Raw genomic sequence first — 57,671 nt, forward strand, 5'->3', positions numbered from 1 at the left:
ATATCATAGGGAACATTATTCTTAATTTTCCATGTATACTTGCTCTATATAAAGCTCTTAATTGAGTCTTGAATATATCAGTTCTATCTAAGCATATTCTTATAGCTCTGTATCCTAAGAATGGATTCATTTCTTTTTCCATTTCAAAGTATGGAAGTTCTTTATCTCCACCTATATCTAATGTTCTTATTACTATAGGCTTTCCACTCATTCCTTCAAGTACAGCTTTATATGCTTCATATTGCTCTTCTTCTGTTGGGAAAGCATCTTCTTTATCCATGTATAAGAATTCTGTTCTGTAAAGACCAACACCTTCTGCATCGTTCTTTATTAATCCTTCTACATCATTTGGACTTCCTATATTTCCAGCTAACTCAACGTGTCTTCCGTCAGTAGTTACAGAGGCTTGTCCTTTTAATAATTCTAAAGTTTTTCTGTAATCTTCGAATTCAGTTTTTAAAGCTTGATATTTAGCTTTAGTTTCTTCATCTGGATTAACTATAACTTCACCAGTATCCCCATTGAATACTATAAAATCTCCATCCTTAACAGTAGTAGTTATATCTGAAAGACCAACTATAGCAGCTATTTCTAATGTTCTAGCCATTATAGCTGTATGAGAAGTTCTTCCTCCTATATCAGTTAAGAATCCTAGTACCATGCTCTTGTTCATAGTAGCTGTGTCTGATGGAGTTAAGTCGTGCGCTATTAACACTACTTCTTCATCAAGACCTGCTAAGTCAACAACTTTAACACCTAATATATGTCTTAAAACTCTATTTGTAACGTCTTTTATGTCCGCAGCTCTTTCTCTCATGTATTCATTGTCCATAGCTTCAAACATTCCAACGAACATTTCTTTTATTTCATTTAATGCAAAATCAGCATTAACTTTTTCATCTCTTATTTTAGCTATTGCAGAATCAACTAACTCAGGGTCAGCTAAAACTAATAAATGAGCTTCAAATATTTCTGCTTCATGCTCCCCTAACTCTTGGCAAGCTTTTTCCTTAACCTTAGTTAATTCTTCTCTTGATACTTCAACAGCATTGTTTAATTTTAAAACTTCAGCTTCAACATCTTCTATATGCTTTTTCTCTATAACTAATTCACTGTGTTCTACTACTAATGCTTTTCCTAGAGCTATTCCAGGAGATGCCCCTATACCTTTATACATGATCCTCATATCCTCCTAAATAAAATTCGCTTCGCTCATGTCGCCATACCCATATTGGGCACTTACGTCTGCTTGAGTCACGTGTGGGCGAACCACTTCAGCAAGCTCGCATCTCGTTGCTTAAAATATTTAATTTGCTTCGCTTGATTTATAACCTTTTAGTATTTAAAATAGGGCGTCTTAAAATTATTTAAGACAACCCTTTATAAGTGTATTTATTATTCTCCAAATCCACCTTCAACTAATTCAACTAATGCAGCTACAGCAGCTTCTTGATCTTCACCAGTAGCTTTAACTGTTAACTCATCTCCTTGAGCTAATCCTAAACTCATTATTCCCATTATTGATTTAGCGTTTACAGTTTTTCCTTTAGCTAAAACTTCAACTGTAGACTTGAATTCAGCAGCTTTCTTAACAAACATTCCTGCTGGTCTAGCGTGTAATCCACTTGCATTTTTTATGCTAACTATTTTTTCCATTTTAAAAAACCTCCAAATAAATTTATTCTAAAAGTATATTTTACTTTATTAGCTAGTTATCTATATTACTCTTTAGTCTTGATTACTTATATCTTTTAGGATACAACTAGTTAATAGCTTTAAAGTCTTGTTCTTGTGCATAGATATAATAGGCTTAGTATCTAGACCTAAGGCTATGTTGCTGTTGTTATACATATTCTTGTTTACAACATCTATAACCTTATTAAAATCATAAAGCCTTAACCTATTTATATTACTTTCCTCAAGCTTCTTCTCATATATGCTATAAAATAGGTCTTTATATGAGAATTCTTTGTTTAGCTCTAACATTTCTCCTATTTTTGGTATTACGTTTTCCATAAGAGTCCTAGTTGATGGCTCTCTCTTGATTCCAAGTATAGAGCTTAATCCTTCTATAGTTTCCTTATTTAATTTTCTAAGTTTCTCAAAACAGTAATCTTCATCATATTTGTAATCTACATTGAAGTAGTATTTATATCCTTCGTATCTATTATAGGCCTTCATAGTATCTAAATAGCCTAAGTTAATATTCTTCTTAACACTATCCTTGTCCTTATTTAAAGATCCTCCTAAATACTCGGAAGGTATGATTGCTTTTACATTAATATCTTGATGCTTATTTAAATTCATCTTTCCAAGAAAATCATCTAATAGCCTTATAACTACTATATCTTTATAGCCTTTTTCTTCTAAAAGACTTATTGGTATATTGTCAGAGAACATTCCATCTAAGAACAGTTTATCATCCATTGTTTCAAGCTTAAAAATTGGTAAACTTGATGATGCTATTAAATAATCTATCAGCCTTCCCTTAGGTATATCCTCTATGTATAAAGGATTAGGTCTGATTTTTTTGTCCCACCAAACTGTAACTAAACCAAAATCTTTATTTGATTTTCTAATTGAGTCTTCATTTAAAGTCTCTTCTAGTAATTTTCTTAAAGGACTTATATCTATACCTTCATTTTTTCTAGCTTTATTCATAAGCTCAATAACAGCATTGAAATTTTTAGGAGTAAAATCTACATTCTTAAATTTTTCATAAGTATCCTCGTCTATATTCATGAAATGAGTATAGTCGTATGTTAGCCAGATGTCTTCCATAACTTCAATATCATTTTGAAGAATGTAAGCACCATTTAAAGCTCCTATTGATGTACCTGATACTCCTTGAAAATCCATCCCAAGATCTCTTAATGCTTTGTAGGCACCAATTTGGTAGGCACCTTTAGTACCTCCACCTTCTAACACTAATCCTCTCATATTTATCTCCTATTTTTATGAAAGATATATACTCTTTCCTCAAAACAAATATATTACAATTTGTGCACTATTTCAAGTGAAAAAACAATTTTTATTGAAATTAAGTTTGATATTCTCAAGGAAATAGTTTTCCGTTAATAATATATCAATTAAGTTATATTTTATCATATATTGATGCTAAAAAGTATATATCTTTCAGAATTTATAATTATCTTGCGTCTTCTTTAGTATTAATCATTTTTACGGATTTTTGGAATATTTTCTTTTCCATTGATCCAAGCTCTAAAGTATTCATAATATAATTATTCGGGTCTACTATATATATCTTTTTGTATCCATGTTTAAAAAAAGTCATACATACAGTTCTTATATCATCATCATTTTCACATCTAAAAATGGATGGCTCAACTACTAATTTATATTGTGTAGTTCTCATCCCTTTTGCTTTTTGCTTATATTTAGCTAGAAAATCTCTTGCATCCTTGCTAGTTATATATCCACTAACATCTATATATACCTTTTTTTCTGCCTCTGAAATTCTCATGTCAATCATATTTAAAGTCCCCCTTATAAATGTCTTATCTATTTATATGAGAGTTATCTTCAATTAGTGATTCCACTTCTAAAGATTGACTTACTAATATGTTGATCTCTTTTTGCATATTTTTTATATCTGTACTATCTATCTTCTTATCTTTTGTGTTTATTAAGTTATTTATTATATTTTTTGACAAGTACTCTATTTTTTTGTAGTTATGATCTTTAAATATTTTTAGTTTCATAACTTTGTTAGGGTAATAATCATATATACTTTTGCTGATTTTTTTTGCAGTTATTTTAAAGTATTTATCATATACACTTGAGTTTAGTATTCCTACCAAGTATTCATATGAAAATTGTTCCTTATAACTCTCCTTTATATAAAAGGAGTATACATCTGCACTTGAATAATTATTATTATGATCTATTGCAAATTTATTTTCACTACATTTATAAGGATACATTATTTTTGTTCTTTCAAATAATGCTTTCTCTCTTCCCCATTGAAGTTCATGCCACTTTCTTATATTCTTTTTACACTCTCTTCTATTTTCCAACTTACCTTTATATTTTATTATACAATTATCTATTACCTTTTTATGCTTTTCTTCATTTATATCTATGTCATTACTATAAATTAATTTATAATTACTTTCATTTACTATGTATTTGCCTATGTTTTTATTTTTTACCCAATTTTTTAAAATTGACTCATCTATACATTCTACTCTAGGGTCTTTTTTATCCAAAATAAAAGCCTTATCACAGCCTGTAATTATTCCTTGAAAACTTGTTGCAATATCTTCTAGTGTATAGCTAGTATTCTTTTGAATATTTTTATAAAACTGTTCCTCTTTAGGATTTACGATAACCCACTCTTCATCTACTAAATCTTGATTTAAGTTAATTTTTTCAAATTTTTCTTCATTTATAAGAGTATTTAGACTATCAGTGTCTATAATATTTAAGTTCTCATCTCTTATTCTTAATATTTTTGATGAGTTATTATTTGTTTTTTTGCTAAAAGTCATTATGCAGCTTGATACTCCAATATTTCCAAATACACTTGCGCCTAGAAAATCTAGCATCTCCTCTATATTTATATTATCTTTTATATAATTTCTTAAGTACTTTCCAGATGGACTTTCCATAAAATATCTAGGAGTTATTATACTACTTACTCCCTCATCTTCTAATATATCTATTATTTTTTTGTAAAAACAAAAATATAAATCCGCCTTATCTTTATATACTTGACTATAATTTTCTAATAGATATTTTTTGTACTCCCTATCTAATAACTTATGTCCTACATATGGAGGATTTCCAACTACATAATCAAACTTAAAGTCCCAGTTTGTTTTTAAGCTATCACTACAATAAATATTAATTCTATTTACTTCTTTATCTTCTGATTTATTTCTTAAGCTATTTTTAAGAATTGCTACTGCATCTTCATCTATATCTAGACCATATATGCAATATGTAATTATATGGTTATGGATATTTTCTTTTTTCCAGTAGTCACTTCCATAAATTCGGCTTAATTCGAAAATGTTTGCCTCAAGTTTACTGTATAAAATATCATATACTTCTAATAAGAAGTTTCCACATCCACAAGCTAAGTCTATTATTCTTGGATATGGATTTTTTAATATATCATGATTTTCTATAGTTTTATTTAATATATAATCCACTATTACCTTAGGAGTATAGTAAATTCCATTATTTTTCTTTGTCTCAATTGCTAAACTATTTTCATAGTTTTTTGATTCCTTAAAATTATCAACTTTTTCTTCCCCAAATAAAAAGTTCATATTATCCCCCCAGATATGCAATTTAGGTTACAAAAGGGAATGCCTCAAATATTTAAATTTGAGACCTTCCCTTTTTATTTAAAAGTATTTTATATTCTTCAAAACTTATAGGCTTTGAATAAACATAACCTTGTATTATATCTACGCCTATTTCTTTTAATATATATACTTGGCTAATATTCTCTACACCTTCACATACAATATTTAAATTTAAAGCTTTGCATAAATCTATGATTGATTTTACCATTAGTTTTGCTTTGCTACTTTCTTCTATATCTAATAAAAGTGACCTATCAATTTTTAGTGTATCTATAGGTATATTCTTTAGATTGCTAAAATTTGAGTTTCCAGTTCCAAAATCATCCATAGATACTGCTATACCTAATTTTTTAATTTCTCTAATTCTTTGACTTATAAAATCTACATCATTTAAAGTTGTAGTCTCAGTGATTTCTATTTCAATTAATTCATTTGGTATATTATATTTTTTTAACATCTTCTCTAGATATTCTACAATATGTTCTTGATAAAGTTCTACTCTAGATAAATTAATTGATATAGGTACAATATCGAGATCTTCTAATATTGACTTACTTAAAGTAGAAAATACTTCTTCAATTATCCATTTTCCTATTTCATTTATAAAACCATTCTTTTCAGCTATAGGTATAAATTTTAAAGGACTAACCATTCCCATAGTAGGATGCTGCCACCTTATTAATGATTCAAAACCTACTATTTTTTCTTTAGAGTAATCATATTTAGGCTGATAGTATACTTTAAGCTGCTGTTTTTCTATTGCAGAAAATAAATCTTGCTCTATTTGCATCAATATCTGTTTTTCTTCTTTTATATTCTCATCAAATACTACATAGTTTGTTGTGGTAACTTCCTTAGACTTAATTCTTGCCATCTCAGCGTTACCTATAATATCTTTTATATTAGTATCCTTATCTTCTACAAAATAAATCCCCATATACACGTCTATATTAATATTTCTGTTAAACTTTTCTTCACAGTCTATGTTTACAATTTTATTTTTTATGGTATTAACTAAATTAGGTAAATCATCTATTATTTCTTCTTCCTTTATAAGTAGTGCAAATATATCTCCACTTAATCTTCCATATACTGCCTCTTCTTTAAAGTTTGTTTTCAAGTTATTTGATATACTTTTTAGTATTTCATCTCCAACCTTGTATCCATATATATCATTTATAAGCCTAAATTTTACGATATCGAAACATACTAAAATCCACTGTTTTTTATTTTCATTATCACCTGATAAGCTGTTTTGTGAATCTATTATAAATTTATCATAATTGCTAATTTCAGTTAGATTATCTTCATAGTTAGCTTTTTCAAGCTTTATATCATTTGCTACCCTTGAACCTATTATATATATGATAACTAGCATAGTCACAATTAAAACTTCTACCAAAATATTTGTAGTATTTTGAATTATATTCTCTGTATCTACAAATACTGATCCCTCTGGAACTGAGGTTACTATATACCAGTCTTCTGTTGCCTCTATTTTTGAATAACCTATGTACTTTCGCTCACCTTTAATATCTTCTTTACCTGAACCGGTATCTTCTAAGCTTAATTTTTCTAAAAACTTATTTTTGATATCTTCATCAAAGTGTCTCTTATTTTCATCTTCAGCATGATTAGAGTGAATTATTTTCCCACCTTGACTTATTATAAAAGTACACCTATTTTCATCATATATTTTAGTTGATATAGGCCTCATAACTGATTCTGCATCACAAAGACCTGCAAGTAATCCAACTACGTCTCCTTTGTAAATTATTGGTATTGTGTATACTATTATATCTTTACCATCAAGTTTAGACTCTATTGGATGTGATATACTTGGCTTTCCCTTTATAGTATTTTTAAAATAATCTCTATCACCTATATATAAATTGAATCCATCTTTTGTTTTTGCATTTCCATATATATCTGATACTAGAATTTCTATAAAATTACTTCTATCATATAAATTACGTAATTCTTCTTGCATAAATTCAAAAGAAGTGTTTGAATCTATTGTAAGATTCTTGGATACTAATTTTAGTTCCCTTAAGCTTCCATCCATTTTATCACTAATATTATTTGATAGTTGTCTTGTGACTTCCTTTACATAAATATTATTTTGATTTGTTACACTATTTACTACCTCTTTTATATATATAAAACCTACTATTGTCGCTAAGCAGAGTAGCGTTATCCCAATTATTATACCAAATCTTATTTTATTTTTCTTCATATTAGCCCCTACACACAGTTGATTCTTGTTCCATATATTTACATTATACGCCACGATTATTTTTTTATCAATTGATAATAGTATATAAAAAATAGTTATATTGCTATATTTAGTTTATTTGAATTTTAAAATAAAAAAAGCCTAGGATTACCTAGGGCTTTTATCTTTTATTTCTTATTATCTAAATATGATAATACCCCTTGAACAATTGCCTCTGACATTTGATCTTGGTAAGCACTATCTTTTAATTTTTTTTCTTCTTCTGGATTAGTTAAAAAGCCACATTCTACTAATATAGTTGGCATGGCCGTTGTCTTTAGTACTTCAAAGTTCTCTTCTCTTATACCTCTATCTCTAACACCTATATACGATACTATTGAACTTTGTACAGCTTGGGCAAGTTCTTTAGAAGTATCTGTAGCACCTTTTCTGTAATAAGTCTCTAGACCATTAGCAGTATTTCCTCCAGACTCTCCGTTAAGGTGAATAGATACTGTTAAGTCTACATTTTGACCATTTGCCATCTGTACTCTCTCTGCAAGTCCAACATATTTATCTTCTGTTCTTGTAATCATAACCTGTATATCATTATACTTTGATAATCTACTAGCAATGTTTTTTCCTATTTGAAGAGTAATATCTTTCTCATAAGATTCCTTAGCTTTATTTGAAGAAATTGTTCCTACATCATTTCCTCCGTGTCCTGGATCTACTAAAATTGTAAATTTCTTATCAATTTTTTTTGCTTCTGAAGATAAATCAAACTGCTCACTTGATTTTTCAGCTTCTTCACTTTCTTTATCTTGAGATCCTTTTACTATAGCAGAGAAATTCTTTACTAAAGTTGTCGTCGTCTGAGTAATTTTTGTTAGAGCAAATACAAAAGCAAAAATCATTACTGCTAATACTATTATTTTCTTTTTATTTATTTTTCTTTTTTTAGGACGCCTTTTTTGAGTAGTTCTTCTTCTATTATCCCTCGCCATTTTTTCACCTTTCTATACTTAATTAAGCAAAAGTCTTAATTTTTCATCAAGTTTAGTTATATATTTCTATATTCTATCATCAAAAAAGGCATTTTTCAATAGTCCTAGACTATCCTCCTAAAGTTACATCTTGATCTTTATACCAAGTAAATGCTTCATCCATATGAATATTTTTATAGTCTGGCCAAAAATCATCAACAACATAAAAATCAGCATAAATAGACTGTACTGGCAAGAATCCACTTAGTCTTCTTCTTCCACCCCATCTTATTATTAAATCTAATCTGGATACATCAAATGACTGTATATTTTCTTGAATATTATTCTTGTTTACTTTTTCGGCATCAGCTAAAGTATTAAGGTCCCAATGCCATCCATAGTTTACTAATAAATTTGCTTTTATTTGACCCGGCTTTCCTTCACTCCTTGTTGTATAAGGAAGCAATTCTTTTGGAAACATAGGGCTCTTTGCATTCCCAACTGCTAAAAATGAAGCGCCTTCATTTATTAATAGATTTGCTGCATCTACACAGGCTTTGGTAAAAGCCTCTGTCTGATAAGATGGTCTTCTTGTATTATCTGTAGTAAACCCATAAAAAGTTACTTCTTCAACTCCCTTATCTCTACATGCTCTATAAGCTTCTAGTCCTGGATCTAGTCCACACTCATATCCTCTGTCCTTAGTCATACCTTTCCCCTGGGCCCAACGCCTATTTCCATCAGGGATAATTCCAACATGTTTTGGTATATTCACCACTAATCACCTCTTTAAAGATTATTATTATCAAATAATTGAATTATTAGTCTAAATAATAGGTATAATATGAGTAAAATCGTTTATTTTTCTTCTATTATATAGTAAACTTAATATAATAAAAAATTCGCTTTAAGCCATGTATTTGCAAAACATTTGTAAACCTGGCGAATAGAAATTAAATAATGACAATTTGGAGGTTACTCATGAAAAAAATTATATTAATACTATCATTAGTATTAACAATGGGTATGGTAGGATGTTCATCTAAGGGAAGTAACGAATATAAAGATGTTCCTGTATCTCAAATTCAAAAGGCTATAGAGTCAAGTAGTGATCTTGTAGAGCAATCTATGCCTTATGAAATAAGTAACTTTGACTACTTCAATGATGTACAAGACAAAATAACGGAAGGTTTCATAATTAAGGCTGCTATAAACCTTCGTCTTGAAGATGTTATTGTTATAAAGACAGAAGACCCTGATGCTATCTACACGACTCTTGAGAATTACAAAGAAGATATGATAGTTAGACCTTTTGGTGACGGATACGGTGCAGAGGAAAATGCTGATTATTCAGCTAATACTATAATTGAGAAAAAAGGTAACTATGTTTACTTAATTTCAGCTAAAAATGCAACTAATATAGAAAAAACAATATTGTCAGTTATAAGTAAGTAATTAAGTATTTCCGATAATAAATACTTAATATAGTTTGGCTTTCTGTAGATTTTTTACAGAAAGCCTTCTTAATATATATAAAAGATGGTGATTATTTTGGTTTTTAGTGGTATTACATTTTTATTTTATTTTTTACCTTTAGTTTTATTTTGCTATTTTATCTCTCCTTCTAAGTTAAAGAATCTTACTCTTTTAATTTTTAGTTTGATTTTTTATGCATGGGGAGAGCCTATATACATATTTATAATGCTATTTTCTAGCGTGGTTGATTATACTCATGCAATAATTATAGACAAATATAGAGGAAGTCTTAAATCAAAACTTGCATTAATTTCATCTATTGTTGTTAATCTAGGTTTATTAGGATTTTTTAAGTATAGTGATTTTTTAATCTCTATATCTAATAATATTTTTAATACTAATCTCCCTTTATTAAATATAACTTTACCTATTGGAATTAGTTTTTATACTTTTCAAACTATGTCTTATTCTATAGATGTTTATAGAAATGAGGCTCCTGTTCAGAAAAATATTATTTCCTTGGCAACATATGTAACATTATTTCCTCAGTTAGTAGCAGGACCTATTGTCAGATATGCTGATATTGCTAAAGATCTTAATAATCGCAGGAGTGACTTTGATAAGATATATGAAGGTATCTGTAGATTTATATTTGGTCTTTCTAAAAAAGTTATTATTGCAAATAATCTAGGAGTTATTTGGTTTTCTATTAAAGATATGCCTTATAGTAGCTTGTCAGTTGGTACTGCTTGGCTTGGTATTATATGCTTTACTCTTCAGATTTACTTTGATTTTTCTGGGTATTCTGATATGGCTATTGGTCTTGGAAAGATTTTTGGATTTGAGTTTTTGGAGAACTTTAATTTCCCTTATATATCAAAATCTATTACGGAGTTTTGGAGAAGGTGGCATATGTCTTTAGGCATTTGGTTTAGAGATTATGTTTATATTCCACTTGGAGGTAATCGAGGTTCTAAAAGTAGATGGCTATTTAATATTTTCGTAGTTTGGTTTTTAACTGGACTTTGGCATGGCGCTAGCTTTAACTTTATACTGTGGGGACTTTATTTTGGTATTATCTTAGCACTTGAAAAACTAGTCGTTTTAAACTTGCTTGATAAGTGCCCTAATTTTATTAGACATATTTACACTATGCTTTTAGTTATAATTGGATTTGTGTTATTTGATATTACTGAACTTAGTGGTGTATTTGGTTACTTAGGTACTATGTTTAACTTAGATAGTGTTATTTTTGATAAGACTTTTTATTATTACTTAGTTCCAAATTTAGCTCTTTTAATAATAGCTATTGTAGCTTCTACACCTGTGTTTAAAAATATTCTTGATAAATATCAATATATTAAATTCTTTGCTTTAGCTTTTGGATTGGTGGTTTCTACGGCATTTTTAGTAGATTCTACCTTTAATCCTTTTTTATACTTTAGATTCTAGGTAGGTGATTTTGTGAAATTTACAAAAGATAACTTTTTAAAATACGCTACAATTATTTTATTTTTAGGATTTATTTTTATATTTCCTATCATTAATATAGTCACTCCAGATAAAAAAGTTAGCCAAGTTGAAAATAAAATTTTAGCTCAACTTCCAAAATTGTCTATGGATAGCATTAGTAATGGATCTTTCATGAAAAATTTTGACAAGTATAGCGCTGACCAGTTTCCTTTTAGGACGGATTTTATTGAAATAAAGAATAGTTACAGTTATGCTATTGGAAATCGTGAGTTTAGAGATATTTATATTGGTAAAGATGGTAGACTTATGGAGAAATTTATTTTTAATAAGGATATAATTGATAAAAATATTTCCCAGGTAACAATTTTTGCTAGAGATTTGTATAATAGAGTTGGAGTTTCATCTAGATTGATGATAATTCCTACTTCTATAGCATTTTATGGAGATACACTTCCTAAGTATGCTATCTATGACGATGAAAAAGATGTACTTGGTTATATAGAAAATCTGATTGTATCTAATAAAGAAGTTAATAATAATATAGATAAATCTGATTATGATACTTATATAGACTTTTATACTCCTTATAATATCCTTAATAATAATAAGGATGATTATATTTACTTTAATACTGACCACCATTGGACTCAGTTGGGAGCTTATTTAGCTTATAAAGATATGTATCATATGGATATTAAAAATACTCCTACTAAGGTAGCTGAAGGTTTTTATGGTAGCTATTATTCTAAGGCTTTATTGCCTCAGATTAAGGATGATAATATCTATGCTTATAAAGATTTTGATGATTTCAAAGTAAGTATAGATTTAGATAAGAGCTTTGATACACTTTATGATGATAGTAAACTTGATGGCAAAAACAAGTATCAATATTTCTTACATGGTGATCCTGCTATTGCTGTTATTAATGGAAATCCTAAAATTTCTAAGGAAATATTAATTTTTAAGGATTCTTTCGCTCATAATTTTGTACCTTTTTTAACTTCTAATTATAGTAAGATACATATTGTTGACCCTAGGTATTACAATATGGATGTTTATAAATACCTTGAGGAAAATAGTAGAATTAGTGAGGTTTTATTTATTAATAATTTAGAGACTATTAACTCTTCTGAGTTTTATAAAAAATTTGCTTAGCTCAATTATAAGTAGTTTGGATTATAAAATAGAGTATGGCTATTAGTAATACATAGCTATACTCTATTTTAGTTTAATAATAAATAACTAATAATCATAATATCCTAGTATTTTTATATATCTTCTTTCTCCTTCTGTTTTTAGACTTAAGGGATAGTTTTGTAGGTCATAGGTGTGTTGACTTATTAAGTAATCTATCAAATAGTCTCCCTCCAGTATAACTTCTGTAATTATCATAGTATGGAAAGCGCTTCCTTCATAAGTCAACTGGACTATATCACCAAGCTCAAGCTCGTTGTACTCAGCTGGTCTTGTGTATATTCCAAAGTTTTGAGTATTTTCTGTGTTATTTCTACTTATATACTTATAGAATGGTTCTGCTGCAGTCCAAGATGGAGTTCTTGATTTATCACTATACCAGTACCACTGAGTTAGTACATCATTTCCTATATGGTCAAATGGTATTTTCCCTGCGTGTACAGCTTGTGATATAAAATTTGTACAATCTCCTCCCCAGTCTTCGTAATTTTTGTAATTAGGGTTGTGTCCTAGAGCCCATTTTTTAGCATAGGCTGCAGCTGCTTCTCTATCATAAGGTTTTAGTTCTTTCACTCTGTACTCTCCTCCCTTAAAATTTATTAGCAAGGCATGTATAAATTATTTAGAGTGTAATTACTTAGATAGTCTTCGTAATCTTCAAAGAGTATTTTGAATTCAAATACTTCTGGGCAATACATATCCATCTCATAGCTTGAGAAGCAGATTGTAATTCCATCTTCTTCTAGGTAGAATACTTGGCTATCTAGTATGCCTACGAAGTCTTCACTTGAAAATTCATAGTGTGGTTGGTTCGCTTTTATTTGTGTTATTATTTCATTGTTTATTAATTCTATATAGTCTATTTCTTTTAAAAATATGTCACTTAAATTTATTTCTTTTTCTATATTTAAATCGTAGTTGTAGGATTTGATGTAGGTGATGTCATAGATTCCTATTAGTTGTGAGAATTCTATGGCTATGCTTAGGATTTTATTTTGGTTTAGTGGTGTTCTGTATTCTGTCATTGTTATATAGTGAAATCCGGTTGGTTTGATTGTTTCGTAGTGTATCTGGTGTTCTCTAGCTTCTTTGAAGGCTTTTATGTCTTGTTCTATGGTTTGGTTTAGGTAGTTTATTATGGGGGTGTTTTTGTTTGTTATCACGGGGTAGTTTATGATATATTTTGATAACGGATCTATTTCCTCTATGATTCGTTTTTCTATTGATAACATGTTAATCCTCCTTTTTTTGTCTCATAGTAATTAATATGTATATATTGGGGATTTTGTTAAATATTATTATATTTAGAGTATATATTTTATTATTTATAAATATATATTCTAAAAAAAGTATTACTGAAAATCTAAGTTATCAGTAATACTTTATATTATTTATTGTATATCAATTCTATATATTCATTTATTATTTTATCAAATTTAAATTTATCGAGATGGTTATTATAGTCTTCAAATATTATATCGTTATTTAATACCTCTATTATCCCTTTACATATTTCTTGCTCATCACCTACAGGCACTAATTTACCATACCTTCCATTGTCTAAAATCTCCTTTGGTCCACTTTTACAATCAGTAGATATGATTCTAGCTCCACAAGACATAGCTTCTATAATAACATTAGATAGACCTTCCCATTTAGATGATAATACAAATATACTGCACTTACTCATATATGCATATGGATTTTCACAAAAACCTGGCATATCAACATAATCGTTAATTCCTAATTCATCAATTATTTGTTCTAATTCAGGCCTTTTTTCGCCTTCCCCTAATATAGTTAATCTTACGTCCGTTCTTTGTTTTAATAATAAGTTAAATCCCTTTATTAAAGTATCAAATCCTTTTGCTTCATTTAATCTTCCTACCGCTAATAGATTTTTAACTCCTTCTTGGTTGAAAAACTTACCACTAACATTCTCTTTGCTTTTATTAATTAATTCATCATTTATTATAGGATTATAAATGACATCAATATCATCCCTCAAAATTCCCAATACTTTTGCCGCATCTTCAGCTGTATTATTCGCCACAGCAACGATCTTATCAGCTCTTTTATACAATTTTTTTTGTAAAATCATATTTAACTTGACTTTTATATTCTTGACATCTTCTAATATCCTACTTAATGTTGTATGTATTGTTACAATTACCTTGGTATCAACCTTAGCTCTTTTTTTTGCAATTAAAGCTGCGACATTACAGTTTTCAATCGCAGATATTAGTGCATATGGCTTTGCATTAACTAAATATGTGGTTAATGAACTAATACTTGCCATGGCAGATTTAGAATTTAAGTCTACTATATTAACAGACTTAGGTACCTGCTTTAGATAATCTCCCTTAGCCTTAACTAATATAATATCTATATCATACCCTAATTCACTAAACCCTTTAGCCAGATTTATCATTACTTTTTCAGCTCCACCAATTTCTAATGTAGGTATAAATAACGCTATCTTATTATTCTTCATTTTAAATCTCCTTATATTAAGTAACAATGATTTTATTTTCTATAAATTCCTTTATCTTCTAATTTATCATTGTAATAATACCCTATGCAATATAATAACGGAATAAATAAAAATACACCTATTCTTTGCCTTACAGAACCAGTATCATATGTAATTCCTAATATTGAAGCTTGGATAATTATCGGAATAACATAAATTAGCGTGATATTTCTAACATGCTTATATTTAATAATTTTTATTATCAGCATTAATAATGTAAATACAAATATCAAAGCCAGAGTAGAATCTATAGCCGTTATTGTATATACATCAAATGAGTCTAATACGTTCCAAGGTAGTGGACTTAAGAAAGTCCTTACTATCTCTTTTATAGTTCCAATAACTAATCCTGGTATGTCATATAATGCACTTCTCATTGAATTAGAGATAGCAATTACATACATCCATATACTAGTAAACCTTATTATAATAAATCCTACAATAATAGAGACTACTGATATTCCAATACTTTTTCTGTTAAATTTAATAGTTCTTATTTTTTCTGATATAACATCTGATGTTATCATATAATCAATAGATATCGCTATAACCATTGCTACACATGTGTATATTCTTGTAAGTAACAGCACTATTAATGCTAAAAATAGAAGTACTATATTTATCTTCTTACCAGATAATCGGTATCTATTATACATATATATAGATAGCATAACAGTAAATAAAACAAGTGAATCTTTTAATATACTTGACGTAAAAATTACCATATTAAAACTTAGTAGTGAACATATAACTACTATTTTTATAATCTTTTCTTTGAATTTTTTATCTGTTAAATAGTTCAATAATAAGACAGCTGATGCTTGAAACATTAAAATATTACTCATATATAATGCATAGTTATTTTTAAATACCAGGTCAATTATATATATAAAATAATGATAACCGACATGCAATGAGCTAGCCACATGATAAACTGCATTAAAACTTTGTATACCACTATTTTTCTTCATTATTTCCAAGTGATGTAAGTATGTAAGACTATCTACAAAAGGATAATTAGATGTCGTTAACATAAACAATGCATATATGGATTTAATAAAAAATGATATCATAAATATATATATAATTAGCTTATTTTTATATTTCATATTAGAAATTAGTGATATATTTAAAATTAAAAAAATAGTAAATATTAGTGCATAACTAATATTTTTATTATCTATAAATAAATTTAGCATAACTAAAGTCAGTACAATAATACATAGGTACAATTTTGATTTATGATTGTCATTTGTTTTAAAGTACTGTTTTAAATCTTTTATATTCATAAAACTTATTCCTTTCTTTAATTATAAATATGCTTTACTTATATAAATTTTCAAACATATTTACTACTTTACTTATCTCAAAATTATCAATTACACGCTCTCTTGATTTAATTCCAAGATTTATCAATTCATTATCCCCAAGTTTTAACATATTAATTATTCCATTAGCTAACTCTGTTGGATTTTGTTTTTCTACTGCTGTTCCATATTGATCTACAATGTACTTACAATCTCCTACATCGGTTACTACACATGGCGTTTCACATGCCATAGCTTCTCCAATAACATTTGGGAATGCCTCTCCACTCGATGAAAGAACAAATATATCAGCAGCTGACATGATTTTAGGTATATCACTTCGTATACCTAATAAATGAGTATTTTTAGATATATTATTTTGTTTTAGTAGGTCTTTTAACTCAATATTATTATTATCGATACTGCCTCCACAAAGAATAAACTCAACATCTTTTAATTCCTTAGATACTATCCCTAGCGATGTTGTAAGGGTTTTATAATCTTTTAATATATCCCATCTAGCAACATGGCACACTATCTTTTTATTGCTATCAATATTCAATTCTCTGCAAACTGACTCTCTGGAACCTTCTCTATTATAGTACATATCTAAGTCAAATCCATTTGGTATATTTACAAACTTGCTCTCATCATATCCAAAGTCAATATGAACTTTAGTAGCGTAAGTACTACAACTTGTTATTTTGTAAGTATATTTAGATAACATGCTATTAACTTTGGCAACTAATAGCACTAATTTTTTATTTTTATCTTTATCTAAGTTACTATGATGAATTCCCCAAATCAATTTTTTGATACCTGCAATTTTGCATACAATTAGCCCTAGTAAATCTGAATGATACATCCATGTTTGTACAACATCAGCATCTTTTACAATATTTACTGCTTTTTTAATACCTGAAATAGTAGGAATTCCCTTTTTCATGTCAAGTGTATGAACCTTAATTCCAAGGTCTTTTATTTTACTCCCAAAAAAACCTTCATCTGTCATAGATACTACCTCTATATCATACTTGCCTTTTTCTATATTAGATAATAACTTATATAACATCATCTCAGCTCCACCATTGTCAAGCCCAGTTATTATATGAATAATTTTCTTCATTCTAATTCTCCTTTAACTTACATTTATAAATACTCTGAGTATATTTTATCCATTTGGCATATAACTTTATCAAGAGAATAATTAGTAGAAATTTCATAACTTTGTCGCTCCATAGTTTCTAATAATGATTTATCATCATATAAAAGTTCTATCGAGTTAGCCATATTATCAACATCATCTATATCTACTAAAATTCCATTCTCCATATTATCCACTAAATCTTTATTTCCTCGTATATTTGTGCAGATAACAGGTTTTCTAGCAGACATAGCCTCAATAAGATTCTTTGGTAAGCCTTCTCTATATGAACAAGATACTATTATGTTACTAATGTTTAATATATCAGGTATGTCTTTTCTAAAACCTAACATTTGAATTGCATCATCTAAATTATTATCATAAATATATTTTTCTATATCTTTACTCATATCCCCTTCTCCAACTATGAGTAACTTTATGTTTTTGTCCTTCTTTCTAAGAATTTCAACTGCATCAATTATCATTTTCTGGTTTTTATTTTTATTTATTTCTCCTATTATAGATACTACAAAATCATTTTCTTTAAGGTTAAATTTAGCATAGTTTTTTTCTGCTTTATCTTTATTATTTGTATATTTTTCTAAATCTACACCTATTCCATTTATTTTGTAGATATTGCACCTTCTATTTTTAAATTTAGATTTGGCTCTAGAATAATCTTCTTCATTCATAGTAATTATTCCATCAGTCCATCTTGAAGCTATTTTTTCTAGAGGATAATATATAATCCAATTTTGAATAGGTGCTCCTTTAAAGAAATGGAACCCATGAGCCGTATATAATATAGGGCTAAAATTATTATTTTTTGCTACTAAACGAGCAATAAATGCAGCTATCGGTGTGTGTGTGTGGATTAAGTCAAACTTATTTTGTTTTAAATATAAATCTAACTGTTTATATGACTTTATCAAATCCATTGATATTGGATTTCTTGAAAAATCTATATTTTTCCACACTACTGTACCTAAGTCTTTATCCAAGGTCCTATATTTTTCTAAATCTAATTTAGTTGCAACATGAACTTCATATCCCATCTTTTGAAATCTTTTTATATATGGTATATGAAAATTCATTATATGACTTTGAACCGTTGCAATAAAAAGAATTTTTTTCATCAATTCACCTTCTCACTTATGTTTTTTTATTTTATGGTTAAAATATGTATAATATTTACTCAAATACAAACCATTATACAGTATATGTTTTTTTTTATCAATATATTATTTAATTCGATCTATTAAGCTTTTATTCTATATAATATACCACTATTTCAATATAATAATTTATTATATTGAATAAACCTACTTTATTTTATATAATTATATCATACAAAAATAAGAAGAGGTGATAAGTTTGTCAAATCTAAAAAAACTGGTTGTTTTCTTGTTAGCTTTAGTAATTATTATACCAGCTACAGCATTTGGGTATATGTATTATAAATTAAGCACTATACACGAGGGTGATAGTGACAGCGAGAAAATAGTAAGTAGTAGCGACTATAAATCAGAAAAAGGTATACATAATATACTTTTAGTTGGTGTCGATACAACTGATAAGGAACAAGTTTCTAGGTCAGATGCTATGATGATTTTAACGATAGATAGCAATAGTAAGAGTTTAAAATTAACATCTTTGGCTAGAGATACATATGTAAATATAAAGGGTCGTGGAAAAGAAAAACTTACTCATGCATATGCATATGGAGGTATAAGTCTATTATTACAAACTGTTGAGGAAAATTTTGAATTAGATATACAAGATTATGTTGTTGTTAATTTCAACTCATTTATGTCTGTATTAGATGTAATTGGAGGAATAGAGGTTGATGTTTCTGCTTCAGAATTAGAAGAACTTCGTTATTTCACTATCGAAACTTATTACTTAGGAAAGTATGATAAAAAAGGTCCTATTGATTATGTAGAATCTCCAGGTACGCAAACTCTAAATGCATATCAAGCACTAGCATATGCTCGAATCAGAAAAAATGATACTGCTTTTGATAGAGATGAGCGTCAAAGAAAAATATTACAAGCTACACTTAATAAATTAACTTCTTTACCATTTACAAAATATAACTCTTTAATAGATGGTGTGCTACCTCATATTAAGACAAATATGAAGCCAGGAGCCATACTTAAAACAGGTTCTACTGTGCTTGGTATAGGAGATTTTGATATAAAGCAGTTAGAATTCCCTATTTTAGAATATTCAGAGCAAGGCATATATGAAGATGCAGGATGGGTAGTTAGATTTGATGAAGATAAATGTATTCCAATACTACATGACTTTATTTTCAAAAATAAAATGTATACACCATAATATATTTAATATTTTATATAAAAAAAGTAAAGTCAAAATTGACTTTACTTTTTTTATACAATCCTAATTTAATATTTATGTGACTTGCTTAATATTATCGTGCTCCTTCACCAGTAAATACTACCTTTACTGTTTTAAATATTATTTTTATGTCCATTACAAAGCTCATATTATTTATATAATTTATATCCCACTTTAACTTTTCCTTAGGTGTCATCTCATATCCACCATTTACTTGTGCCCATCCTGTAAGACCTGGCTTAATAACTAATCGATTTATAAATCCAGGTATCTCTTCTTCAAATTGATTTGTTAGCTCTGGCCTCTCTGGTCTTGGTCCAATAATGCTCATGTCACCTTTTAATATATTCAACAATTGAGGTATTTCATCTATTCTTGTTTTTCTAATAAAATTACCTGTTTTAGTTATCCTAGGGTCATCTTTTTGAGCCCATTGTGCTCCACCAATTTTTTCAGCATCAATCCTCATAGATCTAATCTTATATATATAAAATACTTTTCCAGATCTACCTAATCGCTCTTGTTTGTATAAAATTGGTCCTCCATCTTCAAGCTTTACTAATAATCCAAAGATTATCATAAATGGTATTCCAATTAATAAACCAGAGACTGACCCTATAATATCAAAACTACGCTTACAAAAATCATAAAACATATTTTTATTTAATTTCACTTGAAATTCATTCTTATTTTCATCATTTTCTTTAGAAATAATAGTATTCTTTGACATATATGATTCCATTCAATATCCTCCCTTAATAATTTTTATATTCTTGTCTAAATATTATTTGTATTTAGTCGACAAACTATTAGTATTTTTCTACTATATCGACTCCATTATTACATAGGTATGTTATTTTAATCATATATAAATATATCATATTTATACAAAAAATAATACTATAATGTATTTTTTGTATAAAAAAAGTCTATAAAATTATAGACTTTTTTTTATATTATATATTTTTTATTCTATCTTCAAATATATCAAGTGCTGTTTCAACTACTGCATCTATATTATAATATTTATACTGTGCTAGTCTACCAACAAAAATAACATTGTCTAATTTATCAGCTTCTTGCTTATACTTATTATATTGATCCATAGCTTCTTTTTGCGGTACTGGATAATAAGGTTCTCCATCCCATTTTGGATATTCCCTTGCTATAGTTGTCTTATGATTTAATTGACCAGTTAGTTTTTTATACTCAGTAATTCTTGTAAAATCATAATCATTAGGATAATTTATAACAGATTCATCTTGATAAGATTCTGTATCAATAGTTTCTAATTCAAACTCCAAACTCCTGTATTTAAGCTTATCATATTTATAATCAAAGAAATAGTCTATAGGACCAGTATATATTAATTTATCATATTTTAGATCACTTATTATATCTTTATAATCTGTATTTAGCATTATATGTATTTTAGGGTTATTTGACATATTCTCGCACATTTTTGTATAACCATATTTCGGCATACCTTGATATTTATCCGCAAAATATCTAGTATCTCTATTTGTTCTTACTGGAATTCTAGATATAACTGATTTATCTAATTCATTTGGATATACATCCCATTGTTTCTTTGTATAATGTTTAAAGAATTTTTCATATATCTCATTTCCTGCCTTACTCAATACAACATCTTCAGAATTTTTTATTTCTTCAATTTCTAAAGATTTATCTCTTAAGTATTGTTCTACTTCATTAGTTGAAAGATTTAAATTATAAAGAGCATTTATAGTCTCACAACTAATTGGCATAGGTATATTATTTCCATCTATATATGATAATACTCTATGTTGATAGTAATTCCACTTAGTAAACTTACTTAGGTAATCCCATACTTTTTTAGAGTTTGTGTGGAATATATGTGGTCCATATTTATGTATCATGATTCCTTCTTCATTATAGTAATCATAACAGTTTCCACCTATATGGTTTCTCTTTTCTATAATTAAAACATGCTCATCCATTTCATTTGCTATTCGATTTGCTATTGTTAATCCCGCAAGACCAGCTCCAACAATAATATATTTAAATTTCATAACTATACCTCCTTGTTATTTTTTATGTCTTCTTCTATTTTCTTCATTGCTCTTTTTATAAAGTATCCTTTTGAAACCTTATGTCTCAAATCATTTATATTCCTTGCCATATCTGAGTAATCCTCTTCTCCTAAAGCATCAATCTTATATTGTAAATCATTTAGACTTTCAACACTTATTCCTATATTATGCATCTCAACAAATTTAGATATAGCTGCCTGTTTCCATACAATAACTGGTATACCAGAAGCTATATATAACGAAAGCTTATGTGGATTATTATACTTTGTATACTCTCCAATTATTCCTGTGCAAGTATCTAAACTTTCTCCATCCCATATTAATCCAAAGCTTTCATTTAGCACACTAGTTAGTTGTTCAGGAGTACATATACCCTTATATTCTACATTACCACATTGATAATTTTCATGACTATAGTTAGGTCCATATAAGTTAAACTTTAGCCCTTTAATTTGTAGTTTATTCATATCGTATATAAATCTACTTTTATTTTTATCTAAGTTTCCAGCAAAAGCTACAGTCTTAGTATTTGACTCTATATTATGCTTTTCTTCAATTTCATCTGATTTATAGTCAAATACATCTAAGTCAATAGTCTTAGATTTTAGCCCATTGTCTTTTAACCATCTTGACATAACTGAGTTATGAGCTATAACATAGTCAAATTTATTTAATTCGGTAATTTCTTTTCTTACATTTTCATCATAATCATCTTTTCCATTGTGGAATCTAATACTATATAAGTCATGAATTACTGCAACCAAATTCACACTTTTCTTTTCTTTAAGCTTGTCTATATACACACTTTCTATAGTTTCCTTAGTTTTACCATATGTAATTGGATGGTTTAGTACTACTATAGAGTTATCCTTAAACAAATATTTATACTTGTTCCATTTATATAAAATATGAATTAATTTTATATATTTATTACTATTATCATCTACAATAAATAGTTTTTTATAATCTATTTCATCAAGAAAATCTTCAACATCAAATACAGCTTTAGATCCAGCGTGGTTTGAATTGACTCTTTCACCATGTAGCGATAATACGTATTTATTAATATTATTCATTGATATTTTCCCTTCGTGAGTTATTATTTTATATAATATTTATTTTTTACTTTATGTATAATAATAACATACTTAGATATTTTATGTAAATATAGTAGAGATTATAAAAAAGCCCTTTGAAATATCTATACTTTACTGATACTTCAAAGGACTTTTTTATTTATACTTAAGTGTCTTACCTAACTTTAACTTGATTATACCAACCATAATTGTTTTTAATCCAATCAGACTTTTCATATGCTTGACTCTTACTATTAAAATCTCCTGTAACAAGTCTATAATTATAAACAAATTCACCAGTTTCTTCTGCTCTAGTCCACCAACCAAACTTTGAATTTATTGTATTCATTGCATTTTTTACTGATGCTTCACCCATAAATCCACCAGTAACCACTCTATACTTACCTGGGTTTGATGTAGGCTCATATTTTGACCACCATCCCATAGTGTCACTTAAATCCTGAACTGCTTTTTTTGCCATCTCTAAATTATTAAACTCTCCAGTTACAATTCTATATATTGGAGTAGTACTATAGTTTACATTAGCATCTCCTACAGATTCATATTTAACCCACCATCCAGTTTTTGACTGTATTTTCTGTAATGCAGATTTTACTTGTTCTTCTCCTGTGAATGTACCTGTAACGACTCTAAATTTACCAGGACTTCCTGTTGGTTCATATTTCGACCACCAACCGCCTATTCTTTGTAGTTCGCTTACTGCATTTCTTGCTTGTTCTTCACTACCAAATTCACCAGTTACAATCCTATATTGAGTATTATCTAATGATATTTTTTTATGCTCTAAATACCAACCAGTCGCTTTTCCTAATGCATTTTTTGCGTCTAATACACTTTGTTCACCTGGAAAACTAAACATGTCTATGTAATATTTATTTGTATCAGGCACTAAATCGTTATAATATTTTTGAACCTTAGATACAAATGAATTCCATCCATTATCTCTTCCTAATATCTTAGCTGGACAGTTTTTCCCCGAAAAATCTTTATGCATTCTTAAGCTACTAACAGGTAAATTTAGTTCGTGTAGAAGTTGAGCTGCTAGTTTTGCTCCGTTTTCTTCAGCTGCCATATAGTTTCCATCAGAGTTTTCACATATTTCTATACCTATACTACTTCTATTACCAGGACCACTTCCATCACCAGCGTGGTATCCTATTTCATTCATAGGTAAACTTTGGTATATTTCTTTGTCATCCGCTGTGAAATGCCATGATGTATAGCTACCTCCATTGATTGAATTATTGTATAGTAAGTTTGCATGAGCACTGGCATTAGCTCCTTTACCAGTATTTGCCGTATTATGTATTGTTATATACTTCGGCTTCATAGGATTTGCTGGTCTTACGTTATTACTAATTTTTGCTAGCTTAACTTTTAGAGGAACTCCTAATATGTTAGTTTTATCCATAGTTGACACGCTATTTGGGAATTTTCCATTTTCAGTATAGAACCATCCTGATACATTTCCATTATCAATATAGAACCAATCCCCTGCCTTATTTTTTATAGAGTATGTACCTACAGGTATCTGCACTTCTGTTTTAAATATATCAAAAGGCTTACTATGTAAATTTAAAGTAGTACTAGTCGTAAATTGTTCATTATTCATATTTTCTATTTCTCTTAGCTGTACATTATCATCTTTATATATCCATTTATAACCTGCATATGTATCTATATAGAAATAGTTTCCTTTTCTTTTTGTTGCTACTAGCATTTGTGGTTCTAGTTCTCCAACAACTTGAGATGAAGTCGATGGAGTATTATACATTTTTATATTTACATTATTATATAGATAAAATGTAGCATTTTTTTCATATGAATTAAACACATATGGCATTGGAGCATCACCTTGTTCCTGCGTTTGCTCTATATCTATTATATGATTTCTTCCATCCTCTAGATCAAAATCTGCATATGCAGATATATTACTCGAAATTACCATTCCTATGGTTAAAACACTTGCAAATATCTTTTTTATAAATTTCACTGTCTCAATCTCCCTTTTAAAATTTTTATTATCTTTCTTTAACTTCTACATACCATCCATACTTATGTCTAACCCAGGAAGCTTTTTCTTCTGCTACTAGTTTGTTAACAAAATCGCCTGTTACTAGTCTATAGTTATCCACAAATTCACCTGTTTCTTCATGAACTGCCCACCAATTAAACTTACTTCTAATAGTATCTACTGCTATTTGTACTGATTCCTCCCCTGTGAATCCACCAGTTACAATTCTATATTTTCCTGGGTCTTTACTAGGCTCATATTTTGCCCACCATCCTGTTAAATTCATCAGTTCTTCAAGCGCATTGCTAGCACTACTCTCATTGTTAAAGTCACCAGTTACAATTCTATATATTGGTGTAGTACTTACAGATACATTTGTTTCACCAATGCTTTCATATGTTACCCACCACCCCATAGAATTTTTGACTAGCTTTACGGCTGATTCTACACTTGATTTGCTATTAAATTCTCCAGTTACAATTCTATACTTACCATTTGTATCTGTAGTCTCATACGTTACCCACCATCCAGTCATATCTGTAAGTTTTTTAACAGCATCTTTTACACTTTCTTCACTATTAAATTCTCCTGTAACCAATCTATATTTAGAATTATCAACTGTAATTTTCTTATAATCTACATACCATCCTGTTTCATTTTTCAAAGCATTCATTGCATTTTTAGCACTTTGTTCTCCAAAGAAAGTATTTATATCTAAGAAATGTTTGTTATTATTTACCTGGTCGCTAACTATTGATGGATCACTTTCATTATGAGCTCTATCAACTGATGTTATCGCATATACATATTTATCATTACTATTTATGTTAATGTCCTTATATTCGGATTTTTGACCTACACTTGGAACTGTTGTTAAGATTTTACTCGGATCATCTATATTTATTGATTCTCCATCTTTAAATCTATAGATGACGTAATATCTAGTATCATCAGATACTCTATTTATTATAATTTCATTTGAATTAGATACTCTGTTTATTATAATATTCGGAGATTTAGGTGGTACGCTATCTTTCCAATTCATTACTTTAGGTAGTGCAGGATATTTATATATTTGGCTTAAACTATCTCTAACTCCAGCAAAATTATTTCGTATATCCTTTAAGCTATAATGTATACTACCTGACACATTTGAGTTACTTTTATTCAAATTTACCTGAGGTATTATTTGAGATGCTACAGATTCCTTATATATTCCTTGTGAAATATATAAGTGAGTATTTTTGCCTTGAACTTCATTGCCCCACCAAGGTACAAGTTTAGAATAGTCAGCTGCTTTATTGCCAATTTCCCAATACAATTGCGGTGATACATAATCTATCCACCCATTGTTTATCCATGTTCTCGTGTCCGCGTATATATCATAATAACTTTGTCCTCCAGATGTTTCAGATCCAGTGGGATCACTAGATGCATTTTTCCATATCCCTCTTGGACTTATACCAAATTTGACATATGGTTTTATATTATTTATAGAAGTTCTCACATCTTTAACCAGCTTATTTACACTATCGCGTCTGAAATCATCTAGACTTAGTCCATTAGAGTATTGTTGATATGCATCTTGATCTGCAAAATCTTTTGATGGATAAAAGTAATCATCAAATACAATTCCATCTACATCATAATTTTTCACAACTTCATCTATGCTTCCTACTATATAATCTCTTACTTGAGGTAATCCTGGATTGTAAAATAGCCCATATATCGGATTTCCATACTTATCCTCTCCTGATTTACTTTCAACTACCCAGGAAGGATTTTGCTTTGCCTTATTATCATTTGATAATACATCTAGGTTAGTTCCACTAGTTGTTATTCTATATGGATTAAACCATGCATGTAATTCTAGATTTCTTTTATGAGCCTCTTCTATCATAAATTCTAATGGATCATATCCAGGGTCTTTTCCTTGTGAACCTGTCAATACATCTGACCATGGATTTATTTCTGATTTATATAATGCATCTCCTTTTGGTCTAACTTGAACTATTACAGTATTAAATCCTAATTTTTTAACCTCATCTAATATATCTATGAAGTCTTGCTTTTGCGCTTGAGCATTATTTTTATGTTTGGAATTTGGCCAATCTATGTTATGTACAGATGATATCCAAACCGCTCTAGTTTCTCTTTTACTAACTGATGATACGTCTGCTTCTGCTATATTACTATTGCTTAATATAATAAATATAGTTATCATCATCATAATTATTTTTTTCATTAATTCCCCCCATATAATTACTAAATACAACATATATGATACTATATATTACTTTTTTTTTCTACTAATAGTATATTTTTATAACAATTCATCTATTTTTTATACATATTACTATCTAAATTAACAAAATAAAAGGAGATGATTTTTCATCTCCTTTTATTTTTATTTATTTTTTTAACTTTTTCTTAATTGTATCTAATACCATACTTACTTCATCTATTTTCATAAATAATACAACAATACTATACGAAACAACTCCTAATGTAATTGAAGTTAATAAAGATATAGCTTCATTAATAAATCCTTCTCCTAATAAAGTACTCATGCCTTTATATACAAACCACGTAATAACCCCCATTATTAAAGATGCTATAAGTGATTTTATCGTTGTCTTAGCTATCTTATCTTGTCCATAGTATCCCACTTTTTTCTTTAAGTTTTTAAATAGTAGTAAAATACAAATAATAGCTGATGTACTAGTAGCAAGAGGTAACCCTGCATATCCTATTAGCTTAGCAAATACAATATTTAATATTATATTTATTCCAACTGCTAGTGCACCATTTATCATAGGTGACTTAGTATCTTGTAGTGAATAGAATACCTTACTTAAGATATCTCTAAGTCCAAATGCAGTCATTCCAATTGAATACATTATAAGTGATATGGATGTAAGCTGCGTTGCATAGGCATCAAATTCCCCTCTTTCAAATACCAACCTAACCACAGGTTTTGCTAGGACTATAGCGCCTATAGATATTGGTATCATTAGCAGTATAACGCTGTTTACACTAGTTGACACTGCACCAATAAACTTTTCGTTATTCTTATCTGCAGATAATCTAGATAACATTGGATAAATTACAGATGCTACTGAGGTAATAAAGAGTCCCTGCACAAATCCATTTAGTCTATTTGCATAATTAAGCGCTGGTATAATTTCAGTACCTATCGCTGAGGCTACACTTCTATCCACTATAATATTAACTTGATTTACAGCTACACCAATAAAAATCGGTGCAATTAACCATATCATTTTTTTTATGTGTTCATCATTCATTTTTATATATGGTTTGTACTTATAGCTCATTTTGTATGCAAATGGTACTTGGAATAGAAACTGACTAGCCATTGCAAATAATGTTCCATATGCTAATATATCAATATTTCCACTTGCACTTAAAATTATCGAAATTATTATGATAATATTATATGGAAATCCAATTAAACCAGGAACTGTAAAATTACTTTTAGCTTGTAAATATGCCGTCATGACATTACTTAGTCCAATAAATACCATACCAAAAATCATTATCCTAGAGAATCTAACTGTTGTATATAGTATTTCTCCCTCAAACTTAAACGCAAATAACTTAACTAAAGGTTCAGCAAATATAAATCCTAATATAGACAGTATTAATCCTAATACAATAACTACGTTACATACATTGCTCGTAAATTTATTAGAAATTTCTTTACCCTTTGATGAATCTACTTCCATATATATAGGTATAAATGTAGTTGCTATCGCGGTTCCTACTGCCGCAAAAATTACAAGTGGTATATTCATTGCTGTTATATATGCAGATGCATAGTCACCAATTCCATAGTAATATCCTAATACTTGTTCTCTAGCAAATCCTAATAACTTAGACGCCATCGTGACTATCATTAATCCCAGTGCTGCTTTAGCTGTTTTGCTCATATTTTCACTCCTATAACCTAATCTTTAATTAATATTTTTATCCTCTTGTCTTTACATAACTTGAAAAAGATTGATAAAGTTGTATTAATATCCATTTTATCAATCTTTTTTATTATATCTATTTATTAAGTTTTATATAATTATTCTTCATATCCATTTTTATTATTACTTTGCCATCTCCAAGAGTCTTCACACATTTCATCAATGCCATACTTAGCTTCCCAATTAAGCTCTTTCCTAGCCTTAGAAGGATCTGCATAGCACATAGCAATATCTCCTGGTCTTCTATCAACTATTTTATATGGTATTTCCTTTCCACTAGCCTTTGCAAAAGCTTTAACTAAGTCAAGTACACTATACCCATTTCCAGTACCTAAGTTATAAGTAACTAACCCCGTATGTGACTCAAGCTTTTCAAGTGCTTTAAGATGTCCATTTGCTAAATCTTCAACATGTATATAGTCTCTTACACCTGTACCGTCAGGTGTATTATAATCATCCCCAAATACACTTAAACATTCCAATTGGCCTACTGCTACCTTAGTTATATAAGGCATTAAGTTGTTCGGTATACCACTTGGCTCCTCTCCTATTCTACCACTCTTATGTGCTCCTACTGGATTGAAGTATCTAAGTATAGCTACATCTAAGCTATCATCAGCTTTACACATATCTCTCAGCATATCCTCTATCATAAGCTTTGTTGCACCATAAGGATTTGTAGTTGATAATGGAAAATCTTCTAATATCGGGCAAGTGTGTGGATCTCCATAAACTGTAGCTGATGAACTAAATACAAATTTCTTAACATCATACTTTTTCATTACCTGTAGTAATACTAAGGTATTTATCAAGTTATTGCTATAATACTCTAATGGTTTGTCAACAGACTCTCCAACTGCTTTAAGTGCTGCAAAGTGTATAACTGAATCTATTTTATTTTCTTTGAATACAACTTCTAAGTCATTACCATTAGTTATATCTATTTCATAAAATTTTGTTTTTTTACCTGATAATTCTTCTATTCTATCTATTACTATCTTATTACTATTACAAAGATTATCTACTATAACTACCTCATACCCTGCTTCCAAAAGCTGTATAGAGGTATGGCTGCCTATATATCCAGCTCCTCCACTTACTAAAACTGCCATATTATAACCCCTTCTTTCCTTTATTTTTATTTATAAATTATGATTAATTAACCACTTTTTGTAATATTTATACTAATATTTTACAATATAATTATACTACTTGTCAAAATTTCAAATTATTTATATGAATATATTAGTATTCCTCAATTTTAGAGTATATATAATATTTTTTAATACTTAGTTTCAGTATTAACTATTTACAAAATAATATTACTGAAAAACTTTTAAGTAGTATTTTTTCTATAAATACTACACCTAATCTAAACTATGGCATCTAGATTTCCAAATTACCCATAGCTAGCATAAAAATCTAACCTACAGAAATATTATTCTTCAATAAAAAAACCTCAAGTTTAGGAAAATAGTAAGTTATAACATATCTATAAATCATGTAAATTATAATAAAAAAACACTAGCTAGAAAGCTAGTGTTTACGTCTATTATAATAAGCAAATCTATAAGCGGAGTTCTGTATTAGATAATCATCTGTCTAGGCCTATCGTCACCAATAGGCTCAAGCGACCTACCTACCGGAGGGTACGAGCAGCACCCTTTTTATCCTATCTTGGTCTTGCTCCGGGTGGGGTTTACACAGCATGCTAGTCATCTAGCATCTGGTGAGCTCTTACCTCGCCTTTTCATCCTTACCTTCTTAAAAAGAAGGCGGTAATTTTCTGTTGCACTTTCCTTAGGATCGCTCCCACTAGGCGTTACCTAGCACCCTTGCTCTATGGAGCTCCGACTTTCCTCACGTAGCAAATGCTACCCGCGATTATCTGACTTACTTAATATATTCAATTGACTTTACCTATATTATCACAAATATATATTCATGTCAAATTATTGGCACTGTATATTTTTTCATCATCTGGAAATAAATCAAATATAAATTTATTAAAAGTAGAAAGGAGGTTGATATAGTGAAATTTCAAAAAAAATCTATTCTAGTGTGTATACTTTTAGTGGCTACCTCTACTGCTATTTTTAAAGGTGCAAGTATTATAAACAACTATACTCCTAATAAAGTTAAAGATGAATCCTATGTATCAAACAGTATTAATGATAAAAATAGTAATTTTAGCAATAAATATAATTCTAAGTCAACTAAAGATAATAAAGATAATACGATAGTATCAAATGAACAAGATGTATTTAGTAGTGATTATGATCTTTTGGTTTTATCTAACAACTACAATGCAGTAGTTTCTCTTGATTTAGATGCTAATAAAATAGAAATAGAGCTACTAAAGGATAAGTCCGATATAAAAGCTGCATCTTCTGATACAGATAATTATATAAATCTATCCAAAAGCGATATGGATGTTATAGGAGAGACTTTAAAGCAGCTAAGCTCAGAATTTAAAACTACTGGGTTGGTTAAGAATTACCAACTTATAACTGATACTCTTAAAAATTGTGATACAGATATAACTGATAGTGATTTACTAACCCTTGGATTTAGCTTACTTCAGGCTAAGATAAATTAGCTTAGATATTGATTTTACGTTTTCAAAAACTTATATACATAATAAAGCCTTACACCTAAAAATATCTTAAATTAATATTTTTAGATGTAAGGCTAATTGGTCATTATTTAATTATTTATATATTTTTCATATACTTCTGTAAAATCTTTTTTGTTATAAGTTTTTCTTAAAGCTTCCATCCAATCTAAGTTGAAATTAGTTAGATCATGAGCTATAGTACTTATATTTGATCCATCAATATGGCATCTTGATATTGCATCGTTAGCCATTTTAAGTCCATTAGTTCCATCTTCTAAAAGTCTATAATTTGATTTTTGCATCCTGCTTATCTCAACTAATGTTTTATAAAGATCTTTTAACTCTTCTAGTTGTCTTTTATCAACATCTATACTGAAGCTTCTTTCTCCAAAACTAAACTTTATCTCTACATCAGCATCTATAGTTCCAGCTGTTTCTAAAGTTACGTTACTTACTCTTTCATAGCAAAATTCATGTCTTACTACTGTTCTTTTTTTGCTAATAGCACTAGTTCCATCTACATGTAGTAATCCTTGGTTTGTAAATACATACTCATCAGTTTTGGATTTTATCACGAAGAATATTTTTTCTCCATCCTCGTGCATTATATAATCATCACCATCTACTTTATCAAAATCCTTCGGTGATATTATTTTCCCTATATCCGATATTCCAAGTGTATCAGCTGCTATTTTCCCAAATAAGTTTCCTGCCATATGTATTCTCCTTTTTTAAGATTTACTTAAGATATTATATTTTAAAAATATTAGTAAATTGAGTTAGTAAGCTAAAGATTAATATATTATCGTAATTTATTAATATAAGTCTACTATATGTAGTATTATATCACTTCATATAGTAGACTTATTAATTATTTTCTACTACGTATTATGCTAAGAACATTATATTTAACACATTAGGATAATACGCTACTTAATAGTTTACATAATGCTATTTATTTCAATATTACAGCTTTATATTTTGCCACCAATCCTTATTATCTAAATACCATTTAATAGTCTGTTCTATTCCTGTTTCAAAATTGTACTCTGCTTTCCACCCAAGTTCATTTTCTAGTTTACTGGCATCTATTGCATATCTTAAATCATGCCCTGGTCTATCTTTTACATACATTATTAGACTCTCTGGTTTGTTTAAATCTTTTAATATTGTTTTTACTACTTCTATATTAGTTTTTTCATTATGTCCACCTATATTATACACTTCTCCAACTTTCCCCTTATGTATTATAAGGTCTATAGCACTACAGTGGTCATATACATGTAGCCAGTCTCTTATGTTTTGTCCATCTCCATACACTGGTATAAATTGATTCTTTGAAGCTCTTGATATTATAAGAGGTATTAGTTTTTCTGGAAAATGGTATGGACCGTAGTTGTTTGAGCATCTAGATATAGTTGTTGGAAGTCCAAATGTTCTATTGTATGCTGACACTAAAAAATCTGCACTTGCTTTTGATGCAGAGTAAGGAGAGCTTGGATTTAGTGGTGTGTCTTCTGTGAAAAATAAATCACTTCTATCTAATGGTAAGTCTCCATACACCTCATCTGTAGATACTTGATGATATCTTTCTACTTCATATTCTTTTGATGCATCTAGTAATACCTGTGTTCCTACTACATTGGTAGTTATAAATATGCCTGGATCTTCTACTGATCTATCTACATGAGATTCTGCTGCAAAGTTTACTATTATATTGAATTTTTCTTCTTCAAATAAATTAAATATAAATTCTCTATCTGCGATATCTCCTTCTACAAATTTATAATTAGGATAATTTACTATATCATTTAAACTATTTAAGTTTGCTGCATAAGTTAATTTATCTAGGTTAACAATCATATAATCTTTATATTTTTTAACCATATGTCTTACAAAGTTACTACCTATAAATCCTGCACCACCTGTAATTAGTATTTTTTTCATATATTATTCTCCTCCCTATATTTAATTGAGATTACTTTTTCACTTAGTTAATACATTAGTTTTATCTCTATTTATATTCTATGTATGCATAAAAAAAGGATTACAAAAGTAACCCTTTTAATTTATATCTTATTATATTTATACTACTTTACTACAGTCTTTAAATATTCCATTAAACCATCTTTAAGTTCATCTCTCTTAAGTGCATAGTCTATAGTAGCTTCTAAAAAACCTAACTTATCACCTACATCGTATCTTCTTCCTTCAAAATTATAAGCGTATATTGCTTCTTGATGACCTAAAGTCTTAAGAGCATCTGTAAGTTGGATTTCTCCACCTTTACCTGGAGCTTGATTTTCTAATATATCAAATATAGCTGGAGTTATTATATATCTTCCTAGTATAGCTATTTGAGATGGAGCTTCTTCTACCTTTGGCTTTTCAACCATGTCTTTTACCTTGTATACTCTATCTTCTATATGCTTCACATCTAATATTCCGTACTTATCTGTATCTTCTTTAGCAACTTTTTGTACTCCTAATACTGAAGTCTTATACTCATCATATGCATTTATAAGTTGCTTTAAACATGGTGTTTCACTGTCTACTATATCATCTCCAAGAAGTACTGCAAAAGGTTCATCTCCTATAAAGCTCTTAGCACAGTGAATAGCATGTCCTAGTCCTTTTGGTTCTTTTTGTCTTATAAAATGTATGTTAACCATGTTAGATATGTCCCTTACCATTTCTAACATTTCTTTCTTATTTTTAGATTCTAATTCTAACTCTAGTTCTACAGAACGATCAAAATGGTCTTCTATAGATTTTTTGTTTCTTCCTGTTACTACTAATATTTCTTCTATACCAGATGCTATTGCTTCTTCTATTATATACTGAAGTGTTGGCTTATCTACTATTGGAAGCATTTCCTTTGGTTGTGATTTAGTAGCTGGCAAAAATCTTGTCCCTAACCCAGCCGCCGGTATTATGGCTTTTCTTACTGTTTTTTTCATGATTTATCTCCCTATCTATGTTTAAATTCATTTATAAGCATATTACTATATACTTTATTATATCAGTTTTTTTACAAATAATTCTACGGCAGTGTCTATGTTACTTTATTAAATAGAATATTATTTTATCATATATACTATAATTTTTATACTTTTTATATGATTTTGTAATATCTTTAATTAACATATAAAAAGAGTAGCTGTAATAGATAAATCTATTACAGCTACTCTTTATTTTATAAATAAAATACATATTTACATTGTTTAAAATTATAATTTAATCTATTATAAAAAGTCATTATCTAAGTTTTATATTATAGGGATATGAGTATAGAAACTTAGATAATGAGCTAATTACCGTAACTTACATTTTATCCATAAACTTTAGAACCTAATCTATTTACTTTAATTTCAACATTTCGCTTCTTACATATCTGACTAATAATATTACCTACAGATTCATCTATATCACATATATCCTTCATAGATTTTTCACTATTTATAATCATAGGCTTACTATTAATATACCTGTAATTTATTATATCAGATATAATCTCTAATTCTATATCGCTTACATTAAATCTAAATAAATCATCTAATATAAGTACCTGTGCTTCTTTATATCTATCAATTGCATTTATATAATCTTCTCTTTTTTTAATACTTCGCTTTAATATTTTCATGTCATCTACACAAGACATATAAACAACGTATATACCTCTATTTATAAGATTATTTGCAATTGCCAAAGACAAATGAGTCTTTCCACAACCTTCTGATCCCATAAATATTATGGAATTATTTTTAGTATTTTTTATACTATTAAAATATTTTGCATAGTTTTTAGCAGTATTAAAAGCATCCATAATTTGCAAATCATAAGCATAATTAAAATTATCAAAGCTTTTATTTACAAGTTCTCCACTTATACCACTACTTGCATATATATTTTCAGTGTCTTTTTCTTCTTTGCACTTACATGGTATTACTTCCTTACCTTCAATAATAAAAGTTAAATCTTTGCACTTGCTGCACTTATATCTATGAGATAAGTAGCTTTTATTTTCGTCTGAGCTATTTTTTGATTGGCTTTGTATAAACTGATTTATTCTCTCTTTAAACTGTGGTGACAGGTTTAGCTCCATTACTATCGCCCCCCTTTTGCATCCCTTATAACATTTAAGTCATTTTTAGATTTAACATCATTTAAATCTTTTGATTTTATAAATGTACTTTATTTTAGTAATTAAACAGCCACTTTGATATTGTATTAAACTACTAGTTAATTTATGACTATAATTTTGTATTTCTTCTGTTTATAAGTTAACAGACTATATATATTCTTCTTTTTCTCCCCCTTATCCTCTTACTTTTTTTCTTCTTTTTCTCCTATTATTTTTATATACAACTTCACTTAAGTAAGTTTCATGTACACTACTTCATATACTATAGAATAAAAAGAGTTGCCTCCTTAGATTATACTTAATCATTAAGAGGCAACTCTTCACTACAAATTTACTTGAATATTAATTTATATTTATTATTCACTTATCTTTTCGATGTAATTGCAATTTACTTCAATATGATTTAAAAATAGCAACAGCCTCTCATACAATGGATGTGATTCTTTCCCATATTTCAAATCCAATACTTCCCCCAAATCTTTAACCGTTTTCTCACCATCTATTTGTGAGAATATATAACTACTATATTTATCAAGCTCCACCTTTTTATACATAGGAATTTTAAATTTCAACTTCCTAAAAAACTGCTGAACTTTGTGATCTTGCTTTTCAAGTATTGTAACTATACCCTTTTTATCTATCTCATACTCAACATTATCACAGATTTTAAATATCATATTTAAAACAGCTTCATTATTCATTTTTCTTTACCTTAGATTTTATAATAGGAAGTGTTGAAAGTACTACTAATACTAATAATAAGCATATTGCCATACCATTACCTGCTGCAAATCCACTTGGAGTACCTACTTTTATAACATTTAATACTTGTAATACTATTCCTATTAAACCTATTATAGATCCACCAGCAACAAGACCTGAAGATAAACTTATACCATTAGATACTTTAACTTCTTTGTCTTTATCGCTCTTAGAAGTTTTTTCTACAAATACACGAATTAATGCTCCAGCTAATATTATTGATGTAGTTGCTATTGGTAAATAGAATCCTATTGCAACTGTCATTATAGGTAAGTTTAAGAAGTATAAAACTATTGCCATAAATACTCCTACGATAATCATAACCCAAGGTAATTTACCTGACATAATACCAGATGTTAAAGTTGACATTAAGTTAGCTTGAGGAAGTGCAAATTGAACATTGTCTCCAGTAGCTGCTAATTGGTCAGATAGTAATAATATTGTCGCTATAACTACTACTACCCCTACTATACCTGCAAGTGTGAAATAACGTTGCATTTCATTTTTGCTACCACCTATTATATAAGTTACTTTTTGAGATTGGGTATATCCACCTGCCATTGCTATTGCAACAACTATAAATGTACCAAATAAAAGAAGTGATTTGTTATCTGCTTGGCTACTCCATCCCATTGATACAAATACTAATGTTACTATAACTAATGAAGCTATTGTCATACCAGATACTGGAAGGTTAGATGTTCCTATTGTACCTGTAAGACGTCCTGCTACTATAACAAATAATAATGATAATAATAGTGAAATTATTGCTCCAACTATTGCCATCATAAAGTTTCCAGAAATTAAAAATGCTGCTATAAATCCAACTACTATACCACCTAGTAATATTAACATTTGAATTGATGATCCACCTTCACCATTTGCTGAGCTTGATTTAGCTTTTACTGTTTCTTTAACTGAAGCTATTATAGTTGGTATAAGTTTTACTGCACCTATAATACCACCACAAAGCATCATACCAGCACCTATATATTTTACATAGTTACTAGATATTTCACTTACTGTCATTTGGTTCATAGCAAGTGATGGGTCATTCCAAACTTTAGCTCCTTCACCAGCAAGATCAGTAAAGTATCCTATTAAAGGTGTAATACCAAAGCTTGATAAAATTGATCCTGCAAACATTGTAAGTGCAACTTCAAGACCTACTATAAATCCTATACCTAAAAGAAGAGGATTTACCTCCATATCAAATTTCCATTTATAAAATTTATTTCCAACAAAGCTAATTACATTGTTTGCTACATTAAAAAATGATCCTGTAAGTAAAGTAATAAATCCACCTATTCCAAATCCCATTCCCATGTATTTTATAGCTTCTCCACCAGTGTCTGATGCTACTAATGTTTCTGATATTGCCATGGATTCTGGATACATAAGCTTACCATGTTCCTCAATGATTAAGTAATTATGAACAAGTGATGCACAACCAATACCAAATAGTACTCCACCTATTCCTACTGCTACACCTTCAAAAAATGAAATCTGACTACCAATTAAAATTATTGCAGGAAGTACGAATATGATACCACTGGCAACTGATTCACCACCACTTGACATACCTTGGATAATATTTTTACCAAGTATTCCTTTCCCACGAGCAAATGCTCCTACAAATGCCGAACCAAGTATAGCTCCTGGTATACCTGCTGCTACCGTAAGACCAGCTTTCATACCAGAGTATGCTGTCGATGCCGCAAATACTGCAGCTAGAATAAGACCAATTATTAATATTGCAAGGTTTCCACCAGACTTGTTTTTGTCTGTGATATAAGGAACATAATCTTTTCCAGCTACTCCACCATATGCCCCCTTAGGTAATTTCTTGTTCATTTAAACTTACCCCCTTTTTATTTAGATACTTAATCTTATTCATCAAAAATAAAAATATATCTATATTTGTAAAATAGTACAAGCAGGGTTTGTAAATCGATATAATCATAACAAATATTTTGTAGTCTATACTTTTAAATTTTACTTGCAATTGCTTTCATGGTATTTTGTAAATTCAGTACTCCGTATCCTTGTGAGCTGTTTGGGTAAGTATATATTTCGTTTTGTGTTGCTCCAAGCATTAAGTAGGTTTTTAAAACCTTGGTAAATAGTAATTTTCTCATAGTAGGACCTTGCTGATATATATATTCCATAAGCAACGCTATAACGCCACAAGTTAGAGAACTACTCACACCTGTACCAGTAGAAGTTGTATATCCTTGATTTATAAATGTTGATATAATGTCAACGCCTGCCGCTACAATATCTGGCTTTACCCCTCTTCCCTTTATCGGTCCTTTTGAAGAACCAATCCACATACTACGTGTTTTATCATTATATGCACCAACTGTTATTACACTTTCTGTTGCGCCATACAGTGTTATGGTTGCAAATGAATTTGGATCTAAAAACCTTGTATTTTCAGGTATTAAATTTTGGTTTGGAAGATAGATATCATATTCACCACTTATTAAAACTTCTGGAAATAACCTTAAGGTCCAGATTCCTGGCTTTATATTAATAATTCTCATAAGTAATTCTTCATTTCCAGATAATAGCCAAGGATAAGAATATCTCATCTCATATGGAGAATCCTCCAAAATAAACTTACCATAGTATTCATCATTTTCAGGCTCATAAGTTGCATGATAACTCATTTCCCCAGATGGAGATATTATTGCTGCTCCAATTTTATCTGGTCCATTACTTGCAATTGAAATATCTAAAAGCTTTTGAAGTCCTACTTCTATTACAATATCGTGTGGTGATTTTTTATCTTTAAAGACTCCTTCATAATGAATATCCGTATTTCCTTCATTTCCAGCTCCGCTGACCACAATCACACCTGGATTTTTAAGTTCTTCAAATGTATCTAATAAGTTAGTTAATACATATGCCCTTGATTTTTCAGCTATAGACAAATTTACTACAAGAAACTTTTTTTCTTTTTTATATACATCTATAACATATTTTATCCCTGCCAAGAAATCTGTATTATAATAGTTTATTTTTCCCTCTTCAAATAATCCCTCATATTCTCTAAGCTTAACAACAACTAACTCACTCTTAGTCGCTACTCCCTTATACAAAGCATTTTTTCTTCCATTTCCTGACGCTATTCCTGCTGCTATAGTACCTGTTCCAGTATTGTCACGACTTAATGTGCTGTCTTTTTCTTTAATAGCTTTATTTATTTCTTCTCTTGTAATCTCACTTCCAAATATCATCCCTTCTGGAGGAGTTCCTTTACTACTACTCTGATCCCAGATTGAGATTATCTTACTGGTATTATCATCATTTATAAAATCTGGGTGCAAATAATCTATTCCTGAATCTATTATTGCAATCATTATTCCTTCTCCTGATACAGATATATATGGGTTGTCATAGATATAATTAGTTCCAGAGGCATTTGTTACAGTTTCTCCACCTTCCAATATACGGTTTATCTCTATCATCGAGCTCATAGGTCTTGCCTCTTGCCACCATGTTACTTGTTTTATTTTATCTAATATATTTTCATTAAATTTTTTATCAGCATATATTAGAGCTAAGGTTTGATTTAATATTATATAATTATTAATACCATTATCTTTTAATGCAGTTGCAATATCTCCTATATACGTTATAGGATATGATAACTCCATAAAATCCCCCCTATGTAAGTTGATCAAATACGCTCTTTATATTTAACATTCCATATCCGTAGTTATTATTTGGATAATTTATATTATCTAGCCTTATTGCTCCTAACCTAAAGTATGACCTTATTAATTGAGTAAAAGCCTTATCAACATATAAATCATTAACTAATACATATTGCATAAAAAGTGCCGCACATCCAGATGTATAATCACTAGCTGCTGAAGTACCTGTTATAGTTGCATAGCCCCCACCTGGATAACTTCCTATTATATCTACACCCGGTGCAACTAAATCCGGTTTTAAAAGTCCCGATACAGTTGGTCCTCTTGATGAGTTTTGCCACAAACTGTTGTCTTTGCTATTATAAGCTCCTACTGTAATAGTATCATCATAATTTCCCGGATAAGTTATAGTACTATATGGGTTAGATTGCCTAAATATTGTCCCAGGCTTTAGAAGTGCACGATTTGGCAAATACATATTATATATACCATTAGTTATATTATCTCCCCTTAATCTTATTTTCCATATACCTTTTTTAACATTCCTTAGTAAGATTATTGTATGTTGCTGACCTGATGTAATAGTTGGATATATGTAATTTATTGAGTATGGCGTAGCTGCATAATCAAACACTGAAGATGTACTATTATAATCTGCTACATCCAAAACCTTACTCTCATTACCTGATGGTGATACTACTGATACTCTAGCAGTATCTGGCTTATCTAGCCATACATCTATTTCAAGATACGCTTCATCCTCTGCTAATTCTAGTTCTACATCTTGAATATCTTCACTTGATATTAGCACTCCACTTGCATGAGTCTGAGCGTTGAATTCATTTCCAGCACTTGATACTATACATAATCCTCTAGTATAAAATGGCTGGCTAGTTATAGTTCTGCTACTTACCCCAGCAAGGCTTGTAGTTCCCACAGTATTATCAATAATTAATGGAATATTATCTTCATATGCTTTTCTGTATGCATATTCATATGCCACAGAAACCATTGCATTATTATAATATCCATCAATCTTTCCAATCTTTATAATTATTAACTCTGCTTCTTCTGCTACACCCTTGTATTGACTATTTACATTACCAAGGCCTGCACATATTCCAGCAGACATAGTACCATAACCCTCTTCATCAGTTGATAGGCTAGCATCCTTTTGGGCTATTGCCTTATTGATTTGCTCTTTAGTATATTCAGTGCCTATATAATATCCTTTTGGTGGACTTCCTTCTTTGGTTTGGTCCCATAGATAAAGTATTTTCGATGTTCCATCTGGGTATATAAAGTCTGGATGTAAGTAATCTATACCACTACTTACTATAGCAATAGCTACTCCTCTTCCAGTTAAAGATATATTGGGATTATTTTTAAAAAAATTCACACCTATTTCTTCGTTTGCATTTACACCATTTGAAGTTGAGGTAGTTATATTCCCTAGTATTTCCATCCAAGTTAAAGGTTCAAACCTTAATACTTCGGGTATAGATACTATCTCTTTCATCTGGCTTATATCTCCATCATTGAAAACTAAAGTTCCAAAATCATCACTTAACTTATAAAAGTTGTAATTAGTAATATTCTTACTTAAGCGCTCCTCAAAGCCAGGTTCAAATACTATGTTTACTCCAATCCTTATAGGGCTTACTCTAGTTTTGTATTTTAGTTCATTATTTTCTTTTGTTAGGTATATATCTATAGCTCCATCTATAATCTTTTTTGGTATAAGTACTATTTGCCAAGTACCTGTTGTTATAAAGTTATCTGTTTTTAATTTTAGGTTTATTCTTCTTTTTAGAGAGTCTGAGTCTATAGGATAAAAATATCCTTTTATTTTTGTACCTTCTATTATATTTTTTACTTTTCTTGATGCTAAGGATACTGTTTGTGTTGGTCTATTTGATGGGTCTACTAGATATACGTCAAATTCATCTATAGGGTTTTGCCATATATCTATATTTATTTCTGATTCATTGTTTTCTACTAAAAAATCTACTTTTATAACTTTATTTGATATTTTAAGTTGTTTATAAAAACTGTTTTCTTTATTGTTTATTTGGTTTTGATTTATAACAATCCCCCCCAATATACTCTTGTACTGCATCTTTCCAACTTCTAAGTGGCTTAAATCCTGATTGTATTAGTTTTTCTTTGCTCATTTTGCTATTCATTGGCCTTGTTGCGTTGCTTGGATATTCAGAAGTTAGTATTGGTTTTAATTCAATATCAATATTAGCTACATCAAAAATGTGTTTTGCAAATTCATACCAAGTGCAATACCCTTCATTTGTAGCATGATATATACCGTATTTATCAGTTTCTAGCATATCTACAAGTAAAGGTGCTAGGTCTTTTGTGTAGGTTGGTGATCCTATTTGATCATTTATTACACTTATTTTGTCTTTATTTTTAGATAGATTAAGCATAGTATCTATGAAGTTTTTTCCATTCTCTCCAAATACCCATGATATTCGTACTATATAATATTTTTCTAGCAATGATTGAACATAAAGCTCCCCTTCGTACTTTGTTTTTCCATAAATATTTATAGGATTAGCTAAGTCATCTTCTACATACTCGCCTTCTTTACTTCCATCAAATATATAATCTGTACTTATATATATCATAGGTATATCTAGATTTTTGCACATGCTTGCAATAGTCTTTACAGATGTAGAATTTATTTTTCTACATATATGTTCATTATCTTCAGCAGGATCTACTGCTGTATAAGCTGCACAGTGAATTATCCAATCTGGTTTATGTGAGTTTATACAAGTTTTTATTTGTTCTTCACATGTTAAATCCATTTCATCTATGTCTACGCCTATTGCTTCGTAGTTTCTTTTGTTTAATTCCTTTATCACATCATATCCAAGTTGACCTTTAATTCCAGTAACTAATATCTTCATATTTAATCTCCTCGATATATCTTAATATTTGATAAAACTATACTTATGCATAAGCTCAAGTATCTTAAACTTACAAGTTCAAATCCTTAAAGCTACAATGCTTCTTATCTTTTTCAGACAACAATACTTCCTCTATCTCATCTAATGGCCAATTTATTTTTACATCTTCATCATCCCATAAAAATCCACCTTCATACTCTGGAGCATAGTAGTTTGTGCACTTGTAATTAAATACTGCAACATCAGATAATACTAAAAATCCATGTGCAAAGCCTTCCGGAACATAAAACTGCCTTTTATTTTCAGCAGAAAGTAGCACACCTTCCCACATACCATAGGTAGGCGAATATTTTCTCAAATCAACTGCAACATCATATACCTCTCCTTGAGTTACTCTCACTAGCTTGCCTTGGCTATACTTTGTTTGAAAATGCATACCTCTAAGCACGCCTTTTTTAGATTTTGATTCATTGTCTTGAACAAACTCCATATTAAGTCCAGCTTCTTTAAAGTCTTTTTTGTTATAACTTTCCATAAAATAACCTCTAACATCTTCATATACCTTTGGCTCGATTATATATAAGTCTTTTATTTTAGTTTCTATAAAATTAAAATTTCCCATTACATCACCTCTTCTGATACTTTTACTAAATATTTTCCGTAATCTGTTTTCATAAGTGGTTTAGCAAGTTCTAGTAGTTTTTCTTTTGTGATATATCCTTTTCTATAAGCTATTTCTTCTAAGCATGCGATGTATAATCCTTGTCTGGTTTGGACTGCTTCAACATAGTTTGATGCATCTAGTAGACCATGGTGAGTTCCTGTATCTAACCATGCCATGCCCCTTCCAAATAACTCTACTTTTAATTTGCCTCTTTTTAAGTATTCGTTGTTAACTGAAGTTATTTCCAGCTCTCCTCTTTCAGATGGCTTAACATGTTTTGCTATTTCAATTACATCGTTATCATAAAAATAAAGCCCTGGTACTGCATAGTTTGATTTAGGTACTTTAGGTTTTTCTTCTATTGATAGTACGTTGAAGTTATCATCAAATTCTACTACTCCAAAGGCTCTTGGGTCTGCTACTTGGTATCCAAATATTGTTGCTTCTTCTCTTTTTACAGCTCTTTTAAGTCTCTCACTAAATCCATAGCCGTAGAATATGTTGTCTCCAAGTACTAAAGCAACTTTGTCATCTTTTATAAATTTTTCTCCTATTATAAATGCTTCAGCAAGACCGTTTGGATTTTCTTGCACTGCATATTCTATATTAAGTCCTAGGTCATATCCAGTTTTAAATAGTTCTTTGAATAGGCTTATGTCTCTAGGTGTTGATATTATTAATATTTCTCTTATTCCAGCTAGCATGAGTACGGACATTGGGTAGTAAATCATTGGTTTATCGTATATTGGCAAGGCTTGTTTTGATACGCATTTTGTGATTGGATATAGTCGGCTTCCTGAGCCTCCCGCTAGTATAATACCTTTCATTTATATTCCCTCCTAAACTTCGGCTTATATAGACTTACTATATATGTATATTCATAGAGGTAATAAAATTGTATATAATAACTGCTTTAATATATTAATGTGTGAGATCAATAAATTTATAAAAGATAATTGTAGAAGTAATAATGCTTGTGTGTTTATGAATAGATAATATTATATGTTGTGAATTCTCAATCTAAGGAGGACGTGATGTGAAGTTTTTTGATAGTCTGATTTCGAAGATATTGGCCGTTATATGTTTATCACTTATTATAATTACTCAGATAGTTATTACTTGTAAGATATTGCTATCAATATTTTGTACATTTATTTATATTACTGGAGTTATGAGTGTGCTGTTTGCTATTATAATTTCGTTGAGTGTTGTACTTTATTTAATTTGCAAAGTTTATTTGTTGTTAAGGTCGTCAAAGCACAGAAATATGGATGTTTGTTATGTATTAGATGTAGTAATTATGAATCAAGTAGAGTTGATTTTTAAGCTTACTGTACTTTGTTTGTTGCAGTACACTTTTTTACTTATGATATAAAAAAGTGTGCATCTAAGTGCACACTTTTTGATTATTTTTTCTCGTAATTTTTGTAGTCAAATATGAATTTATGAAGCTCTTTTATGTTGTAGTCTTTTTCCCATTCTATTACATAACCTTTTTCTTTGCTTATTATATGACCATTTCTATGCCCTTCGTATGGAAATTCTACTTGGTCTATGTCTTTGTCGTTTATTTTCATTACTTTGTTTGCCAAGTCAAGCATGTCAAGTGGTGATAGATTTGTTTTTGTGTACTGCATTACGTCTCCTGATACTCCGATAAGTTCTGATACTGAGCTGTCTGCTAATTTTTGATAAATTGATTGTATTACTACTCTTTGTCTATTGTCTCTTTGAAATGCACTGTCTATGTATCTTATTCTGCTGTATGATAGGGCTTGCTCTCCTGTAAGTGTTTGTTTTCCTGAGTTGTCTACTCCTGATATTTGGCTTACTTCTTCGTCGGTTACCTCTACTTCTACTCCTCCTAGGGTGTCTATTATTTTTACGAATGATTCGAAGCTTACTGCTACGTATTTGTCTATGTTTAGTTCAAAGTTCTTGCTTATTGTTTCAAGTAGTAGGCTGATTCCGTTGTAGGCGTAGGCGTGGGTAAGTTTTTCTGTGCTGTGTCCTGGTATGTCTACATATGTGTCTCTTGCTAGTGAGGTTAGTCTTATGTCTTTGTTTTTTGAGTCTACGGTTAGTATCATCATGGAGTCTGAGCGATTTCCTTTTTCTAGGTTGTCTCCGTCTACTCCTACTAGAAGGATGTTGGTTATGCCTTTTGTTTCTTTTGCTTTTTCTATTGTTTGGTTGACTTCTTTTGCTTGTTGTTTGTCGTACATTGAGTTTAGCTTTGAGTATACTGCTCCGAAGGTTACTAGCGGTACTGCTATTATAGCTATTACTAGTCCGATTATTACTTTTTTTATTTTACTCATAATATTTTCTCCTACATTATTTTAATAAAATTATAATTATTAATATGCAAGATTGGTATAGTAAATAACTTATATATTTATAAATTAAAGAGCGGCGATACTAAATTTAGTAGCACCACCCTTTAATTTATATCATCTCTATAAATATTATTGAAAAATATTAAATATGCTTTTTTTACTATCCGGTTTATCTATGTTACTCATATCTGAATCAAACGCATTTTCGTTACTACCTGACTCTTCTGTATTTTTTGAGTCTATCTTAATTACATTTTTTAATGCATTTACCAACTCAGAATCAGATGTAGCATCCAGTCCAAATCCAACTATGTTACCTTCATCATCTTTATCAGTAGTTATGGCATCCTCTGTGCTAGGTACACCTTGAGCTACTACTTTTACTTCAAATTGTATTTCTTTATCTGATAATTTTTTATATGCATCATCTTTTGCTATTTCAGGATTTAACCAGACTTTATCAATAATTTTATTTGTAAAGTATCCTGGTGCTATATTGCCTATGTAATAATAATTATTATCTACCATTATCCAGCTACCAACAGAAGTATCTGTTGTATTAATCTCTTTATTTTCTGTTGCATATGTATATTCTACATATTTTGAAAGCTCTTTTATTTCTTTTCCACTACTATCTTTAACTATAGGTATTAATTGTACCCTTATTAAAGAGTCATATTCACTTTCATTTCTAACTTGTACTTCTTTGTTTACAGCCTGTTCACTTCCGGTCCTTATCTCAGATGCACCCTTTTTATCAAAATGTTCATAGATGTCTATTCCACTATCATTTGATAAATCTGAGCTAAATACATTTGTTATACTATCATTAGCACCTCTCCATGCAAATGTTCCACCGATTAAGACTGCGCCTAGAGCAAGGGCGGCTATAACTCCCTTAAGTTTTTTATTATGCATTTATTCTCCCTCCCTTCACACTTTTTTTAAAGCTATCTATGAAATAGAGTATAATTCTATTTATTAGATAGCTTTTATTAATTAGCTAATTTTTAATAGTTTAAATATATTAGGTTTAGTAAATTTATCAAAGAAGTATATTTCATTTACTAATTTATTTTTTACTACTATATTTATATCTCTATTGTCTTTACTTAACTCAAAAGTTTCTGTGTTTTTATTATTAATAACAGTTCCTACTTTTGTATAATTCATAGGAACTATTTCACTTACATTGTAAGTTCCAGCTTTAACAAAGTTATACCCTTGAAGATTATTATTTTTTATATAGTTTGTTATATAAGAATCAGTAATATCTGTATTATCACCTTTCATTATAAAACTCATAGATTTAGTTTTATCGTTTCCTGCTTGTACATCTATATTGTACTGAGCACTTTCACCTTTTATTAATACCGAGAATGTATCATTTTCCGGTGCTTTATCTGCTCCTTCTGTAATTACCTTAGTTACATTTATAGTTCCTATTTTAGGCTCTATATCTACGCTAGGTACTGGAAATTCGCCAGTCTCAACATTTGGATTTTCACTAGTATCTAGAGGGTCATTAAATTCTATATTTGCTGTAGTATTTGTAGGAACATCATTTCCAAAGAAGTATGAGTCCTTTACTTTCACCTTAAACTTTATGGATATTCCCGGCTCTCTTATTTCATTTATTTTAAAAGTAAGTTTATCTTCTTTTACTGTTGTACCTCCATACTCAGTGTCCACTTTTGATGCTTCTACCTTACATACTATATCTTTATTTATTTCTAGTTTATCACTTTTATAATCTGTTATAGTATATTTACTGCCATCTATAAGCTCGAAATATTTTGTAACTGTATCTGTAACTGTTACATTTTTAGCTATTAATTTATTTATCTCATTTTGAATTTCTATACTCATATCTTCGAACATATTTTCAATATCATTTTCGTTGCTAGTGTAATGTTTATTAACTGTCTTATCACCTTTCTTATAACCGTCTAGATATTTATTTATAGCCGCCTGACCTGTTCCATATATCTCTGGGTATTTTATTGTTACATTTTGTACATTTCCTAAAAACTCTCTTGCAGTATTTGATGATGAACCTCTATCAAATACACCTGCACTATAGAATGTAACGCTTGAGTCTGCTATAACTTTTTTATATGCTGATATTGCAGCGTTTCTGCATTCTTTAGTTGTATCTGACCCATTACCATTCATATATTTACTATTATTTTGACCTCGTTTCCATTGATATCCATATATATATTCACCTTTACAGTAGAATGTAGGCAATCCATCAGTGAATAGCACTACATATTTTTGATTAGCTTCTGATTTATCTAATAGTTGCTTAGCTTTATTAATACCTGCCTCTGTGTTTGTACCATCTCCTGCTTGAATCCCATTTATTTTACTTTTTAATATATTGCTATCTTTTATAAATGGTTTATCTTCTATTCCTGTTATACGAGTTGCTAAACTATCAAATTGTACAACAGATATTCCTATGTTACTTGGTGTTGTACCACTTGTACCTAATAAATTTTCAACAAATTTTATTGCTCCTTTTTTTGCTAAGGATAATTTTTGGGAACCATTCTCAGTCATGCTACCAGATTTATCCATAACTATTACTATATCTGCAGTCTTTACTTGTTGCTGTTGAGCAGTTCCTGTAATATCCAATGATATTTCATATTCTTCTGGATTATTTTCATCTTGAGTCGCTGTCTTTGTTAAAGTAAGTGGATTCTTTCCTGAAGTTGTAGTTTTTTCTTCTTCTGCAGCTATAGCAGGAATAATTCTACCATCTTCTCTTAATGATACGGGTGTATCTTGGTCACTTACCTCTTCTACTTCGCTTTCATTATCTTCCTCAATAACTTCTTCAGTTTCCTTCACTTCTTCTGTAGATTCTGTCTCAGTAGAAACTCCTGTATCTTCATTTGATAAATCGTCCGCAACCCCTTCACCTTCTACTATATCTGAGTCTGAAGGTTTTGTTTGTTGGAGTTCCTCGTCTGGTTGTAATTCATTTAGTATTGTATCACTCATTTCAGTAGTATCTATATTATTAGATGTTATTGCCTCCACAATTGAAGGTGTCCATCCTCCTATATTTATAGATAGACAAACTACTAATATCAAAGCTATTTTTTTCATAAATTTACTCAATTTCATACTCACCTCTTTTGGAGCTAATATTTATTTACCCTTTTTTCTTAATTTACATAAAACTACTACACTCGCTCCGCCTAAAATAGCATAGGTTAACATGCCTGAATCACCTGTTTGAGGTGAATTAGAGCCACCAGATGATCCAGTATCGTTAGACGGTTTATCAACAGTGCTATCATCCTCTTTTGCTTGTGCTGTAAATATCCAATCTACTTGAGCATATTTGTTCCAATATGATGGATTAGATTTTGATATAGATGGATCAAACTCAACTGTAGCAACTAGATTTTGTTCTGTATCTGGTTTATATGTACCTAAATCTATGCTTTCTACCATACCATCTTCTCCACTTACTGGACCCTCATATAATACATCATCTTTGTATGTTATCTTTAAGTTTATTACTTTCATCAAATCATATTTTTCTTCTGGAGTTACTCTCTCTGCTCTTAAGTAAAGTTGATATGATTTATCATATTTGTTTTTAATTTCTAGCGTTCTTGTTATTTTATCTCCTGGGGCTATATTTTCACCAAGTAAAAAGGCCTCATCTCCAGGAAGATATATTATCCCTTTCGCATTTCCCTCTAATACAACATTAGGAGGCGACTTTTCAAGTGCATCCCCCTGTGTTGTTATTATGGAAAGAAGTGAAACGGCAACTATAAATATTTTCAAGAAAATTTTCACGTTCCCACTCCTTCATTTTTTATTTAATACTATTATTCTGTAGCTGAAGTTCCATATGTTTTGTCACAAGAAGTTGCTGGTCCATTAGCTACAGCTTGTAAAGCCTTCACTAAGTTTTCATGTTTTGTTGCATCTAACCCAAATCCTAATTGTTCTCCTGTTGCACCTTGTGCTTTTCCATCTGTTTTATCAGTAACTGCTTCTGCTGTACTTTGAACACTATATGCATCTATATCTACATTAAATTCTTGTCCTAAGTAGTTTGGGTTAGTCTTTACTGATTCAGATAATGTAACACTATCTAATATTTTATCTGTAAATCCACCAGCCACTACATTTCCTACGTAGTAGTAATACGTTTTTTCATTCTCTGTAACTTCTACCCAATTACCTTTTCCATTTTCTATTGTACCATCTTCATTAAATGTTATTTCTTCTTCAGTTATAACATTATCCTTGTTAAGAGTTATATTTGTTTTATCTAAACTTATTTTTTTAAATGCTGCATTCATCTCTACCCTTATTAATGAATCATATTTAGCTGTATTTTTAACTTGAACTATCTTTTCAACTGCAGTTCCTGGAGTCGCAGTTGAATTTGGTGTGAATTTTTCCCATATATCTACACCATGATCACTATCAGATGCAGATGCAGTAATAAATTTGTTTGTTACTTTATCAGTAGATCCTAACCAAGCGAAAGTTCCTCCTATTAATACTGCTGATAGCGCTAACATCGCTACTCCACCTTTTATTTTCTTGTTATGCATAATTACATCCCCCTTATAATTAATTATTTAATATGTATATCTAATATATATAAACTTAATTTATACACTTATTTAGTAATACCAAGCAGCTTATCTAGTAATGCTTTTGTATTATCATTTAGACCTTGCCACACTGCATTGTAGGCTTCACTAGATGCTTCTACTGCTTCAGCTTTTACATCTACTATTAATGACTTACCTTTATATTTTTCTTTATCAATTTTATCTGTATCTAATTCTACATCTTCAATTATGCTATCTGTTTTTTCACCACCTGGGACTATCTCATTATAGTAATAGTATCCATCATTTCCATTTACCCATTTTGTATTTTTAGTATAAGTTATTTTAACTACATCACTACTTACATCACCTGGCCAAGGATTACTATTTTCATCTTCCCATCGAGGTACTATTGCAACTCTTATAAATGCTGGTGTTGTACCTTGATTTGGTATTGTTACTATTTTTTTAGTTTTTTCCCCATCCCAATCTTTAGGTTCTTCAAATTCTTCATCTACCATAATCTTTACTCCTGCTGCAAATTCATTTACAACGCTATCCTCAACCATTATCAACTTGTTTATTGCTTCAGATACGGATGCATATACTTTAGATGCAATACCAGTAGGAATAACCATTAACCCACTAATTAAGACAACACTTAGAATAGATCCTAATTTTTTAAATCTCATAATTTTACCTCCCCTCTAAAAAATTTCAGATTTTAATTAAATATTCTTAATTAATTGAACTAGCTTTTCTTTTATCTTTTCTATGTTTGTTTGGTATAGAAGTTATTATAATTATTAAAAATAATCCTCCCAATACTAACTTGATGTTTTCCCTTATGACTTCCAGCATTGCTCCTATAAATGGAACATGAAATACTACTTTACCAACCAACAGATCACCATCTACTTGTTCTGGGTCTACTGTATTGTTCGCATCTCCTTGAGTTGTAAACTTTATTTTTCCATCTATGTTAGAAACTTCTTTTACTCTATGAGTAGTAACACTAGTCCTAGCCTCATTAAAAAAAGTTATCGCATCATCAACCTTTATATCTTGTTTTTTTGATTCTTTCACTATAAGCAAGCTACCCTTATTCATAGTAGGGCTCATACTTTCAGTCAATACTGTATAAAATTTATATCCAAATACTGAAGGTCCTTCGCCTGGGTTATGTGTTTTTGATATGGATATAGTCAAAACTATTGATCCTATCAAGAAAGTATAAAATATTATATCCCATGCTATATTTAAAACTTTTTTTATATCCATCAATTTACCCCTTCAACTTTATTTTAATTTTGTAGCTAATTTACATTATTAATTTTAGATTTTTTAAAGTGATTTATCCACTACGCAAGAGTTTACTTTTCCTTCTATTATAGGGTGCTATAAAGTAGTACCTCTAATGACTACCTTTAATATAAACAAAAAAATCTATAGACTTGACCATATCAAATGGTATATGTCTATAGATTTTTATATTGTGCCTACAGAATATATTTTACTAATTTCATATAAAAGTTCTATAGAATAGTTCCTAACTACTATCCTAAATTGTGAATTACTATTTAATTAACAAAGCAACTAGCTTTGAAAAAATTATATAGGAGGTAATTATATGGCTGTTATATCACTAAAAGAACCATCTAGCCTTAAGCTAAAATTTAACCACGGAGCTGATACTAATGGAAAGGCTGTAATAAAAACTAAAAGTTTTGCCAATGTAAAACCAACTGCTACAAATGATGACTTATACGCTGTAGCGACTTCATTGTCTTCACTTCAAGAGCATGACTTATACGAGGTATCTAAAGTAGACAATACTACTTTAGCTGAGTAATCTTTAGGGTTACATAGTTACTATGATATTGTAGTGTTTTATGAAAATTAAATTTTAATTTTGGGAGGTAATTAATTATGAATGTTTCTTTAAAACTTATGATGACTTTTAGAACTACTGCTGGTAACAAGGTATCTTTATCGGTTGATGATCCTAGGAGTGATTTAAATGAGCAGGAAATTAAAGATGCTATGGAGCTTATTATAACTAAGGATATCTTCGCTCCAAATGGTGCTACTCTTACTGAAGCTGTTGAGGCTAAGGTTGTTAGAACTGATACTACTGGTTATGATTTAGTTATTGGATAGGATGTGATTTTATGGATTATAATATGCAGACTTTGATAGCCAATGTAGGTTTTCCTATTGCTATATCAATGTATTTGTTGATAAGGATTGAGGGTAAGCTTGCTAGCTTAACTTCTAGCATAGATAGTCTTTCTTCTAATATTTTGACTTTTCGAGATAGGTAATTAATCTTATGAAAAATACTAAAAATAGGGCTGTTGCAAAGGCAATAGCTCTATTTTGTTGTTACTATAAATAAATGGATGTAGTTTTATTTATTTTCTAATCCTATTTCCCTTAGAATACTTAATCTATATTTTATTCCACTTTTTCTCCCTGCTAAAATATCTGTTAAGTAATTTTCATTCATATCGAGAATCTTTGCTAATTGTCTTTGTGTCATTTTTAATTCGACTAATCTCTTCTTTACTATTACACCAAAATCACTTTTACAACTATCTATTACACTCACCCCTTTAATTGAAATTATTTCTGAGTATTATGTTAAAAATTATTATGTTAAAATTAAAATTGACCTTAAATATAGTCAAACTTTCTTATTAATCTATATTTTACGGTCAATTTGACTCTGTGTCAATTCCTTTATAGTCTATATGACTCTAAAATTGAATATTTTTTATTATTTATGGTCAAAATGACTCTATATAGAGAGGTGTTATTAATGGAAAGTTTAGGAGAAAAGCTTACTTACTTAAGAAATAAAGAAGGTATTAGTCAACGTAAATTAATGGATTTACTTCAATTTGAAAATCTCCATAAGTATGAGAAAAATCAGCGAGAGCCAAGTGTAGAAATATTAAAGAAACTTGCCTTATATTATGATGTTAGTACAGATTGGTTATTAAGCTTAGATAACAGTGAATCAGATTTATCTGACTATGAGATTAATTTTATTGAAAATTTTAGAAAGTTGAAAAAAGAAGATCAGTTTAAGATCGAGGGAATGGTCGAATTAAAACTTGCAGAGATGCAAGGTTAATTTTTAACCTAAAGATACGAATTCACACTTTTGATTTGTAAAAATACCAATGATAAAGGCTGTCTTAGCTACAGTTTTTCATTGGTATACAAATCGATGTCATTCCTTATTTATGGAATGGTTCAATTTGTAAAATATAATGTATTCCTTTCTATAATATTTAATTGTCTTTATTTATAAAGTCTAGCTATCCTTAAGTAAATATTTAGATTCTAATTGTTCTATTGTAATTGGTTTTGAGAAATAATACCCTTGCGCATATGAATATCCATAATTAAGTAATTTTTCATATTGGTACTTAGTTTCTATTCCTTCTGCAACTACAAATACCTTATTCATATCCATAATATTTTTAATTCCGACTAGTATATTATCTATTTTATTATTACCAATCTCGTCTAGTATAGACTTATCTATTTTTATATAATCAAAATCTATATTAGCTACAGCTAAAATATTAGAATTACCACTACCAAAATCATCTAATGATACTCTAACTCCTAATTCTTTTATTTTCTTTATTTTTTTAGCTATATTTTTTATATCTTTATAAAAGCATTCTCGTTCAGTTATTTCAAGTTCAAATATGCCTTCTGGTATATCATACTTTTCTATAAAATATTTTAATTTGGAGATAAATTCCCTTCTCATTATTGTACTTTTAGATATATTTATTGCTATAGGTATCGGCTTTATCTTAAGCTTAATCCATTGGTTAATTTTCATTACACAGTTTTCTAGAACAAAGTAATCTATTAAATATATATCTTTATTTATTTCTAATTGAGGTATAAACAAATCTGGATATACTATATCTCCGTTGTTCTTTTCCCATCTTATTAGAGCCTCTACTCCTACGATATTCATACTATTTATGTTAAACTTTGGTTGATATACTATCTTAAATTCTTTATTTTTTATAGCGTTAATAACTTCAATAAATAAATTGCCTTTGTCATTATATATATCAAATGTATCTTTCATATACTACCTCCCAATTGATAAACGCTAAAATATAAATCTTACTCATATATATCAGAGAATTCCATTTTTATACGTTCTAATCTACTGTCATACACTCTACTAGATATATCATCTACATAATTATTTACATTGACTATATTTGGTATCCTTACTATAAACTCACTACCTTTTTCTAATTCACTTTTTACAGTAATTGTACCTTGATGCATTTCAACTAAGTGTTTTGTTAAAGCTAAACCAACACCACAGCCTTCACAAATTTTAGTAAACCTGTCTTCTACATTTGAAAATCCGTTAAAAATTGAGTCTATATCATCTTCAGCAATTCCAATACCAGTATCTTTTACTGAAATAACAACAAAGTCAGATTCTAATAGTATACTAACAATAACACTTCCATCATAATTATTAAATTTTATAGCATTAGAAATTAAATTTAGTATTATTCTTTCTAATTTAGCTTTATCAAAGCTTACTATCTTTTCTTCTGTTTGTGTATCAAAGATAATACTTATATTTTTAAACTTTTTGTATCTATTTATATCATCACATATAGACTCAACAGTACTTACAATGTCATAATTTATAGGTTTATACTCCATACTTTTAGATTGTATATTGGTCAGGTCTATAAAATTATCTGATATTTTAAGCATCCTTAAAGTATTTATATTTATCCTATGGATATCTTTCACAAAACACTCTTTACAGTTACCTAAATCACAAAACTTACATCTTTGTTCTAAAAGCTGTATCGATGTCATTATCATGTTTATAGGTGTCCTAAATTCATGTCTAATATTTGAAAAAAACCCCTCTCTCAATTTACTCAATTCTTCTTTGTATGGCTCATCTTTAATAATCCCTAGTATCCCATCCACATTTCCATCGTCATCAAATATTGGATATTTATCTATCTCAATTTTACGTTTCTCTTTTCCATTAGATATTGTCTGCTCATATTTTAAATGTTTTTTGTTTTCTATAACCTCTTTATCCCTTACTTTTCCAATATTAAAATATGGTCGTAATACCTCTAATTCTTCATATGTTTTTCCATAAATCTTATCTTTGGGTTTACCAATAAAGTCACTTGCATAACTCTCATTACAATAAATATTTCTACCTTTTAAATCTCTATAAAAGATATATTCCGGTATTGTATCTAGTATAGATTCCAATGTTTTTTTCGAGTATTCTTCATCCATCTAAGTCCCTCCTTTTTAATAACTCGTAAAAAAAGACTGTACAATACAGTCTCTAAATTTTGTATATCCAATGTCTATTTTAAAAGAATTTTGTCTTAAATTGTTTCTTTATTAAGATAAACCATTTTTTGAATGATGTCTACATTATTATGGAATATATATCCAACTTTCGTTCGACATTTTTTATTGAAATATATAATAAAAAATTATTTATGAGGTAATTAAATATCAATGTATATAAATGAATCTTTATATCCTTTATTCTTTACATCCTCTAGTCTTTTATTTGCATTATCTTTTTCTTTATAACTTCCAACACATACTCTATATAATTTTTCATTACTCACATTATCTGCCTCTAAGCTTTTACCTGTTATACCCTTAACTATTGCTCTTGCCATACTTCTATATTCATACATATTCATATCGCTAGAACTATCTATAAAGCAACATTCAATAAGAATAGCACTCATTGTAGTTTTTCTTATTACATAAAGCTCCGGTCTAATCTTTACTCCCCTATTTTTAAATCCAAGTTCACTAATACTCTCACATATTCGACCTGCTAATTTGCTGGCCTCATTATTTTTCTCGTAAACTAGAGCTTCTACACCACTAGCACTTTTGTTATATGAATTAAAGTGTATACTTACAAATAAATCAGCCTTAGCGCCATTTGCTATCTTTACACACTTGTTTAGATATTCTTCATTACTATTTGCACTATCTACCCTAGATTCTATTACTTCATAACCACTTTCTTTAAGCAGTCTGATTATCTCACTAGCTACCTTTCTATTTTCCTCGCTCTCGTTTTTTATACCAACAGCTCCACTTCCAACTCCTCTTAAAGTGTGACCTGGATTAATACAAATCTTCATCCCAATTCTCCCTTTCATATTTCTTTATTATTTTAGAAACATAACTACTGCTAATATCATATTCTCTAGATAGTTCTAAGATATTATAACCATTGTATCTCCTTACAATATCTCTATTTCTCATACCTCTTCTTATATTTTTACTAGAAGGAAAATATACTACACTCCCTGCATAGACACCGATAATCTCTAAAAACTTCTCTGCTCCTACTATATCAAACATATTCTGTAAACTACTAGGTATATCATCATACATCAAATCCATAAATAAACTCCCCCTTTACTTATATACTAACCATATATCCTATGATTTAGCATCTTCCCCTTAAGCTCTACTACTCTTCCTTTGCACATTTCAAGGATTCTGCTCCCTACTGACTCATCAATATTAAGCAAATCTTGAACATATTTTTCACTACTTACAATAATAGGCTTATTGTTAAAATATCTATGGTTTATAATCTCAAACATAATATTTATATCACTAGTACTAATACTTCCCTTAAATAAATCATCAATTAGAAGCACACTAGCATTTTTATA

55 protein-coding genes and 1 other RNA gene (1 of these 56 running past the window's edge) are annotated in these 57,671 nt (G+C 29.3%); 10 read left to right on the top strand and 46 right to left on the bottom strand.

The features are described 5' to 3' along the window. The 8 genes from ptsP to CHL78_RS09210 form a co-directional block, all read right to left on the bottom strand. Positions 1 to 1,180, bottom strand: a 1,180-nt coding sequence (ptsP, locus tag CHL78_RS09175; RefSeq protein WP_116041425.1) for a phosphoenolpyruvate--protein phosphotransferase, incomplete at its 3' end; no start/stop codon positions are given. A gap of 215 nt (positions 1,181 to 1,395) precedes the next feature. Next, entirely contained in the window at positions 1,396 to 1,656 is a 261-nt protein-coding gene (locus CHL78_RS09180; RefSeq protein ID WP_094366180.1) for an HPr family phosphocarrier protein, read from the bottom strand. 72 nt (positions 1,657 to 1,728) lie between these two features. Next, positions 1,729 to 2,940 carry a patatin-like phospholipase family protein gene (locus CHL78_RS09185; RefSeq protein WP_094366178.1) on the bottom strand — a complete coding sequence of 404 codons (1,212 nt, stop codon included), beginning with the start codon at positions 2,938 to 2,940 and terminating at the stop codon, positions 1,729 to 1,731. A 208-nt stretch (positions 2,941 to 3,148) separates the two neighbouring features. After that, positions 3,149 to 3,493: a hypothetical protein gene (locus CHL78_RS09190; protein ID WP_094366176.1), complete on the bottom strand. Its 345-nt coding sequence runs from the start codon at positions 3,491 to 3,493 to the stop codon at positions 3,149 to 3,151. 25 nt (positions 3,494 to 3,518) lie between these two features. Then, positions 3,519 to 5,297 (bottom strand): Eco57I restriction-modification methylase domain-containing protein, encoded by a 1,779-nt coding sequence (locus CHL78_RS09195; protein ID WP_094366174.1) that lies wholly within the window; start codon positions 5,295 to 5,297, stop codon positions 3,519 to 3,521. A 52-nt stretch (positions 5,298 to 5,349) separates the two neighbouring features. Further along, a complete protein-coding gene (locus tag CHL78_RS09200; protein ID WP_094366172.1) occupies positions 5,350 to 7,572 on the bottom strand; it encodes a bifunctional diguanylate cyclase/phosphodiesterase in 2,223 nt (740 codons plus the stop codon). 167 nt (positions 7,573 to 7,739) lie between these two features. After that, entirely contained in the window at positions 7,740 to 8,558 is an 819-nt protein-coding gene (locus tag CHL78_RS09205; protein WP_094366170.1) for an N-acetylmuramoyl-L-alanine amidase family protein, read from the bottom strand. Between the two features lie 109 nt (positions 8,559 to 8,667). Beyond that, positions 8,668 to 9,312: an undecaprenyl diphosphate synthase family protein gene (locus CHL78_RS09210; RefSeq protein WP_094366816.1), complete on the bottom strand. Its 645-nt coding sequence runs from the start codon at positions 9,310 to 9,312 to the stop codon at positions 8,668 to 8,670. Between the two features lie 206 nt (positions 9,313 to 9,518). Between CHL78_RS09210 and CHL78_RS09215 the strand changes: the two genes are divergently transcribed. The 3 genes from CHL78_RS09215 to CHL78_RS09225 all read left to right on the top strand — a co-directional run bounded on the left by CHL78_RS09215 (position 9,519) and on the right by CHL78_RS09225 (position 12,641). Further along, on the top strand, positions 9,519 to 9,992 hold the full coding sequence (locus tag CHL78_RS09215) for a DUF4358 domain-containing protein (RefSeq protein WP_094366168.1): 474 nt from the start codon (positions 9,519 to 9,521) through the stop codon (positions 9,990 to 9,992). Positions 9,993 to 10,238: 246 nt separating this feature from the next. Beyond that, a complete protein-coding gene (locus CHL78_RS09220; RefSeq protein ID WP_330408603.1) occupies positions 10,239 to 11,465 on the top strand; it encodes an MBOAT family O-acyltransferase in 1,227 nt (408 codons plus the stop codon). A 12-nt stretch (positions 11,466 to 11,477) separates the two neighbouring features. After that, on the top strand, positions 11,478 to 12,641 hold the full coding sequence (locus CHL78_RS09225) for a DHHW family protein (protein ID WP_094366164.1): 1,164 nt from the start codon (positions 11,478 to 11,480) through the stop codon (positions 12,639 to 12,641). 87 nt (positions 12,642 to 12,728) lie between these two features. Here the strand turns inward: CHL78_RS09225 and CHL78_RS09230 are convergent, their stop codons facing one another. The 6 genes from CHL78_RS09230 to CHL78_RS09255 form a co-directional block, all read right to left on the bottom strand. Further along, positions 12,729 to 13,253, bottom strand: coding sequence for an amidase domain-containing protein (locus CHL78_RS09230; protein WP_094366162.1), 525 nt, complete (start codon positions 13,251 to 13,253; stop codon positions 12,729 to 12,731). A 26-nt stretch (positions 13,254 to 13,279) separates the two neighbouring features. Next, positions 13,280 to 13,912 carry a DUF3298 and DUF4163 domain-containing protein gene (locus CHL78_RS09235; RefSeq protein ID WP_094366160.1) on the bottom strand — a complete coding sequence of 211 codons (633 nt, stop codon included), beginning with the start codon at positions 13,910 to 13,912 and terminating at the stop codon, positions 13,280 to 13,282. A 155-nt stretch (positions 13,913 to 14,067) separates the two neighbouring features. Further along, the gene (locus CHL78_RS09240) at positions 14,068 to 15,174 is read right to left on the bottom strand and encodes a glycosyltransferase (RefSeq protein WP_094366158.1); all 1,107 of its coding nucleotides are present in this window, start codon (positions 15,172 to 15,174) and stop codon (positions 14,068 to 14,070) included. A gap of 32 nt (positions 15,175 to 15,206) precedes the next feature. After that, a complete protein-coding gene (locus CHL78_RS09245; RefSeq protein ID WP_158540672.1) occupies positions 15,207 to 16,184 on the bottom strand; it encodes a hypothetical protein in 978 nt (325 codons plus the stop codon). A 352-nt stretch (positions 16,185 to 16,536) separates the two neighbouring features. Then, positions 16,537 to 17,646, bottom strand: coding sequence for a glycosyltransferase (locus CHL78_RS09250; RefSeq protein ID WP_094366154.1), 1,110 nt, complete (start codon positions 17,644 to 17,646; stop codon positions 16,537 to 16,539). 23 nt (positions 17,647 to 17,669) lie between these two features. Then, complete coding sequence (locus CHL78_RS09255; RefSeq protein ID WP_094366152.1) at positions 17,670 to 18,800, bottom strand: glycosyltransferase family 4 protein; 1,131 nt, start codon at positions 18,798 to 18,800, stop codon at positions 17,670 to 17,672. Positions 18,801 to 19,029: 229 nt separating this feature from the next. Here CHL78_RS09255 and CHL78_RS09260 point away from each other — a divergent pair, with 229 nt between their 5' ends. After that, positions 19,030 to 20,004, top strand: a complete 975-nt coding sequence (locus tag CHL78_RS09260; protein WP_456300082.1) for an LCP family protein — start codon at positions 19,030 to 19,032, stop codon at positions 20,002 to 20,004. Positions 20,005 to 20,098: 94 nt separating this feature from the next. Here CHL78_RS09260 and CHL78_RS09265 read toward each other — a convergent pair whose 3' ends face one another. From CHL78_RS09265 to rnpB, 8 genes are all read right to left on the bottom strand, one after another. Beyond that, positions 20,099 to 20,767, bottom strand: a complete 669-nt coding sequence (locus CHL78_RS09265) for a sugar transferase (RefSeq protein ID WP_243446408.1) — start codon at positions 20,765 to 20,767, stop codon at positions 20,099 to 20,101. Positions 20,768 to 20,981: 214 nt separating this feature from the next. Next, complete coding sequence (glf, locus tag CHL78_RS09270; protein ID WP_094366148.1) at positions 20,982 to 22,079, bottom strand: UDP-galactopyranose mutase; 1,098 nt, start codon at positions 22,077 to 22,079, stop codon at positions 20,982 to 20,984. Between the two features lie 2 nt (positions 22,080 to 22,081). Continuing rightward, positions 22,082 to 23,176 carry a hypothetical protein gene (locus CHL78_RS09275; RefSeq protein ID WP_094366146.1) on the bottom strand — a complete coding sequence of 365 codons (1,095 nt, stop codon included), beginning with the start codon at positions 23,174 to 23,176 and terminating at the stop codon, positions 22,082 to 22,084. A 175-nt stretch (positions 23,177 to 23,351) separates the two neighbouring features. After that, the gene (locus CHL78_RS09280) at positions 23,352 to 25,190 is read right to left on the bottom strand and encodes an N-acetylmuramoyl-L-alanine amidase (protein ID WP_094366144.1); all 1,839 of its coding nucleotides are present in this window, start codon (positions 25,188 to 25,190) and stop codon (positions 23,352 to 23,354) included. A 28-nt stretch (positions 25,191 to 25,218) separates the two neighbouring features. Beyond that, on the bottom strand, positions 25,219 to 27,456 hold the full coding sequence (locus tag CHL78_RS09285; RefSeq protein WP_094366142.1) for a family 10 glycosylhydrolase: 2,238 nt from the start codon (positions 27,454 to 27,456) through the stop codon (positions 25,219 to 25,221). 166 nt (positions 27,457 to 27,622) lie between these two features. Continuing rightward, positions 27,623 to 29,161 (bottom strand): murein biosynthesis integral membrane protein MurJ, encoded by a 1,539-nt coding sequence (gene murJ, locus CHL78_RS09290; protein WP_094366140.1) that lies wholly within the window; start codon positions 29,159 to 29,161, stop codon positions 27,623 to 27,625. Positions 29,162 to 29,301: 140 nt separating this feature from the next. Further along, entirely contained in the window at positions 29,302 to 30,315 is a 1,014-nt protein-coding gene (galE, locus tag CHL78_RS09295) for a UDP-glucose 4-epimerase GalE (protein ID WP_094366138.1), read from the bottom strand. Between the two features lie 442 nt (positions 30,316 to 30,757). After that, positions 30,758 to 31,103: RNase P RNA component class A (gene rnpB, locus CHL78_RS09300), an RNA gene on the bottom strand. Positions 31,104 to 31,235: 132 nt separating this feature from the next. Here rnpB and CHL78_RS09305 point away from each other — a divergent pair. Next, positions 31,236 to 31,802, top strand: coding sequence for a hypothetical protein (locus tag CHL78_RS09305; RefSeq protein WP_094366136.1), 567 nt, complete (start codon positions 31,236 to 31,238; stop codon positions 31,800 to 31,802). Between the two features lie 107 nt (positions 31,803 to 31,909). Here the strand turns inward: CHL78_RS09305 and CHL78_RS09310 are convergent, their stop codons facing one another. From CHL78_RS09310 to rfbA, 11 genes are all read right to left on the bottom strand, one after another. Beyond that, a complete protein-coding gene (locus CHL78_RS09310) occupies positions 31,910 to 32,536 on the bottom strand; it encodes a PH domain-containing protein (RefSeq protein ID WP_094366134.1) in 627 nt (208 codons plus the stop codon). A 250-nt stretch (positions 32,537 to 32,786) separates the two neighbouring features. Beyond that, entirely contained in the window at positions 32,787 to 33,767 is a 981-nt protein-coding gene (rfbB, locus tag CHL78_RS09315; protein WP_094366132.1) for a dTDP-glucose 4,6-dehydratase, read from the bottom strand. A 143-nt stretch (positions 33,768 to 33,910) separates the two neighbouring features. Further along, entirely contained in the window at positions 33,911 to 34,780 is an 870-nt protein-coding gene (gene galU, locus CHL78_RS09320) for a UTP--glucose-1-phosphate uridylyltransferase GalU (RefSeq protein ID WP_094369209.1), read from the bottom strand. A 371-nt stretch (positions 34,781 to 35,151) separates the two neighbouring features. Continuing rightward, complete coding sequence (locus CHL78_RS09325) at positions 35,152 to 35,925, bottom strand: ATP-binding protein (RefSeq protein WP_094369210.1); 774 nt, start codon at positions 35,923 to 35,925, stop codon at positions 35,152 to 35,154. Between the two features lie 395 nt (positions 35,926 to 36,320). Beyond that, positions 36,321 to 36,665 (bottom strand): PqqD family protein, encoded by a 345-nt coding sequence (locus tag CHL78_RS09330; protein ID WP_094369211.1) that lies wholly within the window; start codon positions 36,663 to 36,665, stop codon positions 36,321 to 36,323. Then, a complete protein-coding gene (locus tag CHL78_RS09335; protein ID WP_094369212.1) occupies positions 36,658 to 38,580 on the bottom strand; it encodes an OPT family oligopeptide transporter in 1,923 nt (640 codons plus the stop codon). Before CHL78_RS09335 ends, CHL78_RS09330 begins: the two co-directional genes overlap by 8 nt. A 134-nt stretch (positions 38,581 to 38,714) precedes the next feature. Then, positions 38,715 to 40,388 carry a bile acid germinant receptor pseudoprotease CspC gene (cspC, locus tag CHL78_RS09340; protein ID WP_094369213.1) on the bottom strand — a complete coding sequence of 558 codons (1,674 nt, stop codon included), beginning with the start codon at positions 40,386 to 40,388 and terminating at the stop codon, positions 38,715 to 38,717. Positions 40,389 to 40,398: 10 nt separating this feature from the next. Then, complete coding sequence (locus tag CHL78_RS09345; protein ID WP_094369214.1) at positions 40,399 to 42,507, bottom strand: S8 family serine peptidase; 2,109 nt, start codon at positions 42,505 to 42,507, stop codon at positions 40,399 to 40,401. Continuing rightward, positions 42,449 to 43,315 carry a dTDP-4-dehydrorhamnose reductase gene (gene rfbD, locus CHL78_RS09350; protein ID WP_094369215.1) on the bottom strand — a complete coding sequence of 289 codons (867 nt, stop codon included), beginning with the start codon at positions 43,313 to 43,315 and terminating at the stop codon, positions 42,449 to 42,451. Before rfbD ends, CHL78_RS09345 begins: the two co-directional genes overlap by 59 nt. Positions 43,316 to 43,385: 70 nt before the next feature. Beyond that, positions 43,386 to 43,937 carry a dTDP-4-dehydrorhamnose 3,5-epimerase gene (gene rfbC / locus CHL78_RS09355; protein ID WP_094369216.1) on the bottom strand — a complete coding sequence of 184 codons (552 nt, stop codon included), beginning with the start codon at positions 43,935 to 43,937 and terminating at the stop codon, positions 43,386 to 43,388. Then, on the bottom strand, positions 43,937 to 44,806 hold the full coding sequence (rfbA, locus tag CHL78_RS09360; protein WP_094369217.1) for a glucose-1-phosphate thymidylyltransferase RfbA: 870 nt from the start codon (positions 44,804 to 44,806) through the stop codon (positions 43,937 to 43,939). The genes rfbC and rfbA overlap by 1 nt, the downstream gene beginning before the upstream one ends. A gap of 209 nt (positions 44,807 to 45,015) precedes the next feature. Between rfbA and CHL78_RS20550 the strand changes: the two genes are divergently transcribed. Next, positions 45,016 to 45,354: a hypothetical protein gene (locus CHL78_RS20550; protein ID WP_147295808.1), complete on the top strand. Its 339-nt coding sequence runs from the start codon at positions 45,016 to 45,018 to the stop codon at positions 45,352 to 45,354. A gap of 31 nt (positions 45,355 to 45,385) precedes the next feature. Here CHL78_RS20550 and CHL78_RS09365 read toward each other — a convergent pair whose 3' ends face one another. The 7 genes from CHL78_RS09365 to CHL78_RS09395 form a co-directional block, all read right to left on the bottom strand. Beyond that, entirely contained in the window at positions 45,386 to 46,072 is a 687-nt protein-coding gene (locus tag CHL78_RS09365; protein WP_243446409.1) for an LCP family protein, read from the bottom strand. Between the two features lie 375 nt (positions 46,073 to 46,447). Continuing rightward, positions 46,448 to 47,236, bottom strand: a complete 789-nt coding sequence (locus CHL78_RS09370; protein ID WP_094369218.1) for a hypothetical protein — start codon at positions 47,234 to 47,236, stop codon at positions 46,448 to 46,450. A gap of 81 nt (positions 47,237 to 47,317) precedes the next feature. Next, positions 47,318 to 49,456, bottom strand: coding sequence for a VWA domain-containing protein (locus CHL78_RS09375; RefSeq protein ID WP_094369219.1), 2,139 nt, complete (start codon positions 49,454 to 49,456; stop codon positions 47,318 to 47,320). 24 nt (positions 49,457 to 49,480) lie between these two features. Further along, the gene (locus CHL78_RS09380; RefSeq protein WP_094369220.1) at positions 49,481 to 50,143 is read right to left on the bottom strand and encodes a hypothetical protein; all 663 of its coding nucleotides are present in this window, start codon (positions 50,141 to 50,143) and stop codon (positions 49,481 to 49,483) included. A gap of 32 nt (positions 50,144 to 50,175) precedes the next feature. Further along, positions 50,176 to 50,913, bottom strand: coding sequence for a BsaA family SipW-dependent biofilm matrix protein (locus tag CHL78_RS09385; RefSeq protein WP_094369221.1), 738 nt, complete (start codon positions 50,911 to 50,913; stop codon positions 50,176 to 50,178). 68 nt (positions 50,914 to 50,981) lie between these two features. Then, entirely contained in the window at positions 50,982 to 51,608 is a 627-nt protein-coding gene (locus CHL78_RS09390; RefSeq protein ID WP_094369222.1) for a hypothetical protein, read from the bottom strand. 46 nt (positions 51,609 to 51,654) lie between these two features. Beyond that, the gene (locus tag CHL78_RS09395) at positions 51,655 to 52,197 is read right to left on the bottom strand and encodes a signal peptidase I (RefSeq protein WP_094369223.1); all 543 of its coding nucleotides are present in this window, start codon (positions 52,195 to 52,197) and stop codon (positions 51,655 to 51,657) included. A 349-nt stretch (positions 52,198 to 52,546) separates the two neighbouring features. Here CHL78_RS09395 and CHL78_RS09400 point away from each other — a divergent pair, with 349 nt between their 5' ends. From CHL78_RS09400 to CHL78_RS21485, 3 genes are all read left to right on the top strand, one after another. Further along, positions 52,547 to 52,768, top strand: coding sequence for a DUF1659 domain-containing protein (locus tag CHL78_RS09400; RefSeq protein WP_094369224.1), 222 nt, complete (start codon positions 52,547 to 52,549; stop codon positions 52,766 to 52,768). Between the two features lie 77 nt (positions 52,769 to 52,845). Next, a complete protein-coding gene (locus CHL78_RS09405) occupies positions 52,846 to 53,076 on the top strand; it encodes a DUF2922 domain-containing protein (protein ID WP_094369225.1) in 231 nt (76 codons plus the stop codon). Between the two features lie 23 nt (positions 53,077 to 53,099). Continuing rightward, a complete protein-coding gene (locus tag CHL78_RS21485) occupies positions 53,100 to 53,240 on the top strand; it encodes a YvrJ family protein (RefSeq protein ID WP_408638601.1) in 141 nt (46 codons plus the stop codon). A gap of 86 nt (positions 53,241 to 53,326) precedes the next feature. Here the strand turns inward: CHL78_RS21485 and CHL78_RS09415 are convergent, their stop codons facing one another. Further along, entirely contained in the window at positions 53,327 to 53,527 is a 201-nt protein-coding gene (locus tag CHL78_RS09415; RefSeq protein ID WP_330408604.1) for a helix-turn-helix transcriptional regulator, read from the bottom strand. A gap of 210 nt (positions 53,528 to 53,737) precedes the next feature. Here CHL78_RS09415 and CHL78_RS09420 point away from each other — a divergent pair, with 210 nt between their 5' ends. Beyond that, entirely contained in the window at positions 53,738 to 54,055 is a 318-nt protein-coding gene (locus tag CHL78_RS09420; RefSeq protein WP_158540673.1) for a helix-turn-helix domain-containing protein, read from the top strand. 183 nt (positions 54,056 to 54,238) lie between these two features. Here the strand turns inward: CHL78_RS09420 and CHL78_RS09425 are convergent, their stop codons facing one another. The 5 genes from CHL78_RS09425 to CHL78_RS09445 form a co-directional block, all read right to left on the bottom strand. Further along, positions 54,239 to 55,039 (bottom strand): EAL domain-containing protein, encoded by an 801-nt coding sequence (locus CHL78_RS09425; RefSeq protein ID WP_094369228.1) that lies wholly within the window; start codon positions 55,037 to 55,039, stop codon positions 54,239 to 54,241. A 38-nt stretch (positions 55,040 to 55,077) separates the two neighbouring features. After that, on the bottom strand, positions 55,078 to 56,247 hold the full coding sequence (locus tag CHL78_RS09430; protein WP_094369229.1) for a sensor histidine kinase: 1,170 nt from the start codon (positions 56,245 to 56,247) through the stop codon (positions 55,078 to 55,080). Positions 56,248 to 56,468: 221 nt separating this feature from the next. Then, positions 56,469 to 57,128 carry an N-acetylmuramoyl-L-alanine amidase gene (locus CHL78_RS09435; protein WP_158540674.1) on the bottom strand — a complete coding sequence of 220 codons (660 nt, stop codon included), beginning with the start codon at positions 57,126 to 57,128 and terminating at the stop codon, positions 56,469 to 56,471. After that, entirely contained in the window at positions 57,112 to 57,393 is a 282-nt protein-coding gene (locus CHL78_RS09440; protein ID WP_094369231.1) for a Mor transcription activator family protein, read from the bottom strand. Before CHL78_RS09440 ends, CHL78_RS09435 begins: the two co-directional genes overlap by 17 nt. Positions 57,394 to 57,419: 26 nt before the next feature. Next, positions 57,420 to 57,671: the 3' portion of an ATP-binding protein gene (locus CHL78_RS09445; protein WP_243446410.1), read on the bottom strand. It continues 522 nt past the right edge of the window; 252 of the gene's 774 nt are visible here — the last part of the coding sequence; the start codon falls outside the window, past its right edge — the gene reads right to left on this strand; it ends in the stop codon at positions 57,420 to 57,422.

It is taken from the genome of Romboutsia weinsteinii (assembly GCF_002250835.2).
Taxonomy (GTDB): Bacteria; Bacillota; Clostridia; order Peptostreptococcales; family Peptostreptococcaceae; genus Romboutsia_A; species Romboutsia_A weinsteinii.

Coding starts and splice junctions, on each gene's coding strand:
- CHL78_RS09370 (WP_094369218.1), bottom strand. CDS start 47,236: ATGCATAATAAAAAACTTAAGGGAGTTATAGCCGCCCTTGCTCTAGGC.
- CHL78_RS09250 (WP_094366154.1), bottom strand. CDS start 17,646: ATGAAGAAAATTATTCATATAATAACTGGGCTTGACAATGGTGGAGCT.
- CHL78_RS09180 (WP_094366180.1), bottom strand. CDS start 1,656: ATGGAAAAAATAGTTAGCATAAAAAATGCAAGTGGATTACACGCTAGA.
- rfbB (WP_094366132.1), bottom strand. CDS start 33,767: ATGAAAAAAATACTAATTACAGGTGGTGCAGGATTTATAGGTAGTAAC.
- CHL78_RS21485 (WP_408638601.1), top strand. CDS start 53,100: ATGCAGACTTTGATAGCCAATGTAGGTTTTCCTATTGCTATATCAATG.
- CHL78_RS09310 (WP_094366134.1), bottom strand. CDS start 32,536: ATGGCAGGAAACTTATTTGGGAAAATAGCAGCTGATACACTTGGAATA.
- CHL78_RS09425 (WP_094369228.1), bottom strand. CDS start 55,039: ATGAAAGATACATTTGATATATATAATGACAAAGGCAATTTATTTATT.
- CHL78_RS09330 (WP_094369211.1), bottom strand. CDS start 36,665: ATGAATAATGAAGCTGTTTTAAATATGATATTTAAAATCTGTGATAAT.
- CHL78_RS09335 (WP_094369212.1), bottom strand. CDS start 38,580: ATGAACAAGAAATTACCTAAGGGGGCATATGGTGGAGTAGCTGGAAAA.
- CHL78_RS09195 (WP_094366174.1), bottom strand. CDS start 5,297: ATGAACTTTTTATTTGGGGAAGAAAAAGTTGATAATTTTAAGGAATCA.
- glf (WP_094366148.1), bottom strand. CDS start 22,079: ATGAAATTTAAATATATTATTGTTGGAGCTGGTCTTGCGGGATTAACA.
- galU (WP_094369209.1), bottom strand. CDS start 34,780: ATGAAAAAAACAGTAAGAAAAGCCATAATACCGGCGGCTGGGTTAGGG.
- CHL78_RS09365 (WP_243446409.1), bottom strand. CDS start 46,072: ATGATGATACTAACCGTAGACTCAAAAAACAAAGACATAAGACTAACC.
- CHL78_RS09200 (WP_094366172.1), bottom strand. CDS start 7,572: ATGAAGAAAAATAAAATAAGATTTGGTATAATAATTGGGATAACGCTA.
- CHL78_RS09345 (WP_094369214.1), bottom strand. CDS start 42,507: ATGCAGTACAAGAGTATATTGGGGGGGATTGTTATAAATCAAAACCAA.
- CHL78_RS09400 (WP_094369224.1), top strand. CDS start 52,547: ATGGCTGTTATATCACTAAAAGAACCATCTAGCCTTAAGCTAAAATTT.
- rfbA (WP_094369217.1), bottom strand. CDS start 44,806: ATGAAAGGTATTATACTAGCGGGAGGCTCAGGAAGCCGACTATATCCA.
- CHL78_RS09235 (WP_094366160.1), bottom strand. CDS start 13,912: ATGTTATCAATAGAAAAACGAATCATAGAGGAAATAGATCCGTTATCA.
- rfbC (WP_094369216.1), bottom strand. CDS start 43,937: ATGGGAAATTTTAATTTTATAGAAACTAAAATAAAAGACTTATATATA.
- CHL78_RS09220 (WP_330408603.1), top strand. CDS start 10,239: ATGCTATTTTCTAGCGTGGTTGATTATACTCATGCAATAATTATAGAC.
- CHL78_RS09440 (WP_094369231.1), bottom strand. CDS start 57,393: ATGGATTTGATGTATGATGATATACCTAGTAGTTTACAGAATATGTTT.
- CHL78_RS09405 (WP_094369225.1), top strand. CDS start 52,846: ATGAATGTTTCTTTAAAACTTATGATGACTTTTAGAACTACTGCTGGT.
- CHL78_RS09190 (WP_094366176.1), bottom strand. CDS start 3,493: ATGATTGACATGAGAATTTCAGAGGCAGAAAAAAAGGTATATATAGAT.
- CHL78_RS09435 (WP_158540674.1), bottom strand. CDS start 57,128: ATGAAGATTTGTATTAATCCAGGTCACACTTTAAGAGGAGTTGGAAGT.
- CHL78_RS09375 (WP_094369219.1), bottom strand. CDS start 49,456: ATGAAATTGAGTAAATTTATGAAAAAAATAGCTTTGATATTAGTAGTT.
- CHL78_RS09275 (WP_094366146.1), bottom strand. CDS start 23,176: ATGAATAATATTAATAAATACGTATTATCGCTACATGGTGAAAGAGTC.
- CHL78_RS09325 (WP_094369210.1), bottom strand. CDS start 35,925: ATGGAGCTAAACCTGTCACCACAGTTTAAAGAGAGAATAAATCAGTTT.
- CHL78_RS09185 (WP_094366178.1), bottom strand. CDS start 2,940: ATGAGAGGATTAGTGTTAGAAGGTGGAGGTACTAAAGGTGCCTACCAA.
- murJ (WP_094366140.1), bottom strand. CDS start 29,161: ATGAGCAAAACAGCTAAAGCAGCACTGGGATTAATGATAGTCACGATG.
- CHL78_RS09385 (WP_094369221.1), bottom strand. CDS start 50,913: ATGCATAACAAGAAAATAAAAGGTGGAGTAGCGATGTTAGCGCTATCA.
- CHL78_RS09430 (WP_094369229.1), bottom strand. CDS start 56,247: ATGGATGAAGAATACTCGAAAAAAACATTGGAATCTATACTAGATACA.
- CHL78_RS09205 (WP_094366170.1), bottom strand. CDS start 8,558: ATGGCGAGGGATAATAGAAGAAGAACTACTCAAAAAAGGCGTCCTAAA.
- CHL78_RS09255 (WP_094366152.1), bottom strand. CDS start 18,800: ATGAAAAAAATTCTTTTTATTGCAACGGTTCAAAGTCATATAATGAAT.
- CHL78_RS09395 (WP_094369223.1), bottom strand. CDS start 52,197: ATGGATATAAAAAAAGTTTTAAATATAGCATGGGATATAATATTTTAT.
- rfbD (WP_094369215.1), bottom strand. CDS start 43,315: ATGAAGATATTAGTTACTGGAATTAAAGGTCAACTTGGATATGATGTG.
- CHL78_RS09420 (WP_158540673.1), top strand. CDS start 53,738: ATGGAAAGTTTAGGAGAAAAGCTTACTTACTTAAGAAATAAAGAAGGT.
- galE (WP_094366138.1), bottom strand. CDS start 30,315: ATGGCAGTTTTAGTAAGTGGAGGAGCTGGATATATAGGCAGCCATACC.
- CHL78_RS09245 (WP_158540672.1), bottom strand. CDS start 16,184: ATGAAGAAAAATAGTGGTATACAAAGTTTTAATGCAGTTTATCATGTG.
- CHL78_RS09265 (WP_243446408.1), bottom strand. CDS start 20,767: ATGGAATCATATATGTCAAAGAATACTATTATTTCTAAAGAAAATGAT.
- cspC (WP_094369213.1), bottom strand. CDS start 40,388: ATGGAGTTATCATATCCTATAACGTATATAGGAGATATTGCAACTGCA.
- CHL78_RS09215 (WP_094366168.1), top strand. CDS start 9,519: ATGAAAAAAATTATATTAATACTATCATTAGTATTAACAATGGGTATG.
- CHL78_RS09240 (WP_094366158.1), bottom strand. CDS start 15,174: ATGAAGAATAATAAGATAGCGTTATTTATACCTACATTAGAAATTGGT.
- CHL78_RS09390 (WP_094369222.1), bottom strand. CDS start 51,608: ATGAGATTTAAAAAATTAGGATCTATTCTAAGTGTTGTCTTAATTAGT.
- CHL78_RS09285 (WP_094366142.1), bottom strand. CDS start 27,456: ATGAAAAAAATAATTATGATGATGATAACTATATTTATTATATTAAGC.